Genomic DNA, 45,984 nt, shown 5'->3' with positions numbered 1-45,984 from the left:
GGTTTTCTTAGCGGAGAGTGAGGGATTCGAACCCCCGGAGGTGTGACCCTCAACAGTTTTCAAGACTGCCGCATTCGACCACTCTGCCAACTCTCCAATAACGCAGTCTATTGCTGTATTGCGAGTGCAAATATAGAACGCTTTTTCGAATTTGCAAACCTTAATTTAAAGTTTTTTTAATAAAAAAACATAGTTTATTCAGTATCAAATAAATATTTTTTAAAAAAATTATACAATAACTACCAAAGCTATCTGAATAAGAAAACCAAGTGTAAAAAACAAAGCGGCAAACTTCAATAAAGTAAAGCGAAAAGTTTCATTCAAGATTAATTTATTAACCAATGGTTTCAAGATTTTTTCGTCCAAAAGCTTTTCTACTTTTTTTATAGAAAATCAATAATAAAATTATAATCATTATAACAACGATAAATACAAAAAAAGAACTCATCGAATGATAAAACATCACTCCCATCGCCATTCCTAATGCACCTAATATTAATTGTGGCAACTGATTAATTGCTTTCCGAATCATTTCTTCGGTTTTACTTAACCAATCAGCTCCAAGAATTTCTGGCGCAGCCATCCAAAATGCAAGAAATTGCAAAATCAAACCAAGTAAAGTAAAAATTTTTATCATTCTCAAAAATTCAATTATAGTTAAAGATAAAAAAAACCGTTTAAAATAAATTAAACGGTTTTCATATTATTCTTTTCAAAAAAGATTAATCTTCCTCTTCTTCGTCTTCTTTCATCGTATGATAAACGTTATTTACGTCCTCATCTTCGTCAAATTTCTCTAACAATTTTTCGATGTCAGCTTTTTGTTCTTCTGTTAATTCTTTTGTTGTTTGTGGAATTCTTTCAAATTCTGATGAAATAATTTCATATCCACCTTCTTCCAAAGATTTGAAGATTGTTCCGTAATTCTCGAAAGGGGCAATTAATACAATTCCATCTTCATCTTCAAAAATCTCCTCTACTCCAAAGTCAATCATTTCAAATTCTAATTCCTCTAAATCTAGATTTTCAGGTTTTTGAATCTTTAAATTACAGATATGATCAAACATAAATTCAACAGAACCTTGCGTTCCTAATTGTCCATTACATTTACTGAAATAAGAACGAACGTTAGCTACTGTACGATTGTTGTTATTTGTAGAAGTTTCAACTAAAACAGCAATTCCGTGAGGTCCATAACCTTCAAAAATAACTTCCTTATAGTTTTCTGTATTTTTATCAGATGCTTTTTTGATTGCGCGTTCGATATTATCTTTAGGCATATTTACTGCCTTCGCATTCTGAATTACCGCGCGAAGATGAGAATTTGAATGCGGATCAGGTCCTCCTGCTTTTACTGCCATTACGATATCCTTCCCAATTTTAGTAAACGCTTTAGACATTGCCGCCCAACGTTTTAATTTACGTCCTTTTCTAAATTCAAATGCTCTTCCCATTTATACTTATTTTAATAGTTGCAAATTTATTCATAAAACGAAAAAAATCCAAGAACTATCTCTTGGATTTTTAAGTTGTTAATATTTTAGAATGATTATTTCAATCCGTGGTATTTCAACATTGGTTCAATTGAAGGATTTTTACCTCTAAAATTTTTGTAAATCACATTCAAATCATCCGAATTCCCTTGAGAAAATACTTTATCTCTCAAAATTTGACCATTTTTACGTGACATTCCTCCATTTTCTATTGTCCATTCGTAGGCATCATGATCTAACATTTCTGCCCAGATATACGCAAAATATCCCGCTGCATATCCTCCACCAAAAATATGGCTAAAGTAAGAAGAGCGGTAACGAGGCGGAACTTGTGGTAAATTTGTTTTATTATCAATTAAGGCTTGTTTCTCAAAATCGTCTACACTTGTAATTGTTTTATCGACAGAAACTGTATGCCAAGACAAATCTAAAGCTGCAGCAGAAAGTAATTCTGTTAACGTATAACCTTTGTTAAAGTTAGATGCTTTTTTCATTTTTTTTACCAACGCATCAGGAATCGCAGCTCCTGTTTGATAATGCTTTGCATAATTTTTTAGGATAGATGGTTCCGTTACATAATGCTCGTGAAATTGAGATGGAAACTCTACAAAATCTCTTGAAACATTTGTTCCAGATAAAGTTGGATATTTTTGATTTGCAAAGAAACCGTGCAATGCATGTCCAAATTCGTGGAAAGTTGTCACTACATCATCATACGAAATCAAAGCAGGTTGACCATTTGCAGGTTTTGTGTAATTTCCGACATTATAAATAACAGGTTTTGTGCCAAATAAATGAGATTGCTCCACAATATTACTCATCCAAGCTCCCCCTTGTTTAGAATCTCTTTTGAAATAATCTGTATAAAATAATCCCAATTGCGAACCATCTTCGTTAAACAATTCGTACACTTTTACATCTTCGTGCCAAGTTGGTATATCTGTACGTTTTTTGAATGAAATTCCGTATAATTCTTTCGCCATAAAGAAAATTCCATTCTCTACAACTGAATCTAAAACGAAATAAGGTTTCATTTCATTTTCGTCGATATCATATTTCTCTTTACGAACTTTCTCTGCATAATAGTTCCAATCCGCAGCTGTTAATGTATTTGCTGGATTTTCTTTCTTCGCTAACACTTCAAATTCTTTCGCATCTTTTTGCGCCATTGCAGTTGCTGCTGGAATCATTTGATTCAAAATTCCTTTCGCTGCTGTTGGATTTTGTGCCATTTGATCTTGCAAATTCCATTCTGCATAATTTGCAAAACCTAATAATTTAGCTTTCTCCGCACGTTTTTTAACCAAAGTTAAAATTGTAGAACGTGTATCATTTTCATCTTTTTTCTCTGTTCTAATCCAAGCTGCATCAAATAATTTTTTTCTTGAAGCTGCATTGGTCATATTTTGTAATTCTGGTTGTTGCGTTGTATTCAATAAACTGATTAAATATGTACCATCAGCTTGTTTGAAAGCCTCTAAATCAGCATCACTCAAACCTGCTAATTCTTCTTTCGTAAAAGTTACACCACCAGATTTTGTTCCTTTTAATAATTGATTAGAGAATTTAGTTTCCAATGAAGCGATTTCACCATTCAATTTTTTCAATTCATCTTTTTGAGTTGATGATAAATTAGCTCCAGCCAATTCAAATCGTTGATAATATACATCTAACAAACGAGATGACTCTTTATCTAAATTCAATGATTTTTTATTGTCATGTAAAGTTTTTACACGTTGAAATAATTTATCATTCAAATAAATGGCATCGCTATGAGCCGCAAATTTAGGCGACATTTCCTCCTCAACTGCTTGCAACGTTTCGTTTGTATTTGCTCCAGTCAATAATCCAAAAACATGATTAACTCGTGTTAATAATTGACCCGATTTTTCCATCTCAACTAATGTATTTTCGAAAGTTGGTGCTTCAGAATTATTCGCAATTTTATTGATTTCGACTAATTGTTCAGCCATTCCTTGCAACAAAGCAGGTTTGAAATCTTCGTTTTTAATTTTCGAAAAATCAGCAGTATGATAAGGCAAAGTGCTCACTTCAAAAAAAGGATTTTTATCGTTCCACATACTATTTGTTGACTTTTCGCTACAAGAAGTGGCTAGGATTGACGATCCAACCATCATTCCGTAAAAAAGTTTTTTATTAAACATTTTTATAATTTTTAGACCTAACGAAGTTAAAACTTATAATGTTAAATTTCAAAATATTCTGTTTTTCATTCAAACGATGGAAAATATTTAAGCTAAATCTTAAAAGTTAAATAATTAATAAACCTTACCGAAAAGGTTGAATTTTCTTCGACGAAAATAATTATCTTTGAAAAAGAGTGAGGAAAAATTTCACTCTTTTTTATTACCCTAAAAATCAATCCATTTTGTATTTAGATTTAGAAGAATTAAAATATTTATTAGCTGAAAGTGTTGAAGAATTGCCAAGTTGGGAATCACACCAAAAGCTTTCACCTCCATATCGTCAAAAATTTGATTTAGAATATGTAAAACGTACCAATCCTAGAAGTGCGTCTGTGATGATTTTATTGTATCAAAACGAAGATGGAGAAGTTGAATTCCCAGTAACCATGCGTGTTTCTTACGAAGGAGCGCATTCGCATCAGTTTTCTTTGCCAGGTGGACAATTTGAAGAACAAGATATTAGTTTTGACGAAACTGCTATTCGCGAAACTGTGGAAGAACTTGGTGTAGAGTACGAAAATATTGAGATTGTAAGACAATTGAGCGAAATGTATATTCCGCCAAGCAATTTCTTGGTTTATCCTTATATCGGAATTTATCATGGAGAGCCACATTTCAACCCAGATGAGCGTGAAGTACAATACGTTGTTCCATTAAATTTGGAAGCTTTTTTGAATGCTGATTACGAAGTTTTTGAGAGAGAATTTTCTGGTCAAGTTGTCGAAATTCCTGGTTATAACATTGGTGACGATGAATTTCTTTGGGGTGCAACGGCAATGATTTTAGAAGAATTTAAAGATTATCTAAAAATCGTATTAAATTTGTAACTTAAACAATTAAGAACTCGTGTCTCAAAAAGCAAAGAAAAAGAACGCATTTCGCGATTCATTTGGACATCTATATTTCCTAAAAAGGACGTTAATTTTCTTATTAGGATCATTTACCTATAACCGTTACAATGGTTTTAATAAACTAAAAGTTAGCGGAACAAAAAACTTGGTTCATTTGCCAGCTCAAAATGTATTATTCGTTTCGAATCATCAAACTTATTTTGCTGATGTTTTCGCGATGTATCATGTATTTTGTAGTGTAAAAAATGGTTTTATTGATACCATCAAAAATCCAATTTATTTACTTAATCCTAAGATTGACTTTTATTACGTTGCCGCTGAGGAAACGATGAAAGATAATCTTTTGACAAAATTATTTGCCTACACAGGAGCGGTAACCGTAAAAAGAACGTGGCGTGCAAAAGGAGAAAATGTAAATAGAAAAGTTGATTTAAGCGAAATTAACAATATCGACATTGCGTTGCAAAGTGGTTGGGTCGTAACATTTCCGCAAGGGACTACAACTGCGTTTGCGCCTGGTCGTCGTGGAACTGCGCATCTAATCAAGAAAAATAAACCAATTGTAATTCCAGTTGTGATTGATGGTTTTCGTAGAGCTTTTGATAAAAAAGGTTTGCGCATCAAAAAACGTGGAATTAATGCGACAATGACATTCAAAGAGCCCTTGGAAATCGATTATGAAAATGATTCGAGTGATGCTATCATGAAAAAAATTATGAATGCAATTGAGCAAGCGCCAGAGTTTAATAAGGTTCGACCAATGGACGAAATTCTTGCTGAAAATAGTGAAAAATCATTGGATGATTATTTGAATGAAGATGACGAAGAGTTTGATGATTTCGAAGAAATGGGCTACGACGAAGAAAATAAAAAAGACTAAAAGAATACAACATACAAAATGAAAAAAGTTCATTTTATTGCAATTGGCGGTAGTGCTATGCACAATTTGGCGATTGCTTTGCACGAAAAAGGATATCAAGTAACAGGTTCTGATGACGCAATTTTCGAACCTTCGAAAACACGTTTGGATCAACGTGGTATTTTACCAGAAGAAATGGGTTGGTTTCCAGAAAAAATAACAGCAGATTTAGATGCAGTGATTTTGGGAATGCACGCTCACGCTGATAATCCTGAGATGTTACGTGCGCAAGAATTAGGTTTAAAAATCTATTCATATCCAGAATATTTGTACGAACAATCAAAAGATAAAACGCGTGTTGTAATTGGTGGTTCTCATGGAAAAACGACGATTACATCAATGATTCTTCATGTTTTGCATTATCATAATGTCGATGTTGATTATATGGTTGGTGCGCAATTGGATGGTTTTGATGTAATGGTAAAATTGACAGAAGACAACGAATTTATGATTATGGAAGGTGATGAATATTTATCATCTGCCTTAGATCGTCGTTCAAAATTCTTGTTGTATCAACCAAATATTGCGTTGATTTCAGGTATTGCTTGGGATCATATCAATGTTTTTCCAACGTTTGCAGATTACACTTCTCAATTCTCAAAATTCGTAGAATCTATCGTGAATGGAGGTGCTTTAATTTACAACGAAACAGACGAAGAAGTTGTTAAAGTGGTAGAAGAAACGGAGAAAGCAATCAAGAAATTTCCTTATCATTTACCAGAACATTTTATCGAAAATGGAATCACTTTTATCGAAACAGAAGATGGACCAATTCCGTTAGAAGTCTTTGGTAATCATAACTTGATGAATTTAGAAGGTGCTCGTGCAATTTGTAAACAATTAGGTGTAATGGATGATGATTTCAACGAAGCAATTCAATCATTCAAAGGAGCTTCTAAACGTTTGGAATTAATTAATCGTACTTCTGATTTTGTTGCGTATAAAGATTTTGCGCATGCGCCAAGTAAAGTAACTTCAGTTACGAATGCAGTAAAAGAACAATATACAGATAAAACAGTTGTGGGATGTTTAGAAATTCATACCTATTCGTCTTTAAATCCTGAGTTTTTAGTTCAATACAAAGGTGCTTTAGACAAAGCTGACATCAAAATTGTGATGTATAGTCCAGAAGCATTAGAAATAAAACGTATGGAAATGATTTCTCCAGAAGATATCAAAAAAGCCTTTGGAGATGATTCTATTTTGGTGTTTACAAATGGTGAACAATTGCAAGATTATATCGAAAGTTTAGATAAAAAAGATAAAGTATTTTTGATGATGAGTTCAGGAAACTTCGGTGGAGTAAACTTGAATGAATTATTTAAAGCATAAAAAAATCACCTTTCAATAAAAGGTGATTTCCACTTAAATATCTATAAAATATAGAAAAAGAGAACTTAATTTTTTAGGTTCTCTTTTTGTTTTTTTATCAAATGGTCAAAATAATCATTTTAGGTTTTTGGATTACTTCTTTTCAAATATCAGTAAACTTAGAACTATTTTAAACTTTTTCGGAACTATTAATTTTAAAAACATTATTTTTAGAAAAAACAGAGGTGATATAAACTTTTAGTAATACTCTACTCACTTTTGTTAGCTTTCGCCATCAAAAAACACCTCTGTTTTTACTATAAAATTATAGTGACCCTTTTGATAGTAACAAAGATGATAAAAATCGAGATTAAAAAAAGTTTGAAAAGTAGCCTAAAGATGTCCAAAACGGAAGTTATTGTAAACTTTTTCTAAATTGAGTTGGACTAATTTTTAGATGTTTTTTGAAAAAATTTCCGAATGAATATTGGTCAGAAAAGTTTAACTCATTCGAAATTTCAGAGATTGTTTTAGTTGTTTCACTCAACAATACTTTCGATTCACGAATCACAACAGAACTGATTAATTCTTTTGTCGTTCTACCTGTTATTGATTTGCAACATTCAGTTAAATATCGTACTGTAATATTCAATTTATCTGCATAATATTTTGCATCTCTGTTTTCTGTATAGCTCTTATTTAAGTCATTCAAAAAACGTTTTACAATATCATCTTTTCGCGTTCCTTTTCTTACAATAATTGTTTGTTGTTTCGAAAGTTCACTAAACGTTGTGTAAACAATCGCATAAAATAAATTGAATTGTAAATAGCGTACGAATTTGGTCGATTTCTCTTGCAAACGCAACTTCAATTGCAATAAAAGTTCTATTAAAGCAGAAAATTCTATTTCATTGAAATGATAATTATTGATTCTACTTTCTCCAAAAAATTGGTTGTATTCATAACCACTCAAATCGATAATCGATGTATCTAAAATCTTTTTGGTTAAAACTAAACTCAACAATTCTAAATCAGATGATTTAGAAATTATTTGGTAAGATTTATTAGGTTCTGGGAAGAAAACATCGTGTTGTTTAAGTTTAATTTCTTGATCATTTTGAGAAATAATTAAATAACCATGCTGAATAAAAATCGTCTGAATCAAATCTTTTTTCAAACGTTTATTTTCGACAGTTTGCTGAATAAATTCCTCTTGATCAAAAACATTAAAATTCTCCATAAATCAACACAATAGTTTTAGTTAATTTGACACAAATTTTAACCCAATAATAGAGCAAATTAAAGTCGTTAAGAAGAAAACGCGCCAAAAACTTGCTGGTTCTTTAAAAATAAAAATTCCTACTAAAACTGTTCCGACTGCTCCAATTCCTGTCCAAACTGCATAAGCCGTTCCGATTGGTAATGTTTGCGTTGCTTTTACCAACAAAACCATGCTCACCGTTAAGAAAAATAAAAAACCACCATACCATAAATACGTGTCATTTCCGGTTGCTTCTTTTGCTTTTCCAAGACATGATGCGAAACCGACTTCGCACAATCCTGCAATTAGTAAAATTACCCAATTCATTTTTTACTGATTTATTTATAAAAATTAAGACTACAAAAAATTGTAGCCTTAAAATTAATTATTTATTTTTTGAATTATTTACCGAAACTATCGCTAAATTCTACTTGACCTTTGATGTGTACTTCGCTCCATGTTTTAGAAACACCATCTGCACCTTTGTGTAATTCGAAACAAGCCTGATTAAGAGCTTCCATCGCTTTTCCTGTGTTAAAATCCATCAAATCAACATCTGTTTCAATTGAAAAAACATTGTTCTCAAACGTCGATTTTACTTCATATTCTTTAGAAGCGTTATTCAACGTTAAATTCAAGAAAGTTTTACCATCTCTGAAATGTAATTGACCTTTGATTTCGCTTGTATTAATCATATTTCCGAACAAAATATCTTTCAATTTTTCATCACGATCAATTTGATCAGAATTTAATGTAGCAACTGTCGCAATAATATTTGCACCTTCTAAAACTTCTTGAGGGGTTTTTCCATCTTCTTTTGCCCCTTTCACCAAAACAACATTAAAACGTCCTGAAACAGCCACTTTTTCTGTCGTTTTATAAGCTGTCCACTCAACTCCAGATTTTCTAATCACACCTTCTACAATTTCTGTTGGCTCTTCCACTGTAACAGCAGTTTTAGCAGGTTGTTCTACTGGTTTTTCTTCTGTTTTATTCGTACAATTCATCAGCATTACTGATGCACAGCATATAATCGCTATAGATAATTTTTTCATTTCAAACTTTTATGCTACAAAAGTACAACAAGCCAAGACTAATTCACAATTGATTTTTAACATATTCTGAAAAAACTCTACTTTTGTAAGATGATAAAAAATCTTCTAAATACATTTTTGATTATCATTTGTTTGCCATTTATCTTAATTTATGAGATTTATTGTTCGGTTTACAAATACAGAAAATAAATTGGTAACTTCGCTTTCAAATTGGAAAGATGAGCGAAAGAATAATAGGAATAATGGGTGCTATACCGCAAGAAATAAACGGTGTAGTCAATTTATTAACAAACAAGCAAGAACATAAAATTGGTCGAAGAAGTTATTTTACTGGAGAATTAAATAATCAAAAAGTTGTGGTCGTTTATTCTCGTGTTGGTAAAGTTGCTGCCTCTGCTACGGTTACAACCTTAATCCTTGAATTTAAAGTTTCTGAATTGATTTTTACAGGTGTTGCAGGTGGAATTCATGCTGATGTAAAAATTGGAGATATTGTTCTAGGACAAAGTTTGATTCAACATGATATGAATGCTCAACCTCTTTTTCCTGCTTACGAAATCCCAATGTTAGGAAAAGCTTATTTTGAAGCTGATTCTTCTCAATTAGAAGTTGCGACAACAGCTATTTTGGAAATTTTAGAAGAGCAACATTTGCATAATGTGATTTCTGAAAAAGATTTGGATAAATTTAATATTCATCAACCTCAACTACATGTTGGTTTAATTGGATCTGGAGATTTATTTTTCTCGACAAATACTCAGAAAGAAAAATTACAACAAAACTTACCCGAAATACTTTGTGTCGAAATGGAAGGCGCTGCAGTAGCACAAGTTTGTTACGAATTTGATATTCCTTTTATCATCATCAGAACAATATCAGATGATGCTGACGATCATTCTACATTAGATTTTAATAGTTTTATAGAAAAGATTTCGAATGTATATTCAATAGAAATTATTAAGAACATCATCAAGTAAAAAGTCCTTTAAAAAGGGCTTTTTTATGATGCACACATTAATAAAAAAATCATCAAAAGATTTGATGATTTGCTTTCCAAATATTTAAAAAGGATTGTGGGGAGAGCAGGATTCGAACCTGCGAAGGTTACCCAACGGATTTACAGTCCGTCCTCGTTGGCCGCTTGAGTATCTCCCCGCCTAATAATAAAGTATTCTTCAAAAAAGAAGAGCCGATAGAGGGACTCGAACCCACGACCTGCTGATTACAAATCAGCTGCTCTAGCCAGCTGAGCTACATCGGCGATTTTTTATTTTTGTTTTAAAAGTAAAATATAAACTTTTTTGGAGCCGATAGAGGGACTCGAACCCACGACCTGCTGATTACAAATCAGCTGCTCTAGCCAGCTGAGCTACATCGGCTTTTTAGTGGGGAGAGCAGGATTCGAACCTGCGAAGGTTACCCAACGGATTTACAGTCCGTCCTCGTTGGCCGCTTGAGTATCTCCCCGACCTATATTTTTGCTGAGCCGATAGAGGGACTCGAACCCACGACCTGCTGATTACAAATCAGCTGCTCTAGCCAGCTGAGCTACATCGGCAAAAATATTATTATTTGAATATTTCAAATTGAAAACTGGAGATTCATTTCTCGAAAGAAGTGTTGTTCCTTTTTCGTGGTGCAATATTAGGGCAGTTTTTCGAATCTCGCAAATGTTTTTTCAAAAAAAAGTAGAAGTTTTTTCTAAAAATTCACTTCAATTTTGAAAATCAGAATTTTAGAATTCAAAAAAAAATTAAACTTTTTTTCAATAAAAGTAAAAAAGATAATATTCTATTTACATTAGAGTCCCTATTTTTGTAGTCAATTAATCATTAATGCATCTTATCATACAAATTTTGCAACTTTTCGGAGCAATTGCTTTGTTCATTTTTGCGATAAAACTATTAAGCGAAAATTTACAAGCGTTATCTGGATCGAATTTTAAACGCACTTTAAATAAATTAACCAAAAACAATTTATCGACAATTGTTACAGGTACTTTTTTTACAACAGCCATACAATCTTCCTCGGCTGCGAGTGTGTTTATATTGGGATTTGTAAATGCTGGATTGATTAATTTACGAAAAGCATTTGGCTTAATATTAGGCGCAAATATCGGAACTACGCTTACATTGTGGTTAGTCTATTTCGGAATGAAATTCGATTTGGTACAAATTGCATTACCTCTTATACTGGTGGCTTTTCCATTTTATTTATCGAAAAAACGTAACCAAAGAAAAGTAGGTGGAATTTTATTTTCGCTTTCCTTACTTTTTCTTTCGCTTTATTTCCTAAAAACTTTTTTACCTTCTATCGAAAGTCATCAGAAGTTACAAGAATTCTTTCAGCAATTATCGCACTATGGTTTTTTGACTAATTTGTTATTTATTCTATTTGGAATATTACTAACAATTTTAGTCCACTTTTCATCAGCATCAATTACGATTGCAATTTTATTAGCGAGCAAAGGTTTACCTATCGAATTAGCTGCAATGATTGTTTTGGGAGCAAATATCGGAACTACTTTTACAGCCCATTTAGTTGCAGCAATTGGAGATAAATACACGAAAGTTGTCGCAGCATTTCATACATTTTTCAATATTGTAATTGCATTAATTTTTATGTTAATTGCAAATTTTGTTTTAAAATTTATTGGCTCAACAATTTCATCAAATATCGCTGTTCAGCTGATTACTTTTGATACGATTAGTAATATAGTCGGTGTAATTTTATTCACACCTTTTATCAATAAAATAGCTTTCTATTGTCAGAAAAAATATTTCTCTGTAAAATCTACTGACAATAAATTAGAGTTTTATGCGATTCCTTTCGGAACAAATTCTGACCTATATAAAAATGAAGCCAATAAAAAACTTCTGAAACTCGCTTCTACAACAAAACAAACTATTTATACACTTGGGCGAATGATTACTGAAAGTGATGAAGAGAAAATTTTGGTTTTTCGTGAACGAATTTTGGAACTTGAAAAAGAAGGCGATCAATTGGAGCGAGAAGTCAATGAATTTTTGAATGAAATTGCTGATTTAGATTTACCTAACGAAAATACAATTGCGATACATCAACTAATTACACTTTGTCATCATTTGGAAAGTGTGGGCGATATTGCGATTAAGATTTCGTCTATTCATCGTCGTCGTAGAATGACAAACAGTTATTTTACACCAAAAATGAGAACATATTTGGTCGAATTTCAAAACAATTTAGATCAAACAACACGTATTTTAAATCAAAATCTGAACGAAACACAAGAAGAAGTTTCTATCAAACAAGCGGAGTTTATCGAAAAAACAATCAATACAATTTACAAAGAAGCCGAAGCTAATTTGATGAAAACCATCGAAAAAGAGAAACTTTTGACGACAAGTGCGCTTTTCTACAAAGATTTAATTCAGAATTACGAAATTCTTGGTGATCATCTTTACAAAGCCAATGCAACAATTGTTAAGCTTAAAAATCAGTAGATTTTTGTAAGTTTGATTCAAAGAAAGATTAATGATTTTTGAGTATCAAACAAAAAAAACATTCGATGAAATAATTGAAAGTTTAAATCACTTTAAAAAATTACAAAACGAAAACTTATTTGGTTCAATAGAAGAATTTGATTTTCAAAATTTACAAGTTGAAAATAATCAAATTATAATCAATCGAGATTTTTCGCCTTTATTATTTAAAACAGGAATTGGGATTATCAAGTATAATTTCATTCATCCAGAAATCGTTTCTATCAATATTGAATCAAATCAGAACTTAAAAAAATTCAGAACTAAATATTCATTATTAGCAATTATTTTTCTCATAATTTTTAATATCATTTCTATTTTTTTGTATAAAGACTTAAAAATATCTTTAATAGTTTGTTCCTTCCTATTCTTAATACTTCAATATTCTTTCTATACTATTTTAGATAAATTAAATTCAAAATTTTTGAAAGATTATGCTATTAGATTTATTAAAAAATTAGATAAAGAATAAATTCGCTCACTTCTACTCTATTTTGTAATTTTGCAAAATGTTTGATTCAAAGCAAATTTTTTCTATTCAATCCGAAAAAGATTTCCAAAACGTAGCATTGGAAGTTTTCCGTTATCAAGCGCAAGAAAATGAAGTGTACAAAAACTTCTTAAATTTCTTGAACGTTGATTATTCTACTGTAAAACACACAAACGAAATTCCTTTTTTACCGATTCAGTTTTTTAAGAAATTTGAATTGATTTCGGGAAATCGTGAAGTGGAAAAGGTTTTTACAAGTTCGGGAACAACTGGAATGACGACAAGCAAGCATTTGGTTACGGATTTGGCATTGTATCATTATAGTTTAGAAAAATGTTTTGAACAATTTTACGGACCTCTTTCCGATTACACTATTTTCGCGCTTTTACCTTCATATTTGGAGCGTACAGGTTCGTCTTTAATTGATATGGTGGAGTATTGGATTGAGAAATCTGGCAGCGATAAAAGTGGTTTTTATTTGTATAATCACGATGAATTGTACGAAAATATTCTCGCGCATGAAAAAACGGGTAAAAAAGCTATTTTGATTGGTGTTTCGTTTGCTTTATTAGATTTTGTTGAAAATTATAAAATGAATTTGCAATATACAATTGTGATGGAAACTGGCGGAATGAAAGGTCGCAAGAAGGAAATTACGCGCGAAGAATTGCATTCAATTTTGAAAAATGGTTTCGGCACAAATGAAATTCATTCGGAATATGGAATGACGGAATTGCTTTCGCAAGGATATTCTAGAGGAGATTTGACATTTAAATCGCCAAATTGGATGCGAATTCTGATTAGAGAAACCGAAGATCCTTTCCAATATGTTGAAGAAGGAAAAACAGGTGGCGTAAATGTGATTGATTTGGCAAATTACAATTCGATTAGTTTTATTGCAACTGATGATTTAGGTAGAAAAATATCTCACAATCAATTTGAAATCTTAGGTCGTTTTGATCATTCGGACGTACGAGGTTGTAATTTGATGGTGATAGAATCATAAACACAAAAAGCGCACTGAAAAATTCAGTGCGGGATTTTGATTTATTTCTTTTTCATTAAAACTTCTTTCAGAGATTCTGTTTTTATTTTCTCAAAAAATTGTTTTACTCGTTATATTTATCCGCTTCATAAACGCCTTCTGGTAATATGAATTGAATCATTACAATTAATTGTCCATCTTTTTCTTTTACTTCTTGATAATACTCTAAACCAAGTTCTATTTTATGATAGGCTTTATACTTTTCATCAATTACAACTTGATAACCTTCTGGTATTTTAGACTTTATCTGAATATTAAATAAATAAGGATAATTAAATTCTATTTTACGTTGACGGTTTTGTATCTTCAAAAGTATATTGTTTCAAAAACTCACGTAAAGGGTTAATAAATGTATAGAAAGAAGCATTTGAAGTTGTAGCTTTTGATTTATATGATTTAACATAAGAATCAGTATCAAAAACCATTTTATCACTTAATTCTTTATCCAAACGAGCTTCTAAAGATTCTGTTATAAATCGATTCTAAACATTTTTTTCTTCTACATAATTATCATAAAAATAACCATTGAATTTATCTTTTCAATAAAAAACTAAACTACCTTTGTTCATGAAATCATATTTCATAGACGATTCATAATAGGACAATTTCTGGTTTAATTTCACAAAAGAAGGTTCCCCTTTTTTAATCACCACTCCATGATAATTAAACACATTAATGGGCCAAACTCAATTTGTTCTTTGTTTAATTTTGACGCATCTAAAATAAGATTCGAAGCACCTTTGTTTAATTTCACAACCGTCAAAACAGAATTAAATTGATTAACAATTGGATAAGAAAATAAAATCTATCCATGATGACGACTACTAAACAAAACCATCGAAGTTTCGAAGCCTTTTGCTGTTAAAATTTCATTTAATAACAAATTCATGTTGAAAATTCCATGCATCAATAGAAAAATTGTATTCACTACTTTTGATATAAGTATACTCGATAATAGAACCAACTTTTACGTTTGGAAAAGTGAAACGTTTTGCAGCATACAATTCATTTAGAGAAACATCAAAAATCTCTTTCTCATCAATCGGAGTCATTTGCTCTACTCCATTTACAATATTAATTGTACCTCCCTTAATTCCGCTTATAGATTCATTTCTATTCTTGCTGTAATAATTCAGTTGTATATTTGCTTCATCAAGTCCTTTATCAGTCAGTATTTTGATTCTTCGTTTTACAGTCAAATAATAATTAGATGAAGTTAAATCCATTTTTCCTTCTTCCGAAAAAATAACAGCATCTGCATTTTTCTCGAAAGGAACTTGAATTAAGTTAATTTCTTGCTCCGAAATTTTTCCGAATTTTAAATCTTTCGATTGCGCATTTGTATATAATGCAATAAATAAAAAGAGTAAAGTAATTTTTAATTTCATTTCAATTTGTAATTCCTGCAAAAGTACAATACACAATAACACATAAAGAATAATCTAAATAAAATTTTCGTTACTTTTCTATCAATTCTTCTAACGCTTTTTCTAAAGTAGTATATTGAAATTTGAAACCTGTTTCTTGAATTTTAGTTGCGTCAATTCTAGATCCATTTAGGACTAAACTACTCATCTCACCTAATGCTAATTTCATAACAAAAGCAGGAATATTAGGAATAAAAAAAGGTTTTTTCATTTTTCTCGCTAGCGTATGATTGAATGTAGAATGATTAACATGTTCTGGCGCAGAAGCATTGTAACTACCTTGTATTGACTCATTTTCTACTGCATGTGAATAAATCTGCAACAAATCGGTAATATGTATCCAAGGCATCCATTGTTTTCCGTTACCTAGATTTGCTCCTACACCAAGTTGAATAGGTTTTTTTAATAATTTGAAACCTTCGCCGTTTTTTGACAAAACCAAAGAAGTTCTAAGACAAACCACTCTTGCACTTATTTTTTCGAACTGATAAGCAGCATTTTCCCATGCGACACAAACTTTACCTAAAAAATCAATATTCGGTTCATCAGACTCTTTGAAAATCTTATTCGAAGTAATTTGTCCATAATAAGCTGTTCCAGACGCGGAGATAAAAAATTTCAAATCAATATTCAATTTTTTGACATACTCAAAAAGTAAATTCGCTGTATCAACTCTACTCGAAAAAATTTCTTTTTTGTAAGAATTTGTCCATCTTTTCGCAATTAAGCTTCCAGACAAATGAATAATTCCATCTAAATTTTCAAAAACTTTTTCATCAATTGTATCTTTATCCCAATGATAAAAAGGATGTTCAATCTCTTTTTCTCTTGTCAAAATGCGAACTTGATGTCCATTTTCAATTAAAATCTTTGTTAATTCTGAACCAATTAATCCACTTCCACCAGTCAATAGAATATTCATACTAAAATTTTTTCCTAATTTAGCTCATTCCAAAAATATAAACCAATGTTTAAAGGTAGATTTCCTTATCTAAAAAGAATGGGGGCTGATGAAGAAAAGAAGCTAAAACAAAAAATATTCGATATAGTTTTTGAAGCTGATACACCTTATGGAAAAATTTTTGACATCTCGTTATTACTTTTAATCTTATTAAGTGTAGGTTTGGTTATGTTGGAGTCTATTCCAGCAATTAATGCGAGACACCATACAGTTTTAGTATCTTTAGAATGGATTTTAACCTTTTTGTTTACTATAGAATATTTATTAAGAATCTATTGCGTTAAAAATCGTTGGCGATATATTTTTAGTTTTTATGGAGTTATTGATTTATTGTCTATTTTACCATTTTATCTTGGTTTAGTTTTACCTACAAGTAAGTACCTAGCAAGTATTCGTATTTTAAGATTACTACGTATTTTCAGAATTTTTAACCTTACTCGATTTACTCGTGGGAAAAATGTGTTGGTGTTAGGACTGAAAGAAAGTAAAGATAAAATCATCGTTTTCTTATCATTTGTAGTATTAATTGTTGTTGTAATTGGCTCGATTATGTATATGGTTGAACACGATCATCCTGAATCTGGTTTTACAAGTATTCCGATTAGTATTTATTGGGCAATTGTTACTTTAACAACAGTAGGTTATGGTGATATTTCTCCTGTCACTGGTTTGGGACAATTTTTAGCTTCTGTTGTTATGATTATAGGTTATGGCGTAATTGCTGTTCCCACAAGTATTGTAACAATGGAAATGAATAAAGCGACTAAACATAAGGAAGATATTCCTACAAACACGCAAAGATGTCGCAATTGTGGCGATGATTACCACCTAGATGGTGCTATTTATTGCAAAACCTGCGGGCATCTTTTAAATGAACCTTAAAATTTATCCAAATTAATGAATCGATTATTGTCAATATGATTAACGTATTCGTAATTTTTGGTGTAATTAATTGACATATTCAATTCATAACCAACTAACATCAAAATCACATTGATGTATACAAAAATCATCATAATCATCACTAATCCAAGCGATCCATACAACAAATCGATGTTTGTAAAATAACTTAAATACGAATTAAAACCAATCACAGTTAACAAGAACAAAACAGAAGTCAAAATAGCACCAGGTAAAACTGTGCTACGCGATTTTTTGTGATTTGGTCCGAAATAATACAACATACACATCGAAACAAAATAAAAAATAAATACCGAAAAATAGTTGATTAAATACGAAAACTGTCCAAGTTTACTTAAAAATGAAACGTTGGTTAAGTATTTCCAAATAATTGATGTCGAATAAGATAAAAATACTTGTAACACAATAAAAACTGTAAAAAACAAGGTTAAAATTATCGAAATCATTCTCGATTTAGAGTTTTTTCGCTTCACATAAACATCTTGATAAGAAACATTAAATCCATTTATAATTCCTTGTATTCCGTTGGATGACATAAAAATTGTAATCAAAATCAAGTAATAATTCACTTTACGTTTACCTTGCACAGCCGTCGTTTTATCAATATAAGAAATCACTTCGTTGCTCACATGTTTAGGCAAAAGTTGAGGAAGAAGTTGTGTAAATAATAGACTTTTTATTTCTTGGTAATAAACCAAATGTGGCAAAATACTAAACAAAAAAAGCAAAAATGGAAACATACTAAAAAATAAAATCCACGAAACTGCTGCCGAACGCAACGGGAAATTACCTTTCATGACGCGAATCCAAAAAACTTTCAAGAAATCATATACCGTGATGCCCGTATTTTTGTTCATCAATTTTGTTTTCGACCAATCTCGAAAATAATTTATTCCTGTATATGTTTTAAAATCTTGTAGAATGCGCATATTTTTGTCTCAATAAATAATTTTGAATGAATATTACGACCATTTGTATCGGTAAAACAGACGAAAAAGCCATCGAAATGCTATTACAAAAGTATGAAAATCGATTGCCTTCGCACATTAATTATCAAAGAATTGAAATTCCTGACATCAAAAATCGTAAAAATTTGTCCGAAATTCAACAAAAACAAAAAGAAGCTGAGCAAATTTTGAGTAAAATCGTCAATACAGATTTTGTGATCATTTTGGATGAAAAAGGGAAACAGCCTACTTCGAAGCAATTTGCAGATGATATTCAGAATTACATGAATCAATCTGTCAAAAATCTTGTCTTTGTGATTGGTGGCCCTTATGGTTTTGACGAATCTGTTTATAATCGAGGAAATAAAAAAATGTCTTTATCCAATATGACATTTACGCATCAAATGGTTCGCTTATTTTTAACAGAGCAAATTTACCGAGGATTTAGTATATTGCAGGGTAAACCTTATCATCATGAATAACACCTCTCCGTTTAGAGAATTTGTTCCAAAGCAAGAAAATAAACTAAGTTTTGGCATTGGAAAAGCACTTTTTTATAGCGCGATTGCAGTGATTATGATGCAATTTGCTGGCGGAATTGTTTCTGCTCCAGCACTTTTTTACAAACCACTTAATCACGTTCTTTTACCATTAGGATTTTTAACAGGAACGGTTTGTGCAATTGTTATTTTATTGATGTTGACACAAACTAAATTTGCATCGATTTTAAAAGATATCAAACATCCTTTTACACCAATTCAGCTCATATTATCAATAGCTTGTTGGTTATTTCTTTTGCCTTTAGCCGAGATTGTAACAAGTTTAATTCCGACAACTGGACCTTTAGAAGAAATCTATAAAATTTTTCAAGCGACTTTTGAAATCATGTTAGATTACAAAATCGCAGGGTTTATTATGATTTGTATTTTAGCTCCAATTTTCGAAGAGATTATTTTTAGAGGAATAATTTTAAAAGGAATGCTAAATTTCAATGTAAATCCAACCACTGCAATCTTAATCAATGGTTTTATTTTTGGATGCGCACACATGAATCCTTGGCAATTTATAGGCGCTGGACTTTTAGGAATCATTTTTGGAATAGTTTATTGCCGCACAAAATCGTTGTTTTTGCCTATGTTATTACATTTCTTAAACAACACACTTTCCTACTCGTTAATGCTAATGCAAGGCAATATGGAAGGCGAAGTTTTTGCGCAAAGAGATTATTTATTAATTGGAGGAATGACACTTATCGGAATTTTATCTGTCTATTTATTAATCAAAAAAACAGAACAAAAAACAATATAAATGGAATTAATTTTTGCCACACATAACAACAATAAAGTAAAAGAAGTTACAAAAATGTTACCTTCTTACCTATCGATGAAATCGTTGACTGATATTAATTTCTTTGATGAAATTGAAGAAACTGGAACAACTTTCGAAGAAAATGCGCAATTAAAAGCGAAAACTATTTTCGATAAAACGGGTAAAAATATCTTTGCAGATGATTCTGGATTAGTGATAGAAGCGTTAGATGGTGCGCCTGGTGTATATTCTGCTCGATATGCTGGTACTGGAAAAGACGAAGATAATATCGCAAAAGCATTGAAAGAATTGGAAGGAAAAACGAATCGAAAAGCGTATTTTATTTCTATTTTCTGTTTAATTTTGGATGGAAAGGAATATTTTTTCGAAGGACGAGTGAACGGAACTATTGCAACTGAAATTATGGGTGACAATGGTTTTGGCTACGATCCAATTTTTATTCCTGGTGGTTTTTCAAAATCTTTTGCACAAATGTCTCCCGAAGAAAAAAATGCAATTAGCCACCGAGGAAAAGCTGTCGAAAAATTAAACGATTTTTTAACTAATCTAAACGTAAATTGAGTTTACAACTAACAATATTAGGATTTAATTCGGCATTACCAACGGCTTTTACGCATCCAACCGCACAATTATTAAATATAGCAGAACGCTATTTTTTGATTGATTGCGGAGAAGGAACACAAGTACAATTGAGAAAAGCAAAGGCAAAATTCAACCGAATAAACCACATTTTTATATCGCATTTACATGGCGATCATGTTTTTGGATTGATTGGATTAATTTCCACACTTCAATTACTTGGTCGCGATATGCCTTTACATATCCATGGTCCGAAAGGAATTGAAGAATTTATTACGACGCAATTGCGCTTAACAGAATCCAATAATTCATTCGAGATTATTTTCAATGAATTGCATACAAAAGAATCTGTTTTAGTTTTTGAAGATGATAAAGTTGAAGTTTATTCTATTCCGCTAAACCACCGAGTGTATACCAATGGTTATCTTTTTCGAGAAAAGCCAAAACCTAGAAAATTGAATATGGATAGAATCGAGGAATTTCCTGAAATTGAAATCTGTGATTATCAAAATTTAAAAAATGGAAAAGATTTTACATTAGAATCCGGAGAAATAATTCCAAATGATTATTTAACCTTTGATGCGCAAAAATCTTTGAGTTACGCATTTTGTTCGGACACAAAATATAAACCTGATATTGTTCCGATTATAAAAAATGTCGATTTGTTATATCACGAATCTACTTTCTTACATGAATTGAAAGATTTGGCAGTTTATACAGGACATACAACTGCAAAAGAAGCTGGAATGATTGCGAAACAAGCCAATGTAAAAAAATTAATTTTAGGTCATTTTTCTAATCGTTATCACGATTATAAACCATTGCTAGTCGAAGCCCAAGAAGAATTTACGAATACCGCTTTACCTGAATTGTTGAAAACAATAAAAATAGAAAGTTTGTAATTAAAATATAAAAAAATCCGTTCGATGATTCGAACGGATTTTTTGTTTACAAAATAACTTCTATAAAACTACCTTTTTCTTCGTCTTTTGTAATTTGAAGCGCTACTGGAATTCGATCTTTTAACTCATCAACGTGAGAAATAATACCGACAATTCTTTTCTCTTTTTGCAAACTCATCAACGTTTCAAACACGATATTTACAGCATCAGCATCTTGCGTTCCAAAACCTTCATCAATAAAAAAGAAGTTCTTTTCCGACTTCGCATTTGTTTGCACACTTTCTGCCAAAGCCAAAGCCAAACTCAACGAAACTTGGAAAGATTGTCCTCCAGAAAGCGTTTTCACACTACGTGAACGCCCTTCATTCAAATAATCTATAATCTCAAAATCATTGTTGTCATTCATTTGTAAACTCAATTGATTTCTAGTCATTCTATGAAATCTCACATTTGCGTTATCACATAACTGTTTCAAATAAATCGACGAAACATATTGCACAAATCCTGCTGAATTAAACAAATTTCGCATTGTTTGTAAATTCGTCGCTCGTTTTTGCAATTTTTCCAATTCAAATAACAAATCTTTCTTTTCTGCAAAAGATTTATTCAATCGTTCAATTTCAGTTTTTGTTTTGGTTACAATTTCGGTCGTTTCTTTCAACTGATTTGTTACAAAAATTAATTTTTCTTCTTGTGTTTTATAAATCGTTTCATCAAAAGAAACTTCCGCTAATTTTTGCTCTAATTCTTGAATTGAACTTTTTAATGTTTCGAACAAAATTCTAAAATCTTCTAATTCTTTTCTGATTTCAGAAATATTAAACTGCTGATTTAAAACTAATTGAACTTCTTCAATATTTTGTATTTGATTTTTTTCTAATGATTTTTCTAATTGATTTTGATTAATAGCCAATTCTTCTTTCAACTCAATGATTTGTTTTTCAATCAATTCGATTGAAGTTTTTTGAGAAGCTAATTTTGGATTTAATTGATTTAAACTTTCTGTAAATTGAATATAATTTTGTTCAATTTTCGCATTACTTAACTTTAAATCATTCAAATTTCGCAATACATTATCTGTTGTTTGATTTTGAAAATCTTCAAATTTCAACACTTTCAAGTTTGCTTGATTTTGCTTGATTTGAGAAGCTTTTTCAGTTTCTTCTAATCTAAATTTTTCTAAAGCATTTTTATATTTTTCAATAGATTGGCGTTCTTTTTCTAAAGTTTCACGAAAAATTTCAATCTCTTTATTTTTATCCGAAATTGTTTTATCCAAAGCTATAGCTGCTTTCTTTTTTTCTTCAAACAATTCAACATTTTTCGAATTAAAATCTTTCCAAACAAACAAATTCAAATGATTTTCTTGTTCAATTTTTAACTCATTCAATACTTGATTTTCTTGTTCAATTTGTTTTTCAACAAACTGTTTTTGATCAATAATTTTTTGAACTACATTTTGTTTTTTCTGAAGCGATTTTAGCTTATCATCAATTTGATTTAATTCATTATTTACAACTTCAAATTTCGTTGAAATATCATCAATCTCAACAATATTTGGATGCTCTAAAGCGCCACAAAGCGGACAAGATTCGCCTTCGTTTAAATTATGTGCAAAATGAGCCAACTTTTGCTGAACTTCTAATTCATTTTTCTGTTTTTCAATTAATTTTTTAGTTGATTCAAGTTTTTGAAATTCAAAATTAAACCAATTTTCAAAACTTGAAATCTCTATATTTTCAGTTTTTAATTGAGTTTCAAAAACATAAATTTGTTTCTTTTGTTCTTCTATTTTAGATTGTTGTTTCTGAATAGATTGTTGCAAATTTTGATTCTGAACAAACCAATTTCCAACTTCCATCAAAGTTTGAGAATCTATTTTTGACTCAATTAAAGTTTTGACTTCTTTTTCAGATAATTTGATTGAAGCTTCAATTTTCTGTTCATTCTTCTGAACCTCTTCAACTTCTTTCAAACCTTTTGCTGTTCTTACTTTTAACTTTTCAATTTCCTCTGAAAAAGTTAAAATCTGAACAATTAATTCTAAATCAGTTTCTTCTTTTTGTTTAGTTGGTAAAGCTTCATAATCAGTTTTGATCGCTTCTATTTGGTTCGAAATTTCTTTGATTTGATTTTCAATTAAAGCCAATCGCTTTTGTTGATTTTCAATTGAAATTGACTTTTCTTCAATATGATTTGAAACTTTTTTATAATTTTCTAAAAGTTGATAAAATGCATTAAAAATCAATTCATAACGTTCAAGTTCAACTTTTCGTTGATCCATTTCATTTTTCTGAATTGAAATTTTTTCAAATTCAATTTTCTTTTGTTTTAACGTCTCAAAATCTGATTTCAACGCCTTTAAACGTTGAAATGATTCATTTATTTGATTATATTCTTCTTGAACTTGATTGGCAACTTTTGTTTGCTCAATCAAATTTTCTTCAAGCTCTTTTATCCTTTCTTCCGAAACCTCTTCAAAACCTGATAATTTTCCTTCAAGTTGATTCAAATTCGTTAAGTTTTGTGAATTCAAAATCGCAACTTTATCTTGTAAATCATAACGATGAAGTCCAAAAATTTCCTTCATCATTTGTGTTCGATCTTTTGCACCCAACTCAATAAATTCCTTGAATTGTCCTTGCGGAATAATAATTGTTCGTTTGAAATTTTCGTAACTCAAACCTATTATTTCTTCTGCTTTAGAATGATTAAGCGGAATCCATTCGTTGTCTTTTTGCTCATAAAAAACAACTGTTGGAGATTTTACATCTTCAAAACGTTTCGAATTTCTTTTAAACTCACGTGTTGCTCTAAATAATTTCTCTTCAAAATTATAGAAATCAAACTCTATATAAGATAAATTCGATTTCAAATTCATCATATTATAAGCTCGTTTATCTTTGGAATTTAGACGTTCTGTTTCACCATATAAAACATACATAATCGCTTCCAAAATTGATGATTTTCCTGAACCTACATTCCCGAAAATTCCAAATAATCCTGCTTCTGTTAATTCAGAAAAGTCAATTGTTTGGCGTTCTTGATACGAATAAAGTCCTTCTATGGTTAATTTTACTGGAATCATTATGAATTCAAAATTTCGTTAAACAAATCCTTTATTTCGTCGTTTGGTTCTTGATTTCCATTTTTCGATTTGAAATAATCTGCAAACAATTCCTTCATATCTTTTGTTTGATCTGCAAACTTATATTCAACCGTTTCAATCTCTTGATTTTTAACTTTCGGAATCAAATGAATAATTCCATCATGTGATTGATAAATCAATTTTCGTTCATCAGCTTTCAAAAATGAATCACTTTCTAAAGTCAATTCAACTAACGCATTTTGATTTTCATTCAACCATTCTACAGCTAAATTTATATCATCAAAAGTTTTTCGAATAAGCGGTTTTCCATGCTTTAATTCAATTTTATGATAAGAAATAGTTTTATTTGGTTCTACTTCTATTACCGAAACATACTTGGTTTGACCAGCTTCGGAAAAACTATAACATAAAGGCGAAGAACTGTACACAACAGGTTTTTCTTCTGTTCCGATGTTCTTAAAACCATGCAAATGTCCAAGCGCTGTATATTGAATTTGAGGCGGAATAGCTTCAGAAAAAATCATATCTGCATTTCCAATTTTAATCGGTTTTTCGCCTTCTGGTTCCTCTAAAATTTCAGCACCTTTTTGGTTCATATACAAATGTGCCATCAATAAATTAACACCATTTTCGTCGCAATATTCATCCGCAATATTTTTCCAATTTGTCGCTAAAACTTCATTCAGTGCATCTTCTTTATTCTCTCCAAAATATTGTTTCAAACGAATTTCGTTAGCATAAGGCGTATGAATAATTCGAATCGGGTAATCGAAAGAATTTAATTTCAATTCAATCATTCCTTCTACAGATTTTAAAATTTTGAAATCATTTAATTCAAATTCCTGAATTTTTGCATTTGGATAACCAATCAAAATAATTCCACATTCGCGTGCCAACGGATCTGGCGCATCAATCAAACTTGGAGAATCGTGATTACCAGAAATCGCTACAACAGGACGTTTTCCGTTATTCGAAAGTCTTTTTAATGTTTTATAAAATAATTCTACAGCTTCCACACTTGGATTAAAATTATCAAATAAATCGCCCGCAATAAGTACCAAATCGACTTGTTGTTGATCTGCAATTTCGATAATCTCGTTCATCACTAAAATTTGTTCTTCTAATCGCGAAAAACTATCCAATTTTTTGCCCAAGTGCCAATCGGCTGTATGTAGAATTTTTATCATTATTCTTCCGTTTCTGGTTTATTTTTATCATTAAATCGTTGATTGATTGCTTTCAATCGAGCTTTGCGTTCAGCTTCGGCTTCTTGCGCTTTACGTTTCTTTTGATCTAACTTTTTCTTATGCGCTTTTTTATTTGCATCTGTATTTCTACTCATTTCTATTTGGTTTAAAATTAATTTTTCTCCACGCCAAATGATGTCGCAAAGTTAGATTAAATGATAAAGAATTGTAAATCTTTTGTCAAACTAAATTGAAATTATTAACTTGGGTATAAAGTAATCGAATTTATTAATTTTAAAACATTTATAATGGGAAAAGGCGATAAAAAATCGAGAAGAGGAAAAATTGTGAATGGCTCTTATGGTGTAAAACGTCCGAGACATAAGTATTATTATGAGGAAGATGTTGTTGAAGAAAAACCAACCAAAAAAGCTAAAAAGTAATTTTTTGAAGCTGAAAATCAATCCTGATTTTCAGCTTTTTTATTTTATTCAACTCAACAATAATTTATCCAATGATGAGAATAAAATCTACAATTTAAGCCATTAAATATTGAGTTTATTTGTGCTATCAAAAAAATAAAACATGAATATTTTAAAAAGAATTACAACAAGCATTTTTGTATTATTGGTTGGATTAACACTTTTTAGTTGTAACAATGATGATGATTCAGGAATTACAGAGCAATTAACGCCAAGCGAAATTTTATCCTTTACTTCTTGGGAAACAACTAATGCTTTGAACAACAAAGGACAAAATGTAGCCTTAACAGACACTAATGTTTCTAATTTTGTAGGTTATGCCTATTTCAAAAAAGATGGTACATTTACTATGTTCAATTTAGATGATACGCCAAAAATGAAAGGAGATTGGTCTGTTTCTGAAGATGGAAAAACAAGAACAATCGTTGCTAAAAATGATGCAGGAGAAGTTTTGTTTACACGAATTGTTGACATTACAGTTTTAACAAAACAAGAATTTACTTACAGAATTTATCCGTCTAATGATGATAAATCTGTTTATTTCGATATCGTACATACGCCTACAGCTCACAAAGAGCCAACAAAATAGTGTCAAATCAATATCATCCAAATATTTAAATTTAAAAAGCTAAGCATCAATTGACACTTAGCTTTTTTTGTTATTATTTCACAAATTTATATTCAACATTATTCCAAAAAACATAAGCTCCTTCTTGTTTTAAACTTTCAGGCTTATCTATAATTCTTGGAAAAATATTGTCTTTTGTCATTTTTCCAAAAGAAGAACTTTTACCAGAAGCAGAACTTCCATTTTCAGGATCTACAACAGCATAAGACTCAAAATGTTTGAACAAATAAAATGAATTTGTTGTTTTATCAATTCGACCCAACAATATTTTTCTTGAACCGTCAGTAGCATACAGATTATTTTCTTCTATAGTTGATTTAAATTTAGACGTTTTCAATTCTTCATTGATTATAATCGAATCTTTTTTCAATTCAATAGATTTGACAGAAGGATCTTCGTAAAGCGTCCACGTTTTCTTGAAAAAAGCTTCTGCTTCTGCCGGATAATCTTTTCCGTTTACTCCTTTGTAATAGTATGCATCTAAAATTGAAACATTTTTATCGAATTTGAAAATTTCAGTTTCCGTTGGTTGAGGATTCGTAGGCTGTTCTTTGACTGGAGTTGTCACTTCGTCTTCTTGACAAGAAAAGATTACAAAAGCAGCAAAAAAAGGTAATAACTTTTTCATGTATGATTATTATTTATACTAAACAACATTAAATCTATTCAAAAAGTATAAAATCTATGTTAAATATTCTTTGTTTCAAGCCAATTCTAACAAAAGTCATTAAATACAAAATCAACAACCTCATTATATTTGCCGAAACAAAAACAACATGAAAGCAATTTTATTTGCCTTATTTCTATTATTGAATACTACAATTTTTGCTCAATCTCTTGAGATAAAATCACCTAATGAATTTCCTAAAAATGATCAACGTACAAAGATATTTTTGGGAGGAACGATTGATATGGGAAATTCTGAAGATTGGCAAGCGAAAGTTTCAAAAGAATTGAAAAATGAAAAAGTCATCTTGCTAAATCCTCGTCGTAATGATTGGAATAGCGCTTGGGAGCCTGTAAAAGAAGAGCCCGAATTTCACAAACAAATGTAATGGGAATTGAATGCAAAAAGTGAAAAACCATTGGTGATTTGTCCAGATGGTTTTTAGCGAAAAAGGAATGTTGATATTAAGACAGAAAAATATGGCATAAAACAATTTGATTCAATAGAAAATGTGTTGGATTATTTAAAAAAATATTATAAAATAAATAATTAAAAAAGAGAGATTTAAGTTGAAACATAAAAGGTTTAACATATAATTTTATTTCTCAAAATCTTATTTTAAAAATTTATGTTTTAGCTTTGAAACCGCTTTAATAGTAAGTTTTAGAGATTATGAAACATAATGATTTGGAAATTAATCGGTTGATTGAACGATTAGAATCTTTAGGAATTTTGGTCGAAAAAATCGAGAGTTCTGGTTTTGGTAGCATGTTAAATTTTGAAATGATTTATCAACTTCCTGAACAAAATATTTCTAACGCTATCAATTTTAGACGTTTTGATATACAAGATGTTTATCTTTATTTCAAAGAGGCAGTTAATCAAAAAGGAGATTTACTTTTTATAGAATAAACGAAAAATACTCAAGAATTTGAGCATTTTTTTATTTCAATTTTTGTAAATCGTTAACTGTATAAAATTTCATATCACTGTTCTTTACAAACTTGCAAATCTCTTCTAAGGTTTTAAATTCAGTTTCATAATTATTAGTTGCTTTTGCAACTGTTTTATACGCGTAAAAAACGACTATCTTATTGTTATCCTTTGCATATTGCAACAACGAAATAAAATAAGGCACACTAAAATGCTCGTAACTATTATCGATTCCTAAACCAAAAAATAGAGGTTTATTTTGATAATAACAGTTCTGAAAATTAGGCGATTCGTTTCCGTAAGTTGTTCCTCTTAAGGTTTTAAAACAACTGAAAAGCAATTGATCCGATTCTACACTTCGATCGCCATAAGGATATGAAAAATCGGTTACATCAAGTCCTTTATTTTTCATCAAACTTAGCATTGGAGCGATTTCTTTATCAATAAATTCCTTTCCTCCAAATTCTTTTATATACTTTGTTGTATGATCATGATTTAAACCATGCGCAGGTATCTCGTTTCCGTTTTGTTGTAGATAAGTCAACTCACGAATTTGACTCTCCGAAAGCTTATCAAAATGCGTTACATAAAACGTTCCTTTCCAATTGTATTGTTTCAATTTTATATTCGCATTGAACCATTCGTCCACATAATCATCATCAAATGTAAGCACCACTCCTCCTCTATTTGTAGATTTTTTTGGTTCTTTTATCGCATCTTCTTCGTGTGTACAGCTATTCAACACAAAAATTTAAATTAAGCAAATAAAATAATAGTTAAGTTTTAGCATTCTTTATCAGTAAGTTTTAGTACTTAAATATACCGAAAAAGTAAATCTTAAAACGATAAACTTTTAAAATTAAGCAAATCTTAATTTTAGATGATTTTGAAGTTATTTAAAACAAAAAAACCACTCAAAATTGAGTGGTTTAGAAAATACTATATTGTAATTTATATCTGCTGATACATAAAGTTTTCACCTAGATAAACGCGACGAACATCTTCATCATTTGCTAATTCTTCTGGCGAACCTTCTTTCAAGATTTTACCTTCGAACATAATATATGTTTTATCGGTAATTGCAAGCGTTTGCGATACATTATGATCGGTAATTAAGATTCCGATATTTTTATCTTTTAACGAACGTACAATTTTCTGAATATCCTCAACCGCAATAGGGTCAACTCCAGCAAAAGGCTCATCTAATAAAATAAAATTAGGTTCTGTTGCCAAACAACGTGCTATTTCGCAACGACGACGCTCACCTCCAGAAAGTAAATCACCACGATTTTTACGAACATGCTCTAACGAGAACTCTTCAATCAAAGCATCTGTGCGCATTTGTTGCTCTTTTTTGGAATGTTTCGTGAATTGTAAAACTGATTTGATATTATCTTCTACAGAAAGTTTACGAAAAACAGAGGCTTCTTGCGCCAAATATCCAATACCTTTTTGCGCGCGTTTGTACATCGCATCGTTTGTGATATCTTGTTTATCCAAAAAAACTTTTCCTTGCGTAGCCTTTACTAAACCAACAATCATGTAGAAAGAAGTCGTTTTACCAGCACCATTTGGTCCTAATAATCCAATAATTTCTCCTTGTTCTACTTGAAAAGACACATTTTTTACGACATGTTTTTTACCGTAATCTTTTACTAAATTCTGACCTTTTAATACAATTCCCATATCGCTTCAAAGATAGGATTTTTGTTATTTAATCGAGTTAATAATATCATATTTTGTGACGATATGATATTTTCCATTTTCTAATTCTATTAAAACAGCTTGATTATCCTTTGTAATTAACTTCGAAACTTCTTCGATAGATGTTCCTGCTTTTACGACTGGATATGGTTTTCCCATAATTTCGTGAACAGGTTTTTCAGCAACATTTCTATCTTCTAAAAATGCTTGAAACAAATCTGATTCATCCAAAGAACCAACAATTCCATTTACATCCATTACTGGTATTTGAGAAATTTTGAAACGACGCATACGATCAATTGCATGAGAAGCCAATTCCTCTGTACGAACCGTTACCAAAGGTTTATCAACATGTTCTTTTATTAAATCTACAGCTGTTTTGATTTCTTCGTCCAAATACCCTCTATCGCGCATCCAATCATCATTAAAGATTTTTCCTACGTAACGAGAACCTGAATCGTGGAATAAAACCACTACAACATCATCTGGTCCGAATTCGTCTTTCATTTGCAACAACCCTTTGATCGCAGATCCCGAAGACATTCCGACAAACAAACCTTCTTCTAAAGCTAAACGACGCGTATAAACCGCTGCATCTTTATCAGTCACTTTTGTAAATCCATCAATAATATCAAAATCTACGTTTTCTGGTAAAATATCTTCACCAATTCCTTCCGTTACATAAGAATACACTTCATTTTCGTCAAAGATTCCTGTTTCTTTATATTTTTTGAAAACTGATCCATACGTATCAACTCCCCAAATTTTAATATTAGGATTTTTTTCTTTCAAGTATTTCCCAACTCCTGAAATTGTTCCTCCAGTTCCAACACCAACAATAAAATGCGTTACTTTTCCTTCTGTTTGTTCCCAAATTTCTGGTCCAGTTTGCTCATAATTCGCAATTGCATTTGATGGATTATCATACTGATTGACATACCAACCATTCGGTGTTTCTTGTGCCAAACGTTTAGAAACAGAATAATATGAACGTGGATCATCTGGCTCAACATCCGTAGGACAAACCACAACTTTTGCACCAACAGCGCGCAAAATATCCATTTTCTCTTTCGATTGTTTGTCTGTAATCACACAAATTAATTTGTAACCTTTGATCACAGCAGCCAAAGCTAACCCCATTCCTGTGTTACCAGAAGTCCCTTCGATAATTGTACCTCCTGGAACTAAACGACCATCTTTTTCGGCATCTTCAACCATTTTCAACGCCATACGATCTTTACAAGAATGACCAGGGTTAAAATATTCAACTTTTGCTAAAACTGTACATGGTAAATCCTTTGTAATCTTATTAATTTTAACCAAAGGTGTATTCCCAATCGTTTCTAATATATTGTTTGCGAATTTCATTTTTTTCTAACTTTTAAATTAAAACATTAAATTTTATCTAAAATTAATTGCTTTTGCAGGTGTAATTTTAGATATCATATACGAAGGCAAAAGTAATACAATTGCACAAACTAATAACGCTCCTGCATTTAATAAAACAATTGTGCCAAAGTCTAAATAAACTGGAGCTGTTGATAAATAATAGTTTTCTGCTGGAAGTTTTATAATTCCGAAATATTTCTGAATGAATAATAATCCAAGTCCAATTACATTTCCAGCAATTAATCCTGGTAACATGATAAATAATGCGTAATTGATGAATAATTTTCGGATTCGCCAACTTGTTGCACCAAATGCTTTTAAAATTCCGATTGAATGTGTTCGTTCTAAAATTAAAATCAATAAAACCATCACCATATTAATCACCACAACAAAAAGCATAATAAAAAGAATAATGACAATATTTTTGTCGAAAATCGAAATCCAATCATTAATCTGTGCAAAAGATGCTGTTGCTGATTCTGCATACAAATTATAAGGAATATTTTCTTGCACACGCTTTGCAACTGGATCTATATTTTCGACATCATTTACAAATAACTCAAAACCGCCAACTGTAGCCGAATCCCAACGATTAAGGCGTTGCACATGTTTAATATCACCAAACATAATTTGATCGTCAAAATTTTTGATGTCTGTTTTGAACAATCCAGAAATGGTAAATCGACGATAAATAGGCTTTGTATCTTCTTGAATAAAATACATCACAAACGAACTATCAACATCCAATTTCATTTCGTCCGCAATCTTTTTCGATAATAAAACCTCATCCATTATCGAATCTTTATTGATTCGAGGAAAATGTCCTTTTACCATAAATTTTTCGAAACGAACTGAATCAAAGTCTATTCCAACTCCTTTGAACACCACACCACTAAAGTTTTCATCCGTTCGGATAACACCACTTTTATTGGCTATTGCTTGCACATGTTCTATTTCTGGAATCGATTTAAACTTTGGATAAAAAGCTTGATGAAGTGATAATGAATCGGAATTTAATGACGTATTACTATTGTAGTTTCTAATCGTAATATGACCATTAAAATCGGCCAACTTTTCTTTGATCGCTTTTCTTGCACCAACACCAGTCGAAATCGTCACCAAAGAAACAATCAACCCTAATGCTACTGCAATTTGACCTACTCGAATAATAATACTCGATAAGTTATTTTTAGTATTTTTACCAAGCGCAATTTTTTTTGAAAACCACCAAGAAAAACTCAAATTATATATTTTTTATAAGATTAAAACTAACTTTAGGCTTTAAATTCGCCTAAATTCAAATGATTCAAAACGAAATGAAAAACTTTGTCAAATATACATCAATTGGTTTACTTAGTTCAGTTATTTTTTTCGGCTTTTCTACTCCAATTTTAGCTCAAAATAATACATCGAAAACGATAGAAAATCATTCAACTATTCTTGTTGGAGCAGAAAATACAGCTAACTATCTTTCGAAATTAAAAGGTAAAAAAGTTGGATTAATTTCTAATCAAACAGGAATTGCAACAATTAATGGAACAACGATGCATACAGTTGATTTGTTATTAAAAAATAACATCAATGTTGTAAAATTATATTCGCCAGAACACGGTTTTCGTGGAGATGCTGATGCTGGTGCTAAAGTAAAATCTGGTGTTGACGCAAAAACTAACTTGCCAATTATTTCGCTTTATGGTGATAATAAAAAACCAAAAACTAATCAGATTGCTGATGTAGATGTTTTGGTTTTTGATATGCAAGATGTTGGCGCGCGTTTTTACACATATATTTCTACTTTGCATTATGTTTTGGAGGCTGCAGCTGAAAATGGTAAAAAAGTAATCGTATTGGACAGACCAAATCCGAACGGACATTATGTGGACGGACCTGTAATGAAAAACGAATACAAATCATTTGTTGGAATGCACAATGTTCCGATTGTTTATGGAATGACGATTGGCGAATATGCACAAATGATAAACGGTGAAGGTTGGTTAGCAAATGGTGTAAAAGCAAATTTGGAAATTATTCCACTTATCAATTATACACATCAATCCAAGTATAATTTACCAGTAAAACCATCACCAAATTTACCAAATGCTCATGCGATCAATTTGTATCCAAGTACATGTTTGTTTGAAGGAACTAATGTAAATGAAGGTCGTGGAACAGATATTCAGTTTCAGGTTTATGGTTCGCCATTCCTAAAAAATATGCCTTATCAATATACGCCAACTTCAAAACCTGGTGCAACAAGTCCAAAATTCAAAGATGAAGTTTGTTACGGTGAAGATTTATCGAATGTTCCGTATCAATCTGCCATCAATTTAAAATGGCTTATTAATGCGTATAAAAACAATACGAAACAACCTTTTTGGACGATGAATGGTAAAAAGTTGTGGATTGATCAACTTTCTGGAACTGATGAATTGCGCAAACAAATAGAAGCAGGTTTATCAGAAGAAGAAATAAAAGCAACTTGGCAAAAAGATTTGGAAGCTTTCAAGAAAATAAGAACAAAATATTTGATTTATAAGGATTAAATTAATGCAAGTTAAAAGAAGCGTTCTTCAGAAGCTGTCTACAAATGAATTAAATTCTTATATCAAAGATGATTCTAGATTTGTCCCTGAAGCAATAGAAATGGCTTTCGAAATTTTAAAAAATGATCGAAATGTTCAGTTTTCTGAAATTGAAACAACTCGAATTAAAAATTTAATTTCATCTAAAATTATTTATCATGAAAACGAAAAAAAGAAAAATTCTTTCGAACCAAATTTAGTTGAAGATATTGAGGAGAATAATGAAGTTCCAAAACTTCATACTAAAACTGAAATTGTTTTTCATTCAAGCGTATTTTTTTCTTTTATTGGAGCTGTATTATTCTATAAAAATCTAAAAAAAATTAAAGACATTATGCTCTTTCATTATGTCATTTTAGTTCTTTTTAGCCTTTTAATGTTAGTTTTTGATTATTATTTGTACGAATATATAGTTAATCATCAAGAAGAATTATCACATATTAAATACAAACGTTTTGGTAATTTCGGGATATTTATAACAATTCGTGGAATAGCAAATTTCATTCATAAAAGTTTAATATGGAATTACTTTTTTGGAAAAGATTTTAAGTATAGGGAATTAAAATAATTAAAAACGGAAGCCAAATTTGACTTCCGTTTTATGTTTTAGAATGATTATTTCTCTCCTACAACAGCGGAAATAGATTCGCCTAATTTTTTTACTTTTTCATATAATTTTGTTGAACCTTTTTCAAATTGAATTGTAATTTTTCCTTCTCTTGCATTTATTTCCAAGGAATCTCCTTCTCTCCAAACGTAATTTTTTCCTTCAGTCACTGGTTTTACAAATACTTTTCCGATTTCTTTGATTGCATTTGCCGACTTTGGTTTATCAAAAATTGCTGAGTACGAATATACTTCGTTGCTATCGCTCACACTAACTCAAACATTAGAATGAGTTGTTGAACTTGAATTTTTGCTAACTGATTGTGATTTAACTGTTTGTTGGTTACAAGCAAAAGCTATTAAAGTTATTGCGATAAATAATGTCTTTTTCATATTTTTATTTTTTTATAAAATTCTGAAAAAGATTAATTTGCATTGGTTAATGAACGGTTAACGAAGCGTTAACACAAAACGAGCTACAAAATAATTGTAGCTCGTTTTTAAGTATTAGATTTATTTATATTTTTTGTCGCAAGAATTTTATCTCCAAGATTTTTAATTTTATCTACAATTTCTTGATTATCTGTACTTTTTTGAATCTCCATTTTAAGTGAATTATCATTCAAAATAATTTCAAAACTTCCTCGTCCAGTCCAGATATAACCAGATTCTTCCAAAACTCCCTCTCCAAATTCTTTCTCGATTGTTTTCTTTATAATCTCTTTTTTATCCGAATTAAAAGTTCCTTTCATCGAGTAATAAGACTCCGTATTATTCGCTCTCAATTGTGCAAAAACTGCAAACGTTAATAACATTAAGAACAAGTTTAAATATTTTTTCATTTAAGGTCTATTATTTAAGATAAAATAATGAAATTTTCAGCAAAAAACATTTTATAATTCGTTTAATATTTCAATAGTTAAGAATTCTCCAGTCATCGAATCAAAAGAAAATAAACAGTTTAGACGACTATAATCATTTGCCAAACGATTTGGATCGTTATTAATAATTCTTTGATAATCATTACTTTTACGAATCTGAGTTTCATCAACATTTCTATTCAAATCAAAAATATTTTGACCTTCATAAACCTTACAAATTGGATTTGGAGAAAGATAAAATTTAATCGAAACAATCATTTCATCAACAATTTTCACAGAAATGCCTTTTTCCTTGTACAACACAATTTTCCCTTGAGGAATATTTTGCTCTGAAATATCAGATTCAAATTCTGTTTGAAATGATTGAAATAATTCATCATTCATCGATTTTCCGATTAATGAAAAATACTGATTTGGATTGGCTTGAAATAAGTTTGTCATATTTTATAGAATTGATTTCATAAAAAAACCTTTCCAAAAATAGAAAGGTTTTTGATTAATTATTGCGTTAAAAATATTAGTTTTCTTTCAAATAAACTCCGTCAGCTTCAAAATTATATTGCAACTGAGGTTTTGTTATTTTTGCGATTTCTTCTTTCGATTTTCCTTCATCTTCTGCATAATGACGTAATTTCTCTACAGAAATTTCACTTACAAAAGCTTTTCCATGTACAACAACATTCGCTTTTTCACCATCTAAAGGCATAAAAAATCCATAATCTTTGAAACGCACAAACGATTGTTCTTCGCCTTTTCCAAGATCAACTTTCATCCAACAACCTTTCTTTTTACAAACAGATTCTATTGTCGAAACAAACTGAACATTTTCCAAAGAATCACCACTTTTCATGTTATCGTATAACTTTCCAAGTTCGCTTTTCGTCAATGTATTTTTAATATCAAACGATTCTCCATACACTTGATACGCGTATAAATCGTCTATTTTAGCCGTTCCGTTATCTAAAATTTTTGATTGAACTTTCGAAGCTTTTTCAGTTTTAGCCTTCGTTTCTTTTTTTGTTTGTGCATTTGTTGTCAATACAAAACAAGTTAAAGCACAAAGAGTTAAAATATATTTTTTCATAAGAGTCTTATTTAGTTCAAATTTAAATAATTGTCCATTAACAATTTTATATTTGGATATGAATTTTCTAATAATTGAGGAATTTCATTCTCTTTTTTCCATTCAACCGATTCAATTCCTTCCTCAGTTTGTGGCAAAGGCAATTCAACACCGTCATAAAAAACTTCGAACCAAAATGTTTCTTTGATAATATATTCTCTCAAAAAATAAATGTGAAAAGTAGGCATCAAAAATCGTTTCAACTCTAAATTTGTCAAACTACATTCTTCTTCAATTTCGCGAATTGCAGATTCTTCTTTCGATTCTCCTAACTCCATCTTCCCTTTAGGTAAATCCCACTTTCCAAGCCTGAAAATAAATAAATAATCATCTTCTGAATTACGAACAATTCCGCCCGCGGCTTGAATATGTTTGTAATATTTTAAGAATTTCGTCCAAACAACATCAATATCTTCACTAAAAATATTAACTAAAGCGGCTGCTTTTGATGATAACAAATGAAAAGATTCATCAAATTGAGCTTCATTTTGAAACAAAATATTTTTTGCTTCTGGATTAGATTGGTTGCTGAAAGTTAACAAACTTTCATTAAAAAAAACTTTGTACATTTGAACGATTTGTTACAAATTTATAAAAAACTCACAAGGATATGAAGGTAAATACAAATAAAGTCCGTTTTGCAAAAAATCAACAAGAAGCATACACTTTTTTGTTGGATATGAAGAATTATGAGCAATTGATGCCAGAGGATACAAAATCGTTTGAAATTCACGAATCTGGAAAAGGATTTACGGTTGGTGTTGGTGCTTTACCAAAGGTTGGAATGCGTTTGAAAGAGACAGTTGAGCCATCGAAAATTGTTTTCGAATCTCCTGCACCTGCTTTTGAATATACTTTGACAATTTCTATTGATGCTGTTGATGAGAATTCGTCTGATGTTACGTTAGATTTTGATGGAAATTTCAATATGATGATCGAAATGATGGCAAAAAAACCATTGACATCTTTCATTGAAACTATTGCAGAAAATTTAGGAAAAATAGGCTAAGACTATTTTTCGATAAATAAAATTCCTAAAACTGTTAAATAAACTTTATATTTTAAAGTTATTTAGCAGTTTTTTTATCTAAATTATTTTTTATGAAACACTTTTATTCAAAAATAATTCTCCTACTCTTTTTTACTTTTACACTAAATAGTTTTTTATTTAGTCAATATATTCTGGTAGATACATCTTTATCGAAAGAAGAATTAATTGATAAATTTATTGGAACAAACACAGGTTGTATTACTATTTCTAATATTAATATTTCTGGATACAATAGATCTTATGATGAAATAAGCTATGGTTATTTTACAAAAGGAACTAGTAATTTTGATCTTTCCGAAGGAATTATTTTATCTACTGGAAAAGCAAAAGCTGCTGAAGGTCCAAATGCTACTTTACAAAGTTTTTATGGAACTAATTGGGGAGGAGATCAAGACTTAATTGATATTTTGATTCAATCTAATTTACCTCATGACAAAATTTTAAATGCTACATCTCTCGAATTTGATTTTGTCTCAAATCTAACAACAGATCAAATTAGTTTCGAATATATGTTTCTTTCAGAAGAATATCAATCAAGTAATTGCCAATACTCTGATGCTTTTGCCTTCTTAATCAAAAAAGCAGATAATTCTGAACCTTATCAAAATATTGCATTAGTTCCAAATACAACCATTCCTGTAACTTCATTAACCATAAATGGCGCAAGAGATTGTCCTCGAAACATATCGTATTTTGGAGGTTTCAATTCTGCAAATAGCCCAACGAATTTCAATGGACAAACAAAAGTTTTAAAAGCAAACGCACAAATAGAAGCTGGTACAAAATATCATATCAAATTAGTAATTGCTGACCATCGAGATAGCTATGGCCTTTATGATTCTGCTGTTTTCTTGAAAGCTGGAAGTTTTATAGGTTCAAAAAGTTTAGGTTCTGATGTTGTATTATGTCCTGGAACATCTGAAACAATAGATGCGACAACGACAAATGCTACAACCTATAAATGGTACAAAGATGGTGTGGAAATTAGTGGTGAAACAAATGCAACATTATTGGTAGATGAAACAGGTTATTACGAAGTAGAAATTACCCAAAATACAGGCTGTTCTTTAAAAGGACATATTAATGTTTCTGTACAAGAAGAACCGCAAATATATCAAGATCGTTTTTCTATTTGTGATGATGATTTAGATGGAAAAACACAAGTAAATTTAGACGAATATACTGATCGAATTGTAGAAGATTATTATTCGGCACATCAAGTGAAATATTTTGAAACTGAACAAGATGCTAATGAAAATATTTCTGCTGGAATAACGAATTTCGAATTAAATGAAATTCAGACGCCTAAAGAAGTTTGGATTCGTGTTCAAATCGGAACTTGTAAGCCTATTATTGAAAAAATTACTTTTACATTAAATCATTTGAGTGTTGCAAACATAATTCCTCCAATCGAAATTTGTGATGAGGATTTAAGCAATGATGAAGAAATTGTTTTATCCGATTATGTTGATGACTTGGTTACAAATCTTGAAGGCTCACCGACATATTACTTAAATGAAATTGATGCTAAAAATGGACAAAATGCAATCAGCGCAACACGAACTATCAATTCTGATCAAACATTTTGGGTAAGATTTAGACAAAATGGTTTATGCGAAAACGTTGCTCCATTGCATTTTATTTTCAAACAATCTGGAAAATCATCAACCTTAAAAGATCTTACAATTTGCAAAGGAACAACAACGACTTTAGACGCAGGTCCAGGATTTAAAACTTACGAATGGTTACATAATGGCGACAAAAATCAATCAATTACAAATGTTCCTGTTGGAACTTATTATGTGAAATTAGGATTGAATGGTTGTTTTTATACACAAGAAGTAAAAGTTATTGAAGCCGAAGATCCAACTATTCAATCTATCGAAATTCAAGGTTCTACGGTGACCATAAAAGTCACTGGATCTACGCCTCCATATCTGTATTCATTGGATAACGGCACTTTTCAATCTTCCAATATCTTCACAAACGTAACTTTAGGAACTCATACAATTTCTGTGAAATCTGCAGCTAATTGTTCGCCTATTTCGAAAGAATTTTCGCTGATTAAACTAATCAATTTTATTTCTCCAAATGGTGATGGTAAAAATGATGTGTTGGATTATTCGCAATTAAAAAGTAAAATCAATCCGAAATTTATCATTTATAATCGAAAAGGAAAATTATTATTTACTGGTTCGGAAGCAAACAATTATACATGGGATGGAAAACTGAATGGAAAAGCGCTACCTTCCGATAGTTATTGGTATATTATCGAATGGACTGAACCAAATTCTACTCAAACTCAAAAATTTGAAGATTGGATTTTATTAAAAAGTACTTATTAATGAATAATTGGATAAATTTCCCTAAAAAGGATTTGATGCTCGAAATTTATTTTTCTGAACAAAATATGGAGGACAAAACTTTATTATTTTGGAATCAAATTAAAATTTCTCCTGAAATATGGAAATGTGATGATGTTATTGAGGATAATTTTTGGGTAGTTGCTGTATACGAAAATTATTTGATTTGGTACAATGATATTGAAGAAGGTTTTAATGTTTCAAGATTCAAAATTAAAGGTGAAATAGTAGAATATAACGCTTCTAAAGATGAATTAAATTTCGCAATTGAAGCGCTTAAAAATAAAATCGAATCTATTTAAAACAAAAAACCAGAAGATTAACTTCTGGTTTTTTTGTGATATATAATTTCAAATGATTAGCTCATTGATTTTTCGAAGCGTTTACGATCTACTTCTTTTAAGTGAATTTTACGTAAACGGATGAAATTTGGAGTTACCTCGATACATTCATCAGCTTGGATATATTCCATACATTCTTCCAAAGTCATTTCTGTTTTTGGAGCGATAGAAGATGAATCATCTTTACCAGCTGCACGGATATTATTCAATTTTTTAGCTTCAACAACATTTACTACTAAATCATTGTTACGAGAATGCTCTCCGATAATCATTCCTTCGTAAACTTCTTCACCTGGCTCGATAAAGAATTTTCCACGATCTTGTAATTTATCAATAGAATAAGGAGTTGATGTACCTTGATCTTTTGAAATAATTACACCTGCAGAACGACCAGCGATTGCTCCTTTGAATGGTTTATATTCTAAGAAAGTGTGTGCCATTACAGCTTCACCAGCAGTAGAAGTTAACATTTGAGAACGTAATCCGATTAATCCACGAGATGGAATTTCGAATTCTAAGTGTTGCATTCCTTCTTTCGCTTCCATAACTAATAAATCACCCTTACGTTGAGTTACTAAGTCGATTGCTTTAGAAGAATAATCATCTGGAACATCAATTACTAATGTTTCATATGGTTCACATTTTACACCATCAATATCTTTTAAGATTACTTGTGGTTGTCCAACTGTTAACTCATAACCTTCGCGACGCATCGTTTCGATTAATACAGATAAGTGCATGATACCACGTCCATAAACTAATTGTGTATTAGAATCTTCTGTTGGTTCTACACGTAAAGCTAAGTTACGCTCTAACTCATCTTCTAAACGCTCTACTAAGTGACGAGAAGTAACAAATTTACCATCTTTACCAAAGAATGGAGAGTTGTTAATTCCGAAAGACATATTCATTGTAGGCTCGTCGATATGCATAACCGGTAATGCTTCTGGATTTTCTGGATCTGCAATTGTATCTCCAATTTGGAAACCATCGATACCAACAACAGCACAAATATCACCCGCTTTTACCTCAGTAGCTTTTACTTTACCTAAACCAGCAAATGTATATAATTCTTTGATTTTATGTTTTTTGAACGTTCCATCAGGCTTTGTTAAAGCAACCCAATCCCCTTCTTTAATAACACCACGGCTTACTTTACCAACTGCAATACGTCCTAAGAATTTAGAATAATCTAAAGATGTAATTTGCATTTGTAAAGAACCTTCGTAAGCTTCTGGAGCAGGAACATGTTCAAGAATACCATCCATTAATGGAGAAATATCGTCTACACGTACATTTTCTGTATTGAACCATCCTTGTTTAGATGAACCATAGAACGCTGGGAATTCCAATTGCTCTTCTGTTGCATCTAAGTTGAAGAATAATTCGAAAACTTTGTCATATACCTCATCAGGACGACAGTTTTCTTTATCAACTTTGTTAATTACAACTAATGGTTTTAAACCTAATTCTAATGCTTTACTCAAAACGAAACGCGTTTGAGGCATTGGTCCTTCGAAAGCATCAACTAATAAGATAACCCCATCAGCCATTTTCAATACACGCTCAACTTCTCCACCGAAATCCGCGTGGCCAGGAGTATCAATCACATTGATTTTTACACCTTTGTAATCTACCGAAGCATTTTTAGAAAAGATCGTAATCCCTCTCTCACGCTCGATATCATTGTTATCCATGATTAATTCACCAGACTCTTGGTTTTCTCTAAAAACGTTTCCGCTGTGAAGAATTTTGTCAACCAATGTAGTTTTACCGTGGTCAACGTGTGCGATAATCGCAATATTTCTAATGTTTTGCATCCTTGAAAATTATGGGTGCAAATTTACGACAAATTTATTTTTTATTACTATACTTTTGATTTTATTTAATTTTAGCAATAATTAATTTAGAAAAATTTAATATTACTGAATACTTTTTAGTAAAACGTTGATTTATTTGCAGATTGATTAATGAAAACTATTTTTTCATTGAAAAATTTTAACGATTTCACCTATAATTCTTAATCATAATTATAAAAAACAAAAAAACTGCTACACAAAAGTGTAGCAGTTTTTTCGTGACTCGTCTGAGGCTCGAACTCAGGACCCCGAAATTAAGAGTTTCGTGCTCTACCAGCTAAGCTAACGAGCCTAAATTGATAAACACAACAAACAAAATTTTCTTGGTTTGCTCTGCAAAGTTCTTTCAGAACAAAGGTTTTATCGAGTAAAAACAATTGTATTCTTCAATTTAACCTATAAAGCAAAATGATAATCCTGCTATCCTATTTTCGGATTGAGTTTTAACTCATTCTATCTTAATCAAAATTCTAAATTTTAGCGTCCATATTGTTGATAATTATCGGTTGCATATTTCTCAAAACGCTTTAATAACTCAATATTATCTTTTTCGATTGGCGACAATTTATCCTCAACATTTGTATACAAAGGCACATACCAATCTACATAATCAAAAAATTGACGTGCACCACGATTCGCAAACGAATAGCCATGACGCGCATAAATTGTATTGCGAATAATTTCTAAATCTAACTTATGTAGATTTTTCAATTGTTTCTCCGTCAACTTTTGCGTTGATCCATTTATTTTATAAATTTCATCCGAAGCAGCACGTTGCACATCTACAAAATACTCTTCTCCATCTGATTCGTCATATTTTTTCTTTTTAGAATTCACCCAATCTACATTATCGTATTCATCCGCATACTCTTCATCTACACCATATTTTGGCTGAATTAAAACATTTTTAGGATCATAGTTAAATGTTGTTTTTTTCAAACTAAATTTTCGAGAAAGTACAGGTAAATCTTTTCGTTTCGAAATCCAAGTTCCATAAATTGAATCATCTTTTTCAGAAATATTAAACTTAAATGTTCCATCATATTTTTGATCGCCTGGTTCATTCGCCATCACATAACGTGAGTTTCCTTCTTTCACCAAATCACCTTTAAATGGTCTTATATTTCCCGCCGAAACACTATACCCTTCGACAGTATTATCGTTATTAATCTTCTGAATAACAATACTAATTCGGTTTCGAAGCGACCAATTATCACCTTTATCATAATCAACTGAATCTGCCTCAAAAATTCCAGACCAAAGCCCGATATCTTCTTGCGTTGGCTCGATATGAATCGATGAAATTGTATCATTAATATCATTATTTTTAACAGCATCTTTTTTGTCTTCTTTACAACTAAGAACAACAAGCGTAGTGCAAATAAGTAGTCCTATTTTTTTCATATTTTAGATTGTTTAGTTTTATAAATATAATATTCTACGAGCAATAAATTGGGTACAAATCCCAACCATGCTATAATTTGATAAACATCCATGGGCGCAGGATGAAAAAGATAAACCAAAATCACTTTCCAAGCGCGTAACGTAAGCGCAGAAACAGCCAACGCATAACTACGAAGCATAAAATTTCGGTGCGATTGAATATCTTTCTGCTTAATTTTAACAACTGCAATTGCAGTAAAAATCCACCAAAGAATACCGAGAATTACAAAAGCAGATTGCGCAATTAATTCTCCATTTGCATAAAACCCAATGTAAATTCCACTTGGCGCAGCTAATAAAACAGTGATATAAAAATAAAATTTACCGAGAAGCCGATGAATTTTTCGGATTTGTTGATTGGTAATTTTAATGAACTGAACAATTCCAAAAAACAATGTAAATATTGCTGAATAAACGTGAATGTAAAAAATGAATAAATAACTTGGAATTGTTGTCACCTCATCTTGTTTGATAGCTAGAAATGAAACATCCGACGAAATCGGAATATAACGTAACGTGATTTGTAGCATTAATCCAAAGAAATAAAGCCAAACAAGGAAAAATAGTATTTTCCACCACGAGGTATTTTTTATTGCAGTTGTAAGTTTCAGATTTAGTTGATTTTGAATCTAAAAATACACTTTTTATTGATGATTCGCAATCACTATTTATAATGAAAAAATCCCTCAGAAATTCTGAAGGATTTTATATTTATTATTTGGCTTGAACAGCTTCTTGCTTTGCCTTTTCTTCTTCTAATGATTTTTGATATTCATCAAATTCGTCATCCGTTTCATTCAAATCTTCTTTATGATATTTCCCCACTTCAACCTCAAACGTATCCGCTGGACCAGTAATTTTGATCGGAATTCCGATAATTCCAAATGGAGGCAAACCAAGTCGCATACCAAGATTCATATAACCGTCTAACGTCACTTGACCTTCTATTCGTGGACGAAAACCTGCAATTTTGAATTTCGTACGGTTTATCGTAATTACATTATTTTCGATCTTCGTTTTGAACGTCACTTTCTTCACATTCGCATCATGCAACGCATCTGTCGACGTTTTTTCTGCAACCGAATTGAATACTTTAAATCCTAAAAACTTAATTTCTTCTAACGTAAAATCACCTCCACCTTTTATGGTTTTCAATTTCGGGAACATATCTGCGCCCAAATCACCTTCGAGCTGATAATCCATTGAAACTTTCCCGTGCGCTTTTTCCGCTGCACTTGCCAATTCTCTAAACAACGTAATTTCGTGATAAGCGCGCTGAATATCGAAATTACTGGCTTTTACAGTAAAATTAAACTTCGCTTTTTTCGCATTTGTTGGCACATAATTTCCGTTCATTGTAAATTCAGAACCAATCAAATTAAATTTAGTATTTTGAAGTTCAAGATTCCCTTGTTTCAAACCTAAATCTCCTTCGAAATTTTGCAACGTAATATCTTTAAATAAAACCTCTTTTGCTTGACCTTTTATCGATAATTCTACATTTTTCGGCAACAAAACCACACCTTCTTCCGCAGCTATCGAGTTAGTCGCTGTCGATTCGGTATTAAATGCCATAAAATCATCAATATTGACACGATTTGTTTTGAAATTAATCGTTCCTTTTAGCATTTCATTATCTTTTAACGCATAATTGATATAATTCGAAACATATTTCTGCTCATCAAAACTAAAATTGACATTTTTGATATCCGTTTTTGCATTTAATGTTAACTGATTTTCTGTAAAATCTATCAGTCCATCGTAATCAAATTGATCTAATTTTAAATAGGTTTTAGATGATTGATCATCGTATAAAAAGTTAGAATTAGCAATTTTAAAATTATTCAACGCTAATCCTACACTCGATTCTTCTTCTTTTTAAACCTCATCAGAAGGCTTCACAATATCAAAATTATTACGACCTAAACTATCTATTTTCAGATTAATCGTTGCATCTGTAATAAATAATTCATTAAAAATTATTTTATCATCAAACAACGTTTTGACATCTACACCAAGTGCAATTTCTTTCGCAGAGATTAAATTTTCGGTTTGATATGGCGTAGAACCTTTGATTGAAGAATCCGTTAGGGTAACCGTTAGCTTAGGAAAATGATTGAAAAACGAAATATCCAAATCCTTGAATTCAATTTCAGTTTTCACATAATTTTCGGCAATACTTTTTATCCCTTCATTAATTTGATCCTTAAAAAAATAAGGCGAAACATATAAAACTAATATAATTCCTCCCAAAGAAAATCCAGTAATCTTAATTACCTTCATTAATTTTGAGAGAACTGTTTTTTTCTTCTTCATAATCATAAAATCGGTTGAACAAATTAACTGAGAATATAAGTTAATCGAAAACAATACGATATTTATTTACCGCAACATTTAGGATCAGGGACAAAAGTTGG

50 protein-coding genes and 7 tRNA genes are annotated in these 45,984 nt (G+C 30.8%); 21 read left to right on the top strand and 36 right to left on the bottom strand.

What is annotated here, in order from left to right; genetic code table 11:
- Positions 1-11: 11 nt before the first annotated feature.
- The 4 genes from B4G36_RS09175 to B4G36_RS09160 all read right to left on the bottom strand — a co-directional run bounded on the left by B4G36_RS09175 (position 12) and on the right by B4G36_RS09160 (position 3,658).
- Positions 12-96 (bottom strand) — tRNA-Ser (locus tag B4G36_RS09175).
- A 238-nt stretch (positions 97-334) separates the two neighbouring features.
- Positions 335-637: a hypothetical protein gene (locus B4G36_RS09170; RefSeq protein ID WP_291063520.1), complete on the bottom strand. Its 303-nt coding sequence runs from the start codon at positions 635-637 to the stop codon at positions 335-337.
- Between the two features lie 85 nt (positions 638-722).
- Entirely contained in the window at positions 723-1,454 is a 732-nt protein-coding gene (locus B4G36_RS09165; protein ID WP_291063518.1) for a YebC/PmpR family DNA-binding transcriptional regulator, read from the bottom strand.
- Between the two features lie 95 nt (positions 1,455-1,549).
- On the bottom strand, positions 1,550-3,658 hold the full coding sequence (locus tag B4G36_RS09160) for a M3 family metallopeptidase (protein ID WP_291063516.1): 2,109 nt from the start codon (positions 3,656-3,658) through the stop codon (positions 1,550-1,552).
- A gap of 224 nt (positions 3,659-3,882) precedes the next feature.
- On the opposite strand from B4G36_RS09160, the gene B4G36_RS09155 reads away from it, so the two are divergent.
- From B4G36_RS09155 to B4G36_RS09145, 3 genes are read left to right on the top strand one after another with little or no spacing between them, the layout of a single operon-like run.
- Positions 3,883-4,527, top strand: coding sequence for an NUDIX hydrolase (locus B4G36_RS09155; protein ID WP_221856057.1), 645 nt, complete (start codon positions 3,883-3,885; stop codon positions 4,525-4,527).
- A gap of 19 nt (positions 4,528-4,546) precedes the next feature.
- Positions 4,547-5,431, top strand: coding sequence for a lysophospholipid acyltransferase family protein (locus B4G36_RS09150; protein WP_038334575.1), 885 nt, complete (start codon positions 4,547-4,549; stop codon positions 5,429-5,431).
- Between the two features lie 18 nt (positions 5,432-5,449).
- Positions 5,450-6,802: a UDP-N-acetylmuramate--L-alanine ligase gene (locus tag B4G36_RS09145; RefSeq protein ID WP_291063513.1), complete on the top strand. Its 1,353-nt coding sequence runs from the start codon at positions 5,450-5,452 to the stop codon at positions 6,800-6,802.
- A gap of 394 nt (positions 6,803-7,196) precedes the next feature.
- On the opposite strand, the gene B4G36_RS09140 is transcribed toward B4G36_RS09145, so the two are convergent.
- The 3 genes from B4G36_RS09140 to B4G36_RS09130 all read right to left on the bottom strand — a co-directional run bounded on the left by B4G36_RS09140 (position 7,197) and on the right by B4G36_RS09130 (position 9,097).
- Entirely contained in the window at positions 7,197-8,021 is an 825-nt protein-coding gene (locus tag B4G36_RS09140; RefSeq protein ID WP_115001323.1) for a helix-turn-helix domain-containing protein, read from the bottom strand.
- Between the two features lie 21 nt (positions 8,022-8,042).
- A complete protein-coding gene (locus B4G36_RS09135) occupies positions 8,043-8,369 on the bottom strand; it encodes a DMT family transporter (RefSeq protein ID WP_038334569.1) in 327 nt (108 codons plus the stop codon).
- A 74-nt stretch (positions 8,370-8,443) separates the two neighbouring features.
- Positions 8,444-9,097, bottom strand: coding sequence for a YceI family protein (locus B4G36_RS09130; RefSeq protein ID WP_291063509.1), 654 nt, complete (start codon positions 9,095-9,097; stop codon positions 8,444-8,446).
- Positions 9,098-9,315: 218 nt separating this feature from the next.
- On the opposite strand from B4G36_RS09130, the gene B4G36_RS09125 reads away from it, so the two are divergent.
- The gene (locus tag B4G36_RS09125) at positions 9,316-10,074 is read left to right on the top strand and encodes a 5'-methylthioadenosine/adenosylhomocysteine nucleosidase (protein WP_291063507.1); all 759 of its coding nucleotides are present in this window, start codon (positions 9,316-9,318) and stop codon (positions 10,072-10,074) included.
- A 97-nt stretch (positions 10,075-10,171) separates the two neighbouring features.
- On the opposite strand, the gene B4G36_RS09120 is transcribed toward B4G36_RS09125, so the two are convergent.
- The 5 genes from B4G36_RS09120 to B4G36_RS09100 all read right to left on the bottom strand — a co-directional run bounded on the left by B4G36_RS09120 (position 10,172) and on the right by B4G36_RS09100 (position 10,655).
- Positions 10,172-10,252: transfer RNA gene (locus B4G36_RS09120), tRNA-Tyr, on the bottom strand.
- A gap of 32 nt (positions 10,253-10,284) precedes the next feature.
- Positions 10,285-10,358 (bottom strand) — tRNA-Thr (locus tag B4G36_RS09115).
- A 41-nt stretch (positions 10,359-10,399) separates the two neighbouring features.
- Positions 10,400-10,476 (bottom strand) — tRNA-Thr (locus B4G36_RS09110).
- 7 nt (positions 10,477-10,483) lie between these two features.
- Positions 10,484-10,564: transfer RNA gene (locus B4G36_RS09105), tRNA-Tyr, on the bottom strand.
- Between the two features lie 17 nt (positions 10,565-10,581).
- Positions 10,582-10,655 (bottom strand) — tRNA-Thr (locus B4G36_RS09100).
- Positions 10,656-10,932: 277 nt separating this feature from the next.
- Here B4G36_RS09100 and B4G36_RS09095 point away from each other — a divergent pair.
- The 3 genes from B4G36_RS09095 to B4G36_RS09085 are packed head-to-tail and all read left to right on the top strand — an operon-like array spanning position 10,933 to position 14,114.
- Positions 10,933-12,579 (top strand): Na/Pi cotransporter family protein, encoded by a 1,647-nt coding sequence (locus B4G36_RS09095; RefSeq protein ID WP_291063505.1) that lies wholly within the window; start codon positions 10,933-10,935, stop codon positions 12,577-12,579.
- Positions 12,580-12,610: 31 nt separating this feature from the next.
- Entirely contained in the window at positions 12,611-13,090 is a 480-nt protein-coding gene (locus tag B4G36_RS09090) for a hypothetical protein (protein ID WP_291063503.1), read from the top strand.
- A 37-nt stretch (positions 13,091-13,127) separates the two neighbouring features.
- Positions 13,128-14,114: an acyl transferase gene (locus B4G36_RS09085; RefSeq protein ID WP_291063501.1), complete on the top strand. Its 987-nt coding sequence runs from the start codon at positions 13,128-13,130 to the stop codon at positions 14,112-14,114.
- Positions 14,115-14,217: 103 nt separating this feature from the next.
- On the opposite strand, the gene B4G36_RS09080 is transcribed toward B4G36_RS09085, so the two are convergent.
- The 4 genes from B4G36_RS09080 to B4G36_RS09065 form a co-directional block, all read right to left on the bottom strand.
- The gene (locus B4G36_RS09080) at positions 14,218-14,463 is read right to left on the bottom strand and encodes a hypothetical protein (protein WP_291063499.1); all 246 of its coding nucleotides are present in this window, start codon (positions 14,461-14,463) and stop codon (positions 14,218-14,220) included.
- Positions 14,438-14,602, bottom strand: a complete 165-nt coding sequence (locus tag B4G36_RS09075) for a hypothetical protein (protein WP_291063497.1) — start codon at positions 14,600-14,602, stop codon at positions 14,438-14,440. The genes B4G36_RS09080 and B4G36_RS09075 overlap by 26 nt, the downstream gene beginning before the upstream one ends.
- Before the next feature lie 420 nt (positions 14,603-15,022).
- Positions 15,023-15,541, bottom strand: coding sequence for a DUF3857 domain-containing protein (locus B4G36_RS09070; RefSeq protein WP_291063495.1), 519 nt, complete (start codon positions 15,539-15,541; stop codon positions 15,023-15,025).
- Between the two features lie 70 nt (positions 15,542-15,611).
- The gene (locus tag B4G36_RS09065; RefSeq protein ID WP_291063493.1) at positions 15,612-16,502 is read right to left on the bottom strand and encodes a TIGR01777 family oxidoreductase; all 891 of its coding nucleotides are present in this window, start codon (positions 16,500-16,502) and stop codon (positions 15,612-15,614) included.
- A 45-nt stretch (positions 16,503-16,547) separates the two neighbouring features.
- Between B4G36_RS09065 and B4G36_RS09060 the strand changes: the two genes are divergently transcribed.
- Positions 16,548-17,423, top strand: a complete 876-nt coding sequence (locus B4G36_RS09060; protein ID WP_291063491.1) for an ion transporter — start codon at positions 16,548-16,550, stop codon at positions 17,421-17,423.
- Here the strand turns inward: B4G36_RS09060 and B4G36_RS09055 are convergent.
- On the bottom strand, positions 17,420-18,391 hold the full coding sequence (locus B4G36_RS09055; protein ID WP_291063489.1) for a YihY/virulence factor BrkB family protein: 972 nt from the start codon (positions 18,389-18,391) through the stop codon (positions 17,420-17,422). The genes B4G36_RS09060 and B4G36_RS09055 overlap by 4 nt on opposite strands.
- Before the next feature lie 26 nt (positions 18,392-18,417).
- Between B4G36_RS09055 and rlmH the strand changes: the two genes are divergently transcribed.
- From rlmH to B4G36_RS09035, 4 genes are read left to right on the top strand one after another with little or no spacing between them, the layout of a single operon-like run.
- The gene (rlmH, locus tag B4G36_RS09050) at positions 18,418-18,891 is read left to right on the top strand and encodes a 23S rRNA (pseudouridine(1915)-N(3))-methyltransferase RlmH (protein ID WP_038334530.1); all 474 of its coding nucleotides are present in this window, start codon (positions 18,418-18,420) and stop codon (positions 18,889-18,891) included.
- Positions 18,884-19,717 (top strand): CPBP family intramembrane glutamic endopeptidase, encoded by an 834-nt coding sequence (locus B4G36_RS09045; RefSeq protein ID WP_291063487.1) that lies wholly within the window; start codon positions 18,884-18,886, stop codon positions 19,715-19,717. Before rlmH ends, B4G36_RS09045 begins: the two co-directional genes overlap by 8 nt.
- Entirely contained in the window at positions 19,718-20,299 is a 582-nt protein-coding gene (gene rdgB / locus B4G36_RS09040) for an RdgB/HAM1 family non-canonical purine NTP pyrophosphatase (protein ID WP_291063485.1), read from the top strand.
- On the top strand, positions 20,296-21,219 hold the full coding sequence (locus B4G36_RS09035) for a ribonuclease Z (RefSeq protein ID WP_291063483.1): 924 nt from the start codon (positions 20,296-20,298) through the stop codon (positions 21,217-21,219). The genes rdgB and B4G36_RS09035 overlap by 4 nt, the downstream gene beginning before the upstream one ends.
- Positions 21,220-21,265: 46 nt before the next feature.
- Here the strand turns inward: B4G36_RS09035 and B4G36_RS09030 are convergent, their stop codons facing one another.
- Genes B4G36_RS09030 through B4G36_RS09020 form a run of 3 tightly spaced genes read right to left on the bottom strand, consistent with a single transcriptional unit; the run spans position 21,266 to position 25,670 of the window.
- Positions 21,266-24,307, bottom strand: coding sequence for an SbcC/MukB-like Walker B domain-containing protein (locus tag B4G36_RS09030; protein WP_291063481.1), 3,042 nt, complete (start codon positions 24,305-24,307; stop codon positions 21,266-21,268).
- Positions 24,307-25,512 carry a metallophosphoesterase family protein gene (locus tag B4G36_RS09025; RefSeq protein ID WP_291063522.1) on the bottom strand — a complete coding sequence of 402 codons (1,206 nt, stop codon included), beginning with the start codon at positions 25,510-25,512 and terminating at the stop codon, positions 24,307-24,309. Before B4G36_RS09025 ends, B4G36_RS09030 begins: the two co-directional genes overlap by 1 nt.
- A 2-nt stretch (positions 25,513-25,514) precedes the next feature.
- Positions 25,515-25,670 carry a hypothetical protein gene (locus tag B4G36_RS09020; protein WP_185144078.1) on the bottom strand — a complete coding sequence of 52 codons (156 nt, stop codon included), beginning with the start codon at positions 25,668-25,670 and terminating at the stop codon, positions 25,515-25,517.
- 153 nt (positions 25,671-25,823) lie between these two features.
- On the opposite strand from B4G36_RS09020, the gene B4G36_RS09015 reads away from it, so the two are divergent.
- Both B4G36_RS09015 and B4G36_RS09010 read left to right on the top strand, forming a co-directional pair.
- Positions 25,824-25,958, top strand: a complete 135-nt coding sequence (locus tag B4G36_RS09015) for a 30S ribosomal protein THX (protein ID WP_219033578.1) — start codon at positions 25,824-25,826, stop codon at positions 25,956-25,958.
- A gap of 142 nt (positions 25,959-26,100) precedes the next feature.
- A complete protein-coding gene (locus B4G36_RS09010; RefSeq protein WP_291063479.1) occupies positions 26,101-26,586 on the top strand; it encodes a DUF4822 domain-containing protein in 486 nt (161 codons plus the stop codon).
- 73 nt (positions 26,587-26,659) lie between these two features.
- On the opposite strand, the gene B4G36_RS09005 is transcribed toward B4G36_RS09010, so the two are convergent.
- On the bottom strand, positions 26,660-27,253 hold the full coding sequence (locus B4G36_RS09005) for a hypothetical protein (protein ID WP_291063477.1): 594 nt from the start codon (positions 27,251-27,253) through the stop codon (positions 26,660-26,662).
- 148 nt (positions 27,254-27,401) lie between these two features.
- Between B4G36_RS09005 and B4G36_RS09000 the strand changes: the two genes are divergently transcribed.
- A complete protein-coding gene (locus tag B4G36_RS09000; RefSeq protein WP_291063475.1) occupies positions 27,402-27,680 on the top strand; it encodes a nucleoside 2-deoxyribosyltransferase domain-containing protein in 279 nt (92 codons plus the stop codon).
- 284 nt (positions 27,681-27,964) lie between these two features.
- Positions 27,965-28,204 carry a hypothetical protein gene (locus tag B4G36_RS08995; protein ID WP_038334521.1) on the top strand — a complete coding sequence of 80 codons (240 nt, stop codon included), beginning with the start codon at positions 27,965-27,967 and terminating at the stop codon, positions 28,202-28,204.
- Between the two features lie 31 nt (positions 28,205-28,235).
- On the opposite strand, the gene B4G36_RS08990 is transcribed toward B4G36_RS08995, so the two are convergent.
- From B4G36_RS08990 to B4G36_RS08975, 4 genes are all read right to left on the bottom strand, one after another.
- Positions 28,236-28,970 (bottom strand): polysaccharide deacetylase family protein, encoded by a 735-nt coding sequence (locus tag B4G36_RS08990; RefSeq protein WP_291063472.1) that lies wholly within the window; start codon positions 28,968-28,970, stop codon positions 28,236-28,238.
- Positions 28,971-29,176: 206 nt separating this feature from the next.
- Positions 29,177-29,905: an LPS export ABC transporter ATP-binding protein gene (lptB, locus tag B4G36_RS08985; protein ID WP_125348857.1), complete on the bottom strand. Its 729-nt coding sequence runs from the start codon at positions 29,903-29,905 to the stop codon at positions 29,177-29,179.
- A gap of 30 nt (positions 29,906-29,935) precedes the next feature.
- The gene (locus B4G36_RS08980; RefSeq protein ID WP_291063470.1) at positions 29,936-31,297 is read right to left on the bottom strand and encodes a pyridoxal-phosphate dependent enzyme; all 1,362 of its coding nucleotides are present in this window, start codon (positions 31,295-31,297) and stop codon (positions 29,936-29,938) included.
- A gap of 33 nt (positions 31,298-31,330) precedes the next feature.
- Complete coding sequence (locus B4G36_RS08975; RefSeq protein WP_291063468.1) at positions 31,331-32,560, bottom strand: ABC transporter permease; 1,230 nt, start codon at positions 32,558-32,560, stop codon at positions 31,331-31,333.
- Positions 32,561-32,634: 74 nt separating this feature from the next.
- On the opposite strand from B4G36_RS08975, the gene B4G36_RS08970 reads away from it, so the two are divergent.
- The gene (locus B4G36_RS08970) at positions 32,635-33,861 is read left to right on the top strand and encodes an exo-beta-N-acetylmuramidase NamZ family protein (protein WP_291063466.1); all 1,227 of its coding nucleotides are present in this window, start codon (positions 32,635-32,637) and stop codon (positions 33,859-33,861) included.
- A gap of 4 nt (positions 33,862-33,865) precedes the next feature.
- Positions 33,866-34,468, top strand: a complete 603-nt coding sequence (locus tag B4G36_RS08965; RefSeq protein WP_291063464.1) for a hypothetical protein — start codon at positions 33,866-33,868, stop codon at positions 34,466-34,468.
- Between the two features lie 47 nt (positions 34,469-34,515).
- Here the strand turns inward: B4G36_RS08965 and B4G36_RS08960 are convergent, their stop codons facing one another.
- The 5 genes from B4G36_RS08960 to B4G36_RS08940 form a co-directional block, all read right to left on the bottom strand.
- Positions 34,516-34,776 (bottom strand): hypothetical protein, encoded by a 261-nt coding sequence (locus B4G36_RS08960; RefSeq protein ID WP_291063462.1) that lies wholly within the window; start codon positions 34,774-34,776, stop codon positions 34,516-34,518.
- Positions 34,777-35,006: 230 nt separating this feature from the next.
- On the bottom strand, positions 35,007-35,348 hold the full coding sequence (locus B4G36_RS08955) for a hypothetical protein (RefSeq protein ID WP_291063461.1): 342 nt from the start codon (positions 35,346-35,348) through the stop codon (positions 35,007-35,009).
- 51 nt (positions 35,349-35,399) lie between these two features.
- Positions 35,400-35,828: a hypothetical protein gene (locus B4G36_RS08950; RefSeq protein ID WP_291063459.1), complete on the bottom strand. Its 429-nt coding sequence runs from the start codon at positions 35,826-35,828 to the stop codon at positions 35,400-35,402.
- A 76-nt stretch (positions 35,829-35,904) separates the two neighbouring features.
- Positions 35,905-36,471 carry a DUF4920 domain-containing protein gene (locus tag B4G36_RS08945; protein WP_291063457.1) on the bottom strand — a complete coding sequence of 189 codons (567 nt, stop codon included), beginning with the start codon at positions 36,469-36,471 and terminating at the stop codon, positions 35,905-35,907.
- A gap of 11 nt (positions 36,472-36,482) precedes the next feature.
- Positions 36,483-37,079, bottom strand: a complete 597-nt coding sequence (locus tag B4G36_RS08940) for an NUDIX hydrolase (protein WP_291063455.1) — start codon at positions 37,077-37,079, stop codon at positions 36,483-36,485.
- Between the two features lie 41 nt (positions 37,080-37,120).
- Here B4G36_RS08940 and B4G36_RS08935 point away from each other — a divergent pair, with 41 nt between their 5' ends.
- The 3 genes from B4G36_RS08935 (at position 37,121) to B4G36_RS08925 (ending at position 40,226) form a co-directional block, all read left to right on the top strand.
- Positions 37,121-37,519: a hypothetical protein gene (locus tag B4G36_RS08935; protein ID WP_038334509.1), complete on the top strand. Its 399-nt coding sequence runs from the start codon at positions 37,121-37,123 to the stop codon at positions 37,517-37,519.
- Between the two features lie 92 nt (positions 37,520-37,611).
- Positions 37,612-39,906 carry a choice-of-anchor L domain-containing protein gene (locus B4G36_RS08930; RefSeq protein ID WP_291063454.1) on the top strand — a complete coding sequence of 765 codons (2,295 nt, stop codon included), beginning with the start codon at positions 37,612-37,614 and terminating at the stop codon, positions 39,904-39,906.
- Positions 39,906-40,226 carry a hypothetical protein gene (locus tag B4G36_RS08925; RefSeq protein ID WP_180904948.1) on the top strand — a complete coding sequence of 107 codons (321 nt, stop codon included), beginning with the start codon at positions 39,906-39,908 and terminating at the stop codon, positions 40,224-40,226. Before B4G36_RS08930 ends, B4G36_RS08925 begins: the two co-directional genes overlap by 1 nt.
- A gap of 56 nt (positions 40,227-40,282) precedes the next feature.
- Here B4G36_RS08925 and typA read toward each other — a convergent pair whose 3' ends face one another.
- The 6 genes from typA to B4G36_RS08895 form a co-directional block, all read right to left on the bottom strand.
- Positions 40,283-42,085, bottom strand: coding sequence for a translational GTPase TypA (gene typA / locus B4G36_RS08920; RefSeq protein WP_221854374.1), 1,803 nt, complete (start codon positions 42,083-42,085; stop codon positions 40,283-40,285).
- Positions 42,086-42,343: 258 nt separating this feature from the next.
- Positions 42,344-42,416: transfer RNA gene (locus B4G36_RS08915), tRNA-Lys, on the bottom strand.
- Between the two features lie 185 nt (positions 42,417-42,601).
- On the bottom strand, positions 42,602-43,528 hold the full coding sequence (locus B4G36_RS08910) for a YARHG domain-containing protein (RefSeq protein WP_291052352.1): 927 nt from the start codon (positions 43,526-43,528) through the stop codon (positions 42,602-42,604).
- A complete protein-coding gene (locus tag B4G36_RS08905; RefSeq protein WP_291048655.1) occupies positions 43,525-44,097 on the bottom strand; it encodes a DUF2306 domain-containing protein in 573 nt (190 codons plus the stop codon). The genes B4G36_RS08910 and B4G36_RS08905 overlap by 4 nt, the downstream gene beginning before the upstream one ends.
- 184 nt (positions 44,098-44,281) lie before the next feature.
- Entirely contained in the window at positions 44,282-45,415 is a 1,134-nt protein-coding gene (locus tag B4G36_RS08900; RefSeq protein ID WP_291063452.1) for an AsmA-like C-terminal region-containing protein, read from the bottom strand.
- Positions 45,416-45,445: 30 nt separating this feature from the next.
- A complete protein-coding gene (locus B4G36_RS08895) occupies positions 45,446-45,850 on the bottom strand; it encodes an AsmA family protein (RefSeq protein WP_291063450.1) in 405 nt (134 codons plus the stop codon).
- Positions 45,851-45,984 lie beyond the last annotated feature (134 nt).

The sequence above is a fragment of the Empedobacter sp. UBA3239 genome (assembly GCF_002362875.1).
Lineage (GTDB): Bacteria > Bacteroidota > Bacteroidia > Flavobacteriales > Weeksellaceae > Empedobacter > Empedobacter falsenii_B.
This window is presented reverse-complemented; position numbering and strand designations above follow the sequence as displayed.

Coding starts and splice junctions, on each gene's coding strand:
- B4G36_RS09170 (WP_291063520.1), bottom strand. CDS start 637: ATGATAAAAATTTTTACTTTACTTGGTTTGATTTTGCAATTTCTTGCA.
- B4G36_RS09165 (WP_291063518.1), bottom strand. CDS start 1,454: ATGGGAAGAGCATTTGAATTTAGAAAAGGACGTAAATTAAAACGTTGG.
- B4G36_RS09160 (WP_291063516.1), bottom strand. CDS start 3,658: ATGTTTAATAAAAAACTTTTTTACGGAATGATGGTTGGATCGTCAATC.
- B4G36_RS09145 (WP_291063513.1), top strand. CDS start 5,450: ATGAAAAAAGTTCATTTTATTGCAATTGGCGGTAGTGCTATGCACAAT.
- B4G36_RS09140 (WP_115001323.1), bottom strand. CDS start 8,021: ATGGAGAATTTTAATGTTTTTGATCAAGAGGAATTTATTCAGCAAACT.
- B4G36_RS09135 (WP_038334569.1), bottom strand. CDS start 8,369: ATGAATTGGGTAATTTTACTAATTGCAGGATTGTGCGAAGTCGGTTTC.
- B4G36_RS09130 (WP_291063509.1), bottom strand. CDS start 9,097: ATGAAAAAATTATCTATAGCGATTATATGCTGTGCATCAGTAATGCTG.
- B4G36_RS09125 (WP_291063507.1), top strand. CDS start 9,316: ATGAGCGAAAGAATAATAGGAATAATGGGTGCTATACCGCAAGAAATA.
- B4G36_RS09095 (WP_291063505.1), top strand. CDS start 10,933: ATGCATCTTATCATACAAATTTTGCAACTTTTCGGAGCAATTGCTTTG.
- B4G36_RS09090 (WP_291063503.1), top strand. CDS start 12,611: ATGATTTTTGAGTATCAAACAAAAAAAACATTCGATGAAATAATTGAA.
- B4G36_RS09085 (WP_291063501.1), top strand. CDS start 13,128: ATGTTTGATTCAAAGCAAATTTTTTCTATTCAATCCGAAAAAGATTTC.
- B4G36_RS09070 (WP_291063495.1), bottom strand. CDS start 15,541: ATGAAATTAAAAATTACTTTACTCTTTTTATTTATTGCATTATATACA.
- B4G36_RS09065 (WP_291063493.1), bottom strand. CDS start 16,502: ATGAATATTCTATTGACTGGTGGAAGTGGATTAATTGGTTCAGAATTA.
- B4G36_RS09060 (WP_291063491.1), top strand. CDS start 16,548: ATGTTTAAAGGTAGATTTCCTTATCTAAAAAGAATGGGGGCTGATGAA.
- B4G36_RS09055 (WP_291063489.1), bottom strand. CDS start 18,391: ATGCGCATTCTACAAGATTTTAAAACATATACAGGAATAAATTATTTT.
- rlmH (WP_038334530.1), top strand. CDS start 18,418: ATGAATATTACGACCATTTGTATCGGTAAAACAGACGAAAAAGCCATC.
- B4G36_RS09045 (WP_291063487.1), top strand. CDS start 18,884: ATGAATAACACCTCTCCGTTTAGAGAATTTGTTCCAAAGCAAGAAAAT.
- rdgB (WP_291063485.1), top strand. CDS start 19,718: ATGGAATTAATTTTTGCCACACATAACAACAATAAAGTAAAAGAAGTT.
- B4G36_RS09030 (WP_291063481.1), bottom strand. CDS start 24,307: ATGATTCCAGTAAAATTAACCATAGAAGGACTTTATTCGTATCAAGAA.
- B4G36_RS09020 (WP_185144078.1), bottom strand. CDS start 25,670: ATGAGTAGAAATACAGATGCAAATAAAAAAGCGCATAAGAAAAAGTTA.
- B4G36_RS09015 (WP_219033578.1), top strand. CDS start 25,824: ATGGGAAAAGGCGATAAAAAATCGAGAAGAGGAAAAATTGTGAATGGC.
- B4G36_RS09010 (WP_291063479.1), top strand. CDS start 26,101: ATGAATATTTTAAAAAGAATTACAACAAGCATTTTTGTATTATTGGTT.
- B4G36_RS09005 (WP_291063477.1), bottom strand. CDS start 27,253: ATGAAAAAGTTATTACCTTTTTTTGCTGCTTTTGTAATCTTTTCTTGT.
- B4G36_RS09000 (WP_291063475.1), top strand. CDS start 27,402: ATGAAAGCAATTTTATTTGCCTTATTTCTATTATTGAATACTACAATT.
- B4G36_RS08995 (WP_038334521.1), top strand. CDS start 27,965: ATGAAACATAATGATTTGGAAATTAATCGGTTGATTGAACGATTAGAA.
- B4G36_RS08980 (WP_291063470.1), bottom strand. CDS start 31,297: ATGAAATTCGCAAACAATATATTAGAAACGATTGGGAATACACCTTTG.
- B4G36_RS08970 (WP_291063466.1), top strand. CDS start 32,635: ATGAAAAACTTTGTCAAATATACATCAATTGGTTTACTTAGTTCAGTT.
- B4G36_RS08965 (WP_291063464.1), top strand. CDS start 33,866: ATGCAAGTTAAAAGAAGCGTTCTTCAGAAGCTGTCTACAAATGAATTA.
- B4G36_RS08955 (WP_291063461.1), bottom strand. CDS start 35,348: ATGAAAAAATATTTAAACTTGTTCTTAATGTTATTAACGTTTGCAGTT.
- B4G36_RS08950 (WP_291063459.1), bottom strand. CDS start 35,828: ATGACAAACTTATTTCAAGCCAATCCAAATCAGTATTTTTCATTAATC.
- B4G36_RS08945 (WP_291063457.1), bottom strand. CDS start 36,471: ATGAAAAAATATATTTTAACTCTTTGTGCTTTAACTTGTTTTGTATTG.
- B4G36_RS08940 (WP_291063455.1), bottom strand. CDS start 37,079: ATGTACAAAGTTTTTTTTAATGAAAGTTTGTTAACTTTCAGCAACCAA.
- B4G36_RS08935 (WP_038334509.1), top strand. CDS start 37,121: ATGAAGGTAAATACAAATAAAGTCCGTTTTGCAAAAAATCAACAAGAA.
- B4G36_RS08930 (WP_291063454.1), top strand. CDS start 37,612: ATGAAACACTTTTATTCAAAAATAATTCTCCTACTCTTTTTTACTTTT.
- B4G36_RS08925 (WP_180904948.1), top strand. CDS start 39,906: ATGAATAATTGGATAAATTTCCCTAAAAAGGATTTGATGCTCGAAATT.
- typA (WP_221854374.1), bottom strand. CDS start 42,085: ATGCAAAACATTAGAAATATTGCGATTATCGCACACGTTGACCACGGT.
- B4G36_RS08910 (WP_291052352.1), bottom strand. CDS start 43,528: ATGAAAAAAATAGGACTACTTATTTGCACTACGCTTGTTGTTCTTAGT.
- B4G36_RS08905 (WP_291048655.1), bottom strand. CDS start 44,097: ATGCTACAAATCACGTTACGTTATATTCCGATTTCGTCGGATGTTTCA.
- B4G36_RS08895 (WP_291063450.1), bottom strand. CDS start 45,850: ATGAAGGTAATTAAGATTACTGGATTTTCTTTGGGAGGAATTATATTA.